Source organism: Solibacillus daqui, assembly GCF_028747805.1.
Taxonomy (GTDB): Bacteria; Bacillota; Bacilli; order Bacillales_A; family Planococcaceae; genus Solibacillus; species Solibacillus daqui.
On record NZ_CP114887.1, the window covers coordinates 3,860,344 to 3,917,280 of the forward strand.

At 38.1% G+C, this 56,937-nt stretch carries 60 protein-coding genes, 20 tRNA genes, 3 rRNA genes and 1 pseudogene (1 of these 84 only partly in view); 23 read left to right on the forward strand and 61 right to left on the reverse strand.

The window, feature by feature from the left end:
- Positions 1-311: 311 nt before the first annotated feature.
- From O7776_RS18890 to O7776_RS18915, 6 genes are all read right to left on the reverse strand, one after another.
- Positions 312-668 carry a hypothetical protein gene (locus O7776_RS18890; protein ID WP_274308454.1) on the reverse strand — a complete coding sequence of 119 codons (357 nt, stop codon included), beginning with the start codon at positions 666-668 and terminating at the stop codon, positions 312-314.
- A gap of 97 nt (positions 669-765) precedes the next feature.
- Positions 766-1,812, reverse strand: a complete 1,047-nt coding sequence (locus O7776_RS18895) for a DUF4097 family beta strand repeat-containing protein (RefSeq protein WP_274308455.1) — start codon at positions 1,810-1,812, stop codon at positions 766-768.
- Between the two features lie 2 nt (positions 1,813-1,814).
- Complete coding sequence (locus O7776_RS18900) at positions 1,815-2,129, reverse strand: PadR family transcriptional regulator (RefSeq protein WP_274308456.1); 315 nt, start codon at positions 2,127-2,129, stop codon at positions 1,815-1,817.
- Positions 2,130-2,371: 242 nt separating this feature from the next.
- Positions 2,372-2,830, reverse strand: coding sequence for a DUF1648 domain-containing protein (locus O7776_RS18905; protein WP_274308457.1), 459 nt, complete (start codon positions 2,828-2,830; stop codon positions 2,372-2,374).
- A gap of 24 nt (positions 2,831-2,854) precedes the next feature.
- On the reverse strand, positions 2,855-3,001 hold the full coding sequence (locus O7776_RS18910) for a DUF3887 domain-containing protein (RefSeq protein WP_337999447.1): 147 nt from the start codon (positions 2,999-3,001) through the stop codon (positions 2,855-2,857).
- A gap of 127 nt (positions 3,002-3,128) precedes the next feature.
- On the reverse strand, positions 3,129-3,998 hold the full coding sequence (locus tag O7776_RS18915) for a M23 family metallopeptidase (protein WP_274308459.1): 870 nt from the start codon (positions 3,996-3,998) through the stop codon (positions 3,129-3,131).
- A gap of 118 nt (positions 3,999-4,116) precedes the next feature.
- Between O7776_RS18915 and O7776_RS18920 the strand changes: the two genes are divergently transcribed.
- A complete protein-coding gene (locus tag O7776_RS18920; RefSeq protein WP_274308460.1) occupies positions 4,117-4,518 on the forward strand; it encodes a PH domain-containing protein in 402 nt (133 codons plus the stop codon).
- Between the two features lie 29 nt (positions 4,519-4,547).
- On the opposite strand, the gene O7776_RS18925 is transcribed toward O7776_RS18920, so the two are convergent.
- Entirely contained in the window at positions 4,548-4,940 is a 393-nt protein-coding gene (locus O7776_RS18925) for an NUDIX hydrolase (RefSeq protein ID WP_274308461.1), read from the reverse strand.
- 15 nt (positions 4,941-4,955) lie between these two features.
- Entirely contained in the window at positions 4,956-5,546 is a 591-nt protein-coding gene (locus tag O7776_RS18930) for a DUF2441 domain-containing protein (RefSeq protein ID WP_274308462.1), read from the reverse strand.
- A gap of 285 nt (positions 5,547-5,831) precedes the next feature.
- Here O7776_RS18930 and O7776_RS18935 point away from each other — a divergent pair, with 285 nt between their 5' ends.
- Together O7776_RS18935 and O7776_RS18940 are read left to right on the forward strand one after the other, a co-directional pair.
- Positions 5,832-6,371, forward strand: a complete 540-nt coding sequence (locus tag O7776_RS18935) for a GNAT family N-acetyltransferase (protein WP_274308463.1) — start codon at positions 5,832-5,834, stop codon at positions 6,369-6,371.
- Positions 6,372-6,380: 9 nt separating this feature from the next.
- Entirely contained in the window at positions 6,381-7,562 is a 1,182-nt protein-coding gene (locus O7776_RS18940) for a M20 metallopeptidase family protein (protein ID WP_420802132.1), read from the forward strand.
- A 40-nt stretch (positions 7,563-7,602) separates the two neighbouring features.
- Here O7776_RS18940 and O7776_RS18945 read toward each other — a convergent pair whose 3' ends face one another.
- Complete coding sequence (locus O7776_RS18945; protein WP_337999448.1) at positions 7,603-7,974, reverse strand: nuclear transport factor 2 family protein; 372 nt, start codon at positions 7,972-7,974, stop codon at positions 7,603-7,605.
- A 109-nt stretch (positions 7,975-8,083) separates the two neighbouring features.
- Between O7776_RS18945 and lepB the strand changes: the two genes are divergently transcribed.
- The 4 genes from lepB (at position 8,084) to O7776_RS18965 (ending at position 10,342) form a co-directional block, all read left to right on the forward strand.
- Positions 8,084-8,644 carry a signal peptidase I gene (gene lepB, locus O7776_RS18950; RefSeq protein ID WP_274308465.1) on the forward strand — a complete coding sequence of 187 codons (561 nt, stop codon included), beginning with the start codon at positions 8,084-8,086 and terminating at the stop codon, positions 8,642-8,644.
- A gap of 21 nt (positions 8,645-8,665) precedes the next feature.
- Positions 8,666-9,208 (forward strand): GNAT family N-acetyltransferase, encoded by a 543-nt coding sequence (locus O7776_RS18955; protein ID WP_274308466.1) that lies wholly within the window; start codon positions 8,666-8,668, stop codon positions 9,206-9,208.
- A gap of 12 nt (positions 9,209-9,220) precedes the next feature.
- On the forward strand, positions 9,221-9,667 hold the full coding sequence (locus tag O7776_RS18960) for an NUDIX domain-containing protein (protein WP_274308467.1): 447 nt from the start codon (positions 9,221-9,223) through the stop codon (positions 9,665-9,667).
- Between the two features lie 66 nt (positions 9,668-9,733).
- Positions 9,734-10,342, forward strand: coding sequence for a Type 1 glutamine amidotransferase-like domain-containing protein (locus O7776_RS18965; RefSeq protein WP_274308468.1), 609 nt, complete (start codon positions 9,734-9,736; stop codon positions 10,340-10,342).
- Positions 10,343-10,396: 54 nt separating this feature from the next.
- Here O7776_RS18965 and O7776_RS18970 read toward each other — a convergent pair whose 3' ends face one another.
- Together O7776_RS18970 and O7776_RS18975 are read right to left on the reverse strand one after the other, a co-directional pair.
- Entirely contained in the window at positions 10,397-10,888 is a 492-nt protein-coding gene (locus O7776_RS18970) for a tetratricopeptide repeat protein (protein ID WP_274308469.1), read from the reverse strand.
- 10 nt (positions 10,889-10,898) lie between these two features.
- On the reverse strand, positions 10,899-11,402 hold the full coding sequence (locus O7776_RS18975; protein ID WP_274308470.1) for a GNAT family N-acetyltransferase: 504 nt from the start codon (positions 11,400-11,402) through the stop codon (positions 10,899-10,901).
- Positions 11,403-11,532: 130 nt separating this feature from the next.
- On the opposite strand from O7776_RS18975, the gene O7776_RS18980 reads away from it, so the two are divergent.
- The 7 genes from O7776_RS18980 (at position 11,533) to O7776_RS19010 (ending at position 15,865) form a co-directional block, all read left to right on the forward strand.
- Complete coding sequence (locus O7776_RS18980; RefSeq protein WP_274308471.1) at positions 11,533-11,976, forward strand: sigma-70 family RNA polymerase sigma factor; 444 nt, start codon at positions 11,533-11,535, stop codon at positions 11,974-11,976.
- A gap of 17 nt (positions 11,977-11,993) precedes the next feature.
- Complete coding sequence (locus tag O7776_RS18985) at positions 11,994-12,098, forward strand: hypothetical protein (RefSeq protein WP_274310547.1); 105 nt, start codon at positions 11,994-11,996, stop codon at positions 12,096-12,098.
- Positions 12,095-13,123 (forward strand): DUF4179 domain-containing protein, encoded by a 1,029-nt coding sequence (locus O7776_RS18990; protein ID WP_274308472.1) that lies wholly within the window; start codon positions 12,095-12,097, stop codon positions 13,121-13,123. Before O7776_RS18985 ends, O7776_RS18990 begins: the two co-directional genes overlap by 4 nt.
- 146 nt (positions 13,124-13,269) lie before the next feature.
- Positions 13,270-13,632, forward strand: coding sequence for a VOC family protein (locus O7776_RS18995; RefSeq protein WP_274308473.1), 363 nt, complete (start codon positions 13,270-13,272; stop codon positions 13,630-13,632).
- Positions 13,633-13,769: 137 nt separating this feature from the next.
- Complete coding sequence (locus O7776_RS19000; protein ID WP_274308474.1) at positions 13,770-14,231, forward strand: RidA family protein; 462 nt, start codon at positions 13,770-13,772, stop codon at positions 14,229-14,231.
- 13 nt (positions 14,232-14,244) lie between these two features.
- On the forward strand, positions 14,245-15,222 hold the full coding sequence (locus tag O7776_RS19005; RefSeq protein WP_274308475.1) for a threonine ammonia-lyase: 978 nt from the start codon (positions 14,245-14,247) through the stop codon (positions 15,220-15,222).
- A 13-nt stretch (positions 15,223-15,235) separates the two neighbouring features.
- Complete coding sequence (locus O7776_RS19010; RefSeq protein WP_274308476.1) at positions 15,236-15,865, forward strand: zinc dependent phospholipase C family protein; 630 nt, start codon at positions 15,236-15,238, stop codon at positions 15,863-15,865.
- A gap of 99 nt (positions 15,866-15,964) precedes the next feature.
- Here the strand turns inward: O7776_RS19010 and O7776_RS19015 are convergent, their stop codons facing one another.
- Both O7776_RS19015 and O7776_RS19020 read right to left on the reverse strand, forming a co-directional pair.
- A complete protein-coding gene (locus tag O7776_RS19015) occupies positions 15,965-16,654 on the reverse strand; it encodes an HAD family hydrolase (protein ID WP_274308477.1) in 690 nt (229 codons plus the stop codon).
- Positions 16,655-17,125 (reverse strand): GNAT family N-acetyltransferase, encoded by a 471-nt coding sequence (locus O7776_RS19020; protein WP_274308478.1) that lies wholly within the window; start codon positions 17,123-17,125, stop codon positions 16,655-16,657.
- Positions 17,126-17,239: 114 nt separating this feature from the next.
- Here O7776_RS19020 and O7776_RS19025 point away from each other — a divergent pair, with 114 nt between their 5' ends.
- From O7776_RS19025 to O7776_RS19035, 3 genes are all read left to right on the forward strand, one after another.
- Positions 17,240-17,638, forward strand: coding sequence for a DUF6773 family protein (locus O7776_RS19025; protein ID WP_337999476.1), 399 nt, complete (start codon positions 17,240-17,242; stop codon positions 17,636-17,638).
- A 6-nt stretch (positions 17,639-17,644) separates the two neighbouring features.
- Positions 17,645-17,836: a helix-turn-helix transcriptional regulator gene (locus O7776_RS19030; protein WP_274308480.1), complete on the forward strand. Its 192-nt coding sequence runs from the start codon at positions 17,645-17,647 to the stop codon at positions 17,834-17,836.
- Between the two features lie 111 nt (positions 17,837-17,947).
- Positions 17,948-18,472: a GNAT family N-acetyltransferase gene (locus tag O7776_RS19035; protein WP_274308481.1), complete on the forward strand. Its 525-nt coding sequence runs from the start codon at positions 17,948-17,950 to the stop codon at positions 18,470-18,472.
- Positions 18,473-18,530: 58 nt separating this feature from the next.
- Here O7776_RS19035 and O7776_RS19040 read toward each other — a convergent pair.
- From O7776_RS19040 to O7776_RS19205, 34 genes and pseudogenes are all read right to left on the reverse strand, one after another.
- Positions 18,531-19,600: pseudogene (locus O7776_RS19040) on the reverse strand (PQQ-dependent sugar dehydrogenase).
- A gap of 357 nt (positions 19,601-19,957) precedes the next feature.
- Positions 19,958-20,029 (reverse strand) — tRNA-Glu (locus tag O7776_RS19045).
- Position 20,030: 1 nt separating this feature from the next.
- Positions 20,031-20,106: transfer RNA gene (locus tag O7776_RS19050), tRNA-Asn, on the reverse strand.
- 9 nt (positions 20,107-20,115) lie between these two features.
- A tRNA-Ile gene (locus tag O7776_RS19055) sits at positions 20,116-20,192 on the reverse strand.
- 10 nt (positions 20,193-20,202) lie between these two features.
- Positions 20,203-20,276: transfer RNA gene (locus O7776_RS19060), tRNA-Gly, on the reverse strand.
- A 3-nt stretch (positions 20,277-20,279) separates the two neighbouring features.
- A tRNA-Phe gene (locus tag O7776_RS19065) sits at positions 20,280-20,355 on the reverse strand.
- Between the two features lie 5 nt (positions 20,356-20,360).
- Positions 20,361-20,436, reverse strand: a tRNA-Asp gene (locus tag O7776_RS19070).
- 3 nt (positions 20,437-20,439) lie between these two features.
- Positions 20,440-20,514: transfer RNA gene (locus O7776_RS19075), tRNA-Met, on the reverse strand.
- Positions 20,515-20,606: 92 nt separating this feature from the next.
- Positions 20,607-20,681 (reverse strand) — tRNA-Met (locus O7776_RS19080).
- Positions 20,682-20,710: 29 nt separating this feature from the next.
- Positions 20,711-20,803 (reverse strand) — tRNA-Ser (locus tag O7776_RS19085).
- A gap of 12 nt (positions 20,804-20,815) precedes the next feature.
- A tRNA-Met gene (locus tag O7776_RS19090) sits at positions 20,816-20,889 on the reverse strand.
- Positions 20,890-20,909: 20 nt separating this feature from the next.
- Positions 20,910-20,985: transfer RNA gene (locus O7776_RS19095), tRNA-Ala, on the reverse strand.
- A gap of 7 nt (positions 20,986-20,992) precedes the next feature.
- Positions 20,993-21,069 (reverse strand) — tRNA-Pro (locus tag O7776_RS19100).
- A 23-nt stretch (positions 21,070-21,092) separates the two neighbouring features.
- Positions 21,093-21,169, reverse strand: a tRNA-Arg gene (locus O7776_RS19105).
- Between the two features lie 23 nt (positions 21,170-21,192).
- Positions 21,193-21,281 (reverse strand) — tRNA-Leu (locus O7776_RS19110).
- A gap of 4 nt (positions 21,282-21,285) precedes the next feature.
- Positions 21,286-21,360 (reverse strand) — tRNA-Gly (locus tag O7776_RS19115).
- A gap of 48 nt (positions 21,361-21,408) precedes the next feature.
- Positions 21,409-21,484: transfer RNA gene (locus O7776_RS19120), tRNA-Lys, on the reverse strand.
- A 15-nt stretch (positions 21,485-21,499) separates the two neighbouring features.
- Positions 21,500-21,574: transfer RNA gene (locus O7776_RS19125), tRNA-Gln, on the reverse strand.
- Positions 21,575-21,595: 21 nt separating this feature from the next.
- A tRNA-His gene (locus tag O7776_RS19130) sits at positions 21,596-21,671 on the reverse strand.
- Positions 21,672-21,697: 26 nt separating this feature from the next.
- A tRNA-Trp gene (locus O7776_RS19135) sits at positions 21,698-21,771 on the reverse strand.
- Between the two features lie 11 nt (positions 21,772-21,782).
- Positions 21,783-21,866, reverse strand: a tRNA-Tyr gene (locus tag O7776_RS19140).
- 35 nt (positions 21,867-21,901) lie between these two features.
- Positions 21,902-22,017 (reverse strand): 5S ribosomal RNA (rrf, locus tag O7776_RS19145).
- Between the two features lie 64 nt (positions 22,018-22,081).
- Positions 22,082-25,009 (reverse strand): 23S ribosomal RNA (locus tag O7776_RS19150).
- A 304-nt stretch (positions 25,010-25,313) separates the two neighbouring features.
- Positions 25,314-26,866 (reverse strand): 16S ribosomal RNA (locus tag O7776_RS19155).
- The 16S, 23S and 5S rRNA genes sit together here with 20 tRNA genes alongside, the layout of an rRNA operon.
- Before the next feature lie 560 nt (positions 26,867-27,426).
- A complete protein-coding gene (locus tag O7776_RS19160; protein WP_274308482.1) occupies positions 27,427-27,825 on the reverse strand; it encodes an NUDIX hydrolase in 399 nt (132 codons plus the stop codon).
- 29 nt (positions 27,826-27,854) lie between these two features.
- Complete coding sequence (locus tag O7776_RS19165; protein WP_274308483.1) at positions 27,855-28,403, reverse strand: AAA family ATPase; 549 nt, start codon at positions 28,401-28,403, stop codon at positions 27,855-27,857.
- The gene (locus O7776_RS19170) at positions 28,400-29,059 is read right to left on the reverse strand and encodes a hypothetical protein (RefSeq protein ID WP_274308484.1); all 660 of its coding nucleotides are present in this window, start codon (positions 29,057-29,059) and stop codon (positions 28,400-28,402) included. The genes O7776_RS19165 and O7776_RS19170 overlap by 4 nt, the downstream gene beginning before the upstream one ends.
- Positions 29,060-29,308: 249 nt before the next feature.
- Entirely contained in the window at positions 29,309-30,730 is a 1,422-nt protein-coding gene (locus O7776_RS19175) for an HlyD family secretion protein (RefSeq protein WP_274308485.1), read from the reverse strand.
- A complete protein-coding gene (locus O7776_RS19180) occupies positions 30,730-31,413 on the reverse strand; it encodes an amino acid transporter (protein ID WP_274308486.1) in 684 nt (227 codons plus the stop codon). Before O7776_RS19180 ends, O7776_RS19175 begins: the two co-directional genes overlap by 1 nt.
- 416 nt (positions 31,414-31,829) lie before the next feature.
- A complete protein-coding gene (locus O7776_RS19185) occupies positions 31,830-32,303 on the reverse strand; it encodes a GNAT family N-acetyltransferase (RefSeq protein ID WP_274308487.1) in 474 nt (157 codons plus the stop codon).
- Between the two features lie 117 nt (positions 32,304-32,420).
- On the reverse strand, positions 32,421-32,930 hold the full coding sequence (locus tag O7776_RS19190; RefSeq protein ID WP_274308488.1) for a YfiT family bacillithiol transferase: 510 nt from the start codon (positions 32,928-32,930) through the stop codon (positions 32,421-32,423).
- A gap of 239 nt (positions 32,931-33,169) precedes the next feature.
- Positions 33,170-34,393 carry a translocation protein TolB gene (locus O7776_RS19195; RefSeq protein ID WP_274308489.1) on the reverse strand — a complete coding sequence of 408 codons (1,224 nt, stop codon included), beginning with the start codon at positions 34,391-34,393 and terminating at the stop codon, positions 33,170-33,172.
- Between the two features lie 168 nt (positions 34,394-34,561).
- Positions 34,562-36,211 carry a DUF4179 domain-containing protein gene (locus O7776_RS19200; RefSeq protein ID WP_274308490.1) on the reverse strand — a complete coding sequence of 550 codons (1,650 nt, stop codon included), beginning with the start codon at positions 36,209-36,211 and terminating at the stop codon, positions 34,562-34,564.
- Positions 36,198-36,731: an RNA polymerase sigma factor gene (locus tag O7776_RS19205; RefSeq protein WP_274308491.1), complete on the reverse strand. Its 534-nt coding sequence runs from the start codon at positions 36,729-36,731 to the stop codon at positions 36,198-36,200. Before O7776_RS19205 ends, O7776_RS19200 begins: the two co-directional genes overlap by 14 nt.
- A gap of 697 nt (positions 36,732-37,428) precedes the next feature.
- Between O7776_RS19205 and O7776_RS19210 the strand changes: the two genes are divergently transcribed.
- Entirely contained in the window at positions 37,429-37,974 is a 546-nt protein-coding gene (locus tag O7776_RS19210) for a GNAT family N-acetyltransferase (RefSeq protein WP_274308492.1), read from the forward strand.
- A 57-nt stretch (positions 37,975-38,031) separates the two neighbouring features.
- On the opposite strand, the gene O7776_RS19215 is transcribed toward O7776_RS19210, so the two are convergent.
- From O7776_RS19215 to O7776_RS19230, 4 genes are all read right to left on the reverse strand, one after another.
- Positions 38,032-38,514, reverse strand: coding sequence for a hypothetical protein (locus O7776_RS19215; protein ID WP_274308493.1), 483 nt, complete (start codon positions 38,512-38,514; stop codon positions 38,032-38,034).
- Positions 38,515-38,516: 2 nt separating this feature from the next.
- Positions 38,517-38,720: a helix-turn-helix transcriptional regulator gene (locus O7776_RS19220; protein ID WP_274308494.1), complete on the reverse strand. Its 204-nt coding sequence runs from the start codon at positions 38,718-38,720 to the stop codon at positions 38,517-38,519.
- 284 nt (positions 38,721-39,004) lie between these two features.
- Positions 39,005-39,544: a PadR family transcriptional regulator gene (locus tag O7776_RS19225; RefSeq protein ID WP_274308495.1), complete on the reverse strand. Its 540-nt coding sequence runs from the start codon at positions 39,542-39,544 to the stop codon at positions 39,005-39,007.
- Positions 39,545-39,637: 93 nt separating this feature from the next.
- Positions 39,638-39,838, reverse strand: a complete 201-nt coding sequence (locus O7776_RS19230; protein ID WP_274308496.1) for a hypothetical protein — start codon at positions 39,836-39,838, stop codon at positions 39,638-39,640.
- 163 nt (positions 39,839-40,001) lie between these two features.
- Here O7776_RS19230 and trpB point away from each other — a divergent pair, with 163 nt between their 5' ends.
- Positions 40,002-41,180 (forward strand): tryptophan synthase subunit beta, encoded by a 1,179-nt coding sequence (gene trpB / locus O7776_RS19235; protein ID WP_274308498.1) that lies wholly within the window; start codon positions 40,002-40,004, stop codon positions 41,178-41,180.
- A gap of 187 nt (positions 41,181-41,367) precedes the next feature.
- Here the strand turns inward: trpB and O7776_RS19240 are convergent, their stop codons facing one another.
- From O7776_RS19240 to O7776_RS19275, 8 genes are all read right to left on the reverse strand, one after another.
- The gene (locus O7776_RS19240; protein ID WP_274308499.1) at positions 41,368-42,390 is read right to left on the reverse strand and encodes an LCP family protein; all 1,023 of its coding nucleotides are present in this window, start codon (positions 42,388-42,390) and stop codon (positions 41,368-41,370) included.
- Positions 42,380-42,907: a sigma-70 family RNA polymerase sigma factor gene (locus O7776_RS19245; RefSeq protein ID WP_274308500.1), complete on the reverse strand. Its 528-nt coding sequence runs from the start codon at positions 42,905-42,907 to the stop codon at positions 42,380-42,382. Before O7776_RS19245 ends, O7776_RS19240 begins: the two co-directional genes overlap by 11 nt.
- A 213-nt stretch (positions 42,908-43,120) precedes the next feature.
- Complete coding sequence (locus tag O7776_RS19250; RefSeq protein WP_274308501.1) at positions 43,121-43,630, reverse strand: 4'-phosphopantetheinyl transferase family protein; 510 nt, start codon at positions 43,628-43,630, stop codon at positions 43,121-43,123.
- Between the two features lie 183 nt (positions 43,631-43,813).
- Positions 43,814-46,765, reverse strand: coding sequence for an amino acid adenylation domain-containing protein (locus O7776_RS19255; RefSeq protein WP_274308502.1), 2,952 nt, complete (start codon positions 46,763-46,765; stop codon positions 43,814-43,816).
- Positions 46,766-46,845: 80 nt separating this feature from the next.
- Positions 46,846-48,591 carry a methyl-accepting chemotaxis protein gene (locus O7776_RS19260; RefSeq protein WP_274308503.1) on the reverse strand — a complete coding sequence of 582 codons (1,746 nt, stop codon included), beginning with the start codon at positions 48,589-48,591 and terminating at the stop codon, positions 46,846-46,848.
- A gap of 632 nt (positions 48,592-49,223) precedes the next feature.
- A complete protein-coding gene (fosM, locus tag O7776_RS19265; RefSeq protein ID WP_274308504.1) occupies positions 49,224-49,646 on the reverse strand; it encodes a FosM family fosfomycin resistance protein in 423 nt (140 codons plus the stop codon).
- 332 nt (positions 49,647-49,978) lie between these two features.
- Positions 49,979-50,953, reverse strand: a complete 975-nt coding sequence (locus tag O7776_RS19270) for an alpha/beta hydrolase (protein ID WP_274308505.1) — start codon at positions 50,951-50,953, stop codon at positions 49,979-49,981.
- Between the two features lie 214 nt (positions 50,954-51,167).
- Positions 51,168-51,944 (reverse strand): GNAT family N-acetyltransferase, encoded by a 777-nt coding sequence (locus O7776_RS19275; protein WP_274308506.1) that lies wholly within the window; start codon positions 51,942-51,944, stop codon positions 51,168-51,170.
- 859 nt (positions 51,945-52,803) lie between these two features.
- Between O7776_RS19275 and O7776_RS19280 the strand changes: the two genes are divergently transcribed.
- The 3 genes from O7776_RS19280 (at position 52,804) to rsiV (ending at position 55,269) form a co-directional block, all read left to right on the forward strand.
- Positions 52,804-53,487, forward strand: a complete 684-nt coding sequence (locus O7776_RS19280) for a M15 family metallopeptidase (RefSeq protein WP_337999449.1) — start codon at positions 52,804-52,806, stop codon at positions 53,485-53,487.
- 383 nt (positions 53,488-53,870) lie between these two features.
- A complete protein-coding gene (locus tag O7776_RS19285) occupies positions 53,871-54,389 on the forward strand; it encodes an RNA polymerase sigma factor SigV (protein ID WP_274308508.1) in 519 nt (172 codons plus the stop codon).
- Positions 54,382-55,269: an anti-sigma-V factor RsiV gene (gene rsiV, locus O7776_RS19290; RefSeq protein ID WP_274308509.1), complete on the forward strand. Its 888-nt coding sequence runs from the start codon at positions 54,382-54,384 to the stop codon at positions 55,267-55,269. The genes O7776_RS19285 and rsiV overlap by 8 nt, the downstream gene beginning before the upstream one ends.
- 260 nt (positions 55,270-55,529) lie before the next feature.
- On the opposite strand, the gene O7776_RS19295 is transcribed toward rsiV, so the two are convergent.
- Together O7776_RS19295 and O7776_RS19300 are read right to left on the reverse strand one after the other, a co-directional pair.
- Positions 55,530-55,652, reverse strand: coding sequence for an SDR family oxidoreductase (locus tag O7776_RS19295; RefSeq protein ID WP_420802133.1), 123 nt, complete (start codon positions 55,650-55,652; stop codon positions 55,530-55,532).
- 85 nt (positions 55,653-55,737) lie between these two features.
- The gene (locus O7776_RS19300) at positions 55,738-56,085 is read right to left on the reverse strand and encodes a GNAT family N-acetyltransferase (RefSeq protein WP_274308510.1); all 348 of its coding nucleotides are present in this window, start codon (positions 56,083-56,085) and stop codon (positions 55,738-55,740) included.
- Between the two features lie 212 nt (positions 56,086-56,297).
- Between O7776_RS19300 and bioD the strand changes: the two genes are divergently transcribed.
- Positions 56,298-56,937 carry the 5' portion of a dethiobiotin synthase gene (bioD, locus tag O7776_RS19305; protein WP_274308511.1) on the forward strand. Its footprint extends 65 nt past the window's final position, so 640 of the gene's 705 nt are visible here — the first part of the coding sequence; the start codon lies at positions 56,298-56,300; its stop codon lies beyond the right edge, outside the window.

Below are 56,937 nucleotides of genomic sequence, written 5' to 3' on the forward strand. Positions count from 1 at the left end.
AAGCTACTAAAAAAGGAGCTCCCTAAATTGTAGGAACTCCTTTAAGTATTTTAAAGTTAATACGCACTCTATCCACCTGATCATGTATTAAAATCTTATTAAATAGATTGGGCGTTCTGGTCCTTCACTCGTAACGACAAGAGTTCCTTCCTCTGTAAAACGCCTCCGCCCCCTCTCTATAACATAAACGATGCTATCCTATTAAAAGACGAAAACCCTTTCGTAATTTTTCCAACAAACCTTTCATGAGCGATTGATCCCAACCTATGCATTAAAAAGTTTATTACATAGAAAAAAGCCTAGCATATTCGCTAAGCTTTCATATGAAGAAATTCAATTTTTTTACAGTATTTTTTTAAGATGTCTAACACATCGTTTAATTTCGTTAATTCATCTTTTTCCACCATAAACGCATTTTCGTCATGCTGTGCGACGTATGAGCTACTTAAAAACTCTTCGTTTTCTTTTGTAATAAAACGCACATAACCGAATGTCATACCTGATTCTTTGTATTCCACACGTAATATATCACTGTAGGCTAGTGTTTTCGTGCGTGGCTTTGCTTTTTGGATGAACCAAAACTTTTCTCCGGTATAATCGACTATTACTTCTGTTTTATCTAGATGTACCTTATAGCCACCAAACAATTTAAAGCTAAATGTATTCATTGTAATTACTCCATTTCAAAACATCATTAGCTTCATTATACGAATTATACGGATGAAATTCTAATTTCTGCAACGCTTTTCAATAGTTTGACTTTCGTTACCGGGTAACTAATTCTTCTACAGTAATTTTCCCGTTTCTTGTTTGTAATTGAATCGTATTTTCTTTTGATCCATGCTCATAGTGCGTTACTTGTTCGTTATAAATGGTCACGACATCTGAATTCGTTTTCCCTTCAATTACAACATCCTGAAGCTTACCCACCGTTGTCAAAACAATACGACCATTATCTGTTTTAAATTGTAATGGATGCTTCACTACTAGGAAATCGGCTTCAATGCGACCGTTATGTGAGCGTGCTTGCACTTTGGCTTCTACCTGTTTCAATACAACGCGACCGTTATACGACTCAATTTCATATTGTAGCCCTTTACAATTTTCAACTTCTATGCGTCCATTTTGAGTAGCTGCTTTTACGTATTCAATCGTCGTATTTTCCAAAATGATACGGCCATTGCTTGATTTTGCGTCTAGCTTTGTTCCCTCAATTGCATTCGTTATGATGCGACCGTTATCAGACTGTAGCTGAAATTGTTTGGCAAATGTATCCGTAATTTTAATGGCCCCGTTATTATTGGCAATTTGAATATTGTCATATTGTTTTTTCGGTAAATGTACAATGATTTCAGCTGATCCGACTGAACTAATGATTGTAATAAATAAAAATCGGCGAACCTTTTCCTTACGCACAGCCTTCACTACAAGCATATCCTCTTCAATTGTCATTGTAGCTGTTGTTAAATTTTCCTTATCCTTCACTTCTAACATTGCTTCATTCTCATTGGTTGCAATGACTGAAATCTTAACATTATCAATATCCATTTTTACATTGCTATAGGGGATATGCGCGTCATTTTTATGAAGCGAAACGGCTTGTACAAAATCTTCTTCGTCATATGAAGCAAGTAGTTCATTTGCTAACTCATCCATATTGCCAAATGATTCAATGATTTCTTCGGTTGTTTTTCCCTCTGCTCGCCCGTTTTCGAAGTATTCCTCAAAATCACGGCGAATATCTGCACGTTCTTGTGAATTGATTTTTTGTAAATGACCTTCAAGTAAATCTAAAAATTGTTGTTCATTCATTTTTAATTACTCCCTTGAATTAATGTATTTACTCCTGCAATAAAGCTTTCCCATTCTTTTCTCAAGCTGTTTAACTGTGCAATACCTTGCTCTGTAATTTGATAATATTTGCGCGGCGGCCCTTCTGTTGACTCCATTAAATACGTTGTAAATAAGCCTTCATTTGTGAGTCTTCGCAGTAATGGATAAACTGCCCCTTCAGAAATTTCGATTTGAGAAGAGATGGCTTGAACAAGCTCATAGCCATACATATCTTTCTTTTCTAAAAGCGCTAATACACATAAATTCAGTACACCTTTTTTAAATTGAGGATTCATTTCTTCACCTCACTATTATTCTATAAACAATAGTGTATCAAATGGTACTATTCATTGCAAGGTACTAAGCAAAATATAATTGCATAAAATGTACAACTATTCGTGCAATAAGTATAGACACTCGATTACTTTGAGGAAATTGCCGCGCTACCTTACCTGATAGAGCAGACTTCAGTCGCCGTGCTAGCCTCCATCCTCTGCGCAAAGGGAGTGTCCCAGAAATTCTTCTCGGACACTCCCTTTTATGCTGCCTTTAACTTTTGATTTTTCACGATAAACCAAATAAGTGTGACAGTTAGTACACCTATAAAAATAACAAACTCCCAAATCCCTAAGCTAATCGGATAACCAATCGATGTTAGCACCTCTTTTAGCGTTAAAAGTGACATAAATAGTAATACTTCATTACGAAGAGTATGTAGCATGAAAATACTATTTTGTTGCTGCGCTGCGTTTAACGGCTCACCGTCATTCGGCATGTTTATAAATTCCAGAAATTTCTCTACCTGTCCAAGTAGCAACCACAAACCTATTCCTAAAAATGGTATAAAGAAAATAAACCATTTATTCGCCCACGCATCTGCCTCGCCCATAATGTTATAATGACTTGGTACCTCACTCGGTAAATTTGGAAATTGAATCGCTGTAAAAACGATTGTAATTATAAATACTGCGAGTGTAATTTTGCTAAAGAGCTTCATCTAATGTTCGCTCCATTCATAAAATTATTGAACGAAAAGACCTGCGATTTTATCTTTGTCGTCAAATGTTATGGTAAATACACGTTTTTCGTTACTATATTGTGCAACTAGTACAACCACTTTCATGCCGTCCTTTTCTTCAACCGTAGATTTTTCCACCTTTTCAAACAAACCTTAACTACTTACACTATTTTAAAATTTGCTGAAATGCCCTTAAAATTACTGTTATTACCTCCGCAATCGTTGCGAAAGAATCGACCTTAACTATTTTTTATAAAACGGTTTTTTTAGGCTGCTGCTAGATTTTACTCTTAATCGTATCTCCTTGCAGCGGCTCTTGTTTACTGTTAAATCGAATACGCAGTGATTTACAACTCGCTAAGCTTGGCGTATCCATCACTTGAAAATGTAAATGTGTTTCAGACGAATTACCCGAATTGCCACAGCGTCCAATTGTCTCTCCTGTTTTCACATGCTGCCCAACTCGTACTGTAATCGAACTCGGTATTAAATGGGCAAGTAAGCTATATTCTTTATTTGCATGCTCAATGATGACAAAATTACCAGCTGGATTTTGCTCATCCATTTGCCCTGGAATATTGTCTACAATGCCATCTACTACTTCAATTACTGTACCTTCTAGTGGCGCCAAAATCTCCTCATTATATGCGAAATACATGTCATTGCGCTCTGGTGTCTGGTGATATGTTAGACCATCTTGAACTTTTACAAAATCATAGGCAAAGCGCTGAGATTCGTAAGCGTAATGATAGTTAATTAGCTCATTTGTGCCGCCCCAAAACACAAACCACTCCCCCTTAAATGGATAATGATATGTATTTTTTGTATAGCGTTTATTCGCTTGTTCATCAATCGTAAAAGGTGTTAAAAATAAGCTTTCAATTTCATTTGCTGGGTTGAATGCCACAACAATTGCCTTTGTTTTCATATCATCTAGCCAAATCATTTGTTTTGAATATGGCAAATTAGCTTCATGCTCTAATCGAAATTGCTCTACCCCTTCGACAAACGGTATCGCCAAATTTAAAAATTGATCGTATGTAACGTAATGCTGAAACTCAGTCGTCGTCACACGATATACTTCTTCAAATTGCTGTGCTAAAAATAGTTGCCCCATTGTCTGTTTTAAATTGGTAACCGGTTCCATATAACCCCTCCAGATACATTTTCTAACTTATTTACGGTTGCAGATAGAGAAAGTTTCATTAAATAACTATTTCCATATACAATTATTAAGAGAAAATGTAATTTAAGGTGGGCTTTTCATGGTATTCAAATCAAAAATTGATATTTGGATGGCGGCAATGTTTATTATCGTCCCTACCCTAATGATTTATGGGGTCATTACGGAGCCAGATATTATTTCCTTAGTTGTTACAATTGCGATAATCGCTCTATTAGCTATACTATTTTTTGGCACCAAGTATGTCATTCAGGACAATAAGCTAATCATCTATGGTGGCATTACAAAAACAAATATTGATATCGCAAAAATTCATAGCTTGCGCCCATCAAAAAATCCTTTTTCTGCACCAGCAATGTCCATTGACCGTATTGAAATTACCTTTGACCCCGATATGCAGATGACACTTGTTTCACCAAAAGATAAAGAAAACTTTGTTAAAAAATTACTAGAAATTAACCCTACTATTAAGCTTATCCATTAACCAAAAAGGGTAATTGCGATTACTCATAATTACCCTTCTTTCTTCATATTTAAGACTTGAACAACTATAGCTGGAATAACATTTTTTCCGTATAAGTCACTTGCCTTTATCCAAACTGGTAAGTATGTACCGTTATCCGGTTCCATAAATTCTTCTGCCTGACCTGTACCAAATTGCCCACCAGTTATTTTTGCACAAAAATAATGTTGTATTCCGTTATAAGGCACCGTTGTTAAGAGCTCTCCTATTTCAACCTCTACACCGAGCTCTTCGAATGCTTCACGCTTTGCACATTGCTCAATCGTTTCGCCTATTTCCTGCTTACCGCCCGGAAATACATAATACACACGCCCCGCCTTTTCACGTCGAATTAACGCAACCTTATCATTTTCTACAATAACAACCGCACCACGATCCGTCATAACCTTTTCACCCTCTTACTCAAATTCTTCTAGTATTTCTACAACTTCTATCCTGCCATCGACTAGCATTTCTGGTAAAGCAGTTGTGTTATTACTTTGCCAATAGCTGCGCGCCTGTTCAATTTTCTTTGCAAAGGATGCTCCGTCTTCTTTCGGTAACAGCTCGCCATCACCTTTAAAACAGTTACCATCCACCTTTAATTTTACAATTTGCAGTACTTTCCGGTTAAACGAGTCGAATATCACCTTCCATTTCAGTAAATCGTCATAGCTTTTTGTTACATATAAACATGATAGTCTCGATGGATAGTGAGGAAATTCTTGTAGTCGAACCATTTCTACAATTGTTTCTCGAATTGCGCGTACACTTGATCCCGCATAATTTAACACAACGTCCGCATCTTCCTTCTCCATGTGTAAGCCATTTTCAGAATTTCTACTTCGCAAAATTTGGAAAGCATCTTCTCCTTGTGCGTTGCGCTGCTCCTGTTCAAAAAAGAAGCGGTACAATGTATTTTTTTCATGCTGATCAAAATAAATGATTTGACCAAGTTGCATTTTATTTCGTGTTACTAGGTGATATACGTATTGTTCAGTTTGATTCATATCTGTACCCCCTATATGCAATAATGCTTCCTACACCAGCATACATACTCTTGTTACGCCCACCCATGTTACTCCTCCTTTTGTTTACAAACCCGCAAGGATAATTACCATTTATTTCATCCATTATATACTTTACTAAATTTTCTGATAAAATAATATTAGCTGAAAAAGAAAGGAATGATTTCTATGAATACGACAACAAAGGTGATTGAAAAGTAGAAACGCTACTCTTTTCAATCTTTTAGACAAATAGACAAAATATTATTGAAAAGAGGATTATCATTCATGTATACCGATCAAGAATTAACCATTCGCCCGATTGCACAAAAGGATATGGGCCGTTTATGGGAGCTTATTTACAAAGAAGAACAACCTGAGTGGAAAAAATGGGATGCACCTTACTATCCACATCAAGCAATACCATATGAAGACTTCATTCAATCAAAACAAGATTGGATTGGCGATGACAGCTTTTGGGTTATTGAAGTGAATGGGATTGTACGTGGTATTATTTCATACTTTTGGGAGCATGAGCCTTCTAAATGGCTTGAAATGGGCATTGTTCTTCATGAGGCTGGCTCTTGGGGAAAAGGTATTGGAACACGTGCATTAAAACTTTGGATAGCACATTTATTTAATACAATGCCGCTCGTACGCGTAGGCTATTCAACATGGTCTGGCAACGAACGCATGATTCGTGTTGGTGAAAAGCTTGGTATGCAAGTGGAAGCACGTATTCGCAAAGTACGTTTCTATGAAGGTCATTATTACGATTCCATTCGTATGGGGATTTTACGAGAGGAATGGGAAGCGTACAAACTATAAATTTTAGGGGTGGATGAATTGAGTCTTACGCAGAAGCTACAAGCCAATTTTGATGAAATGGTGGAAATTCGCAGACATTTACACATGTATCCAGAGTTATCTTTTAAAGAAATAAATACACCAAAACTGATTGCAGAAAAGCTACGGTCATATGGCATTGAGGTGAAGGAAAACGTTGGTGGTAATGGCGTTGTTGGCCTTTTAAAGGGTACATTTGATGGACCAACGATTGCATTGCGTGCTGATTTTGATGCGTTACCCATTCAAGATGAGAAGGAAGTTGCCTACAAATCCAAAATTGATGGTGTGAGCCATGCTTGTGGTCACGATATTCATACTGCCGCACTACTTGGTTTAGCGAGAGCATTAAGCGAGGCGCGCGATGAGATACATGGTAATGTCGTATTTATTCACCAATTTGCCGAAGAAGTTGTCCCTGGTGGTGCGAAGGCAATGGTTGAGGCTGGCTGTTTAGACGGCGTTGACTATGTATATGGAGCACACGTTTCTTCATGGTCAGATGTTGGTACCATACTATTTTGTGAAGGTTATGCAATGGCAGCAGCTGACTTTTTCGAGCTTACAATTCAGGGAAAAGGCGGACACGGTGCCGCTCCACACGAAACAATTGACCCGATTGTTGCAGCCGCGCAATTTGTCTTTGGCGTACAGCCAATTGTGAGCCGTAATACCGACCCAATTGAATCCGCTGTTGTTACAGTCGGAAAAATCGAAAGCGGTACAGTCGGAAATGTCATTCCCGATAAAGCCTATTTAACTGGAACGGTGCGTACATTTAACCCTGATGTACGTAACATGGTTGAAAAAAAGCTAAATAACTTGTGCAAAGCAATCGAAATTCAATATGATGCAAAAATTAATTTTACTTATACACGTGGCTATGATGCAGTTTATAACCATCCAGCAGAAACGGCTACCCTACGTGAAGCAGTGTCGATTAATTTACCAGAGCTACAAGTTGTCAATGTACCACCAAGCATGGGAGCAGAGGATTTCACGTATTATTTACAAGAAAAACCGGGTACATTTTTCTTCGTTGGTGGTGGCAATCCGTCCATTAAGGCCGTCTATCCACACCACCATCCAAAATTTGACGTCGATGAACAATCAATGATCAATACCGGTGAAGTATTTATTGAAGTGTTGAAATTGCACGGCATTATTCGATAAAACGAGCTATACGTTGAAGAAGGCTTGAGTTTCAAGATACTTAAGCCTTCTTCAATGCTTCCTCCAATGACAATGGCGAAATTGTTCCTTGATGGAAATACAATTGCCAACGTCCATCAATCAGCTTCCAAATCGAGCTACGATATGAATTGCGATTTCTCGTCGTATCGACAATAAAATAAGTCGTCAACACAACACCATCTGCTAATGGATACATTTCAAAGTTATGCAGCGACATCTCTGATAACACAATACCCGTTTCCAAGCATTCTTTTTTATCATACATAAAGCCTGAACTACCAATTTCAAAAAACGCATCCGCTAAAACTTCATCGAGCTTCTCCACACTTTCACGCACATCTGGCTTTATATGACTTTCTTCTAACGTCTTTATATGCTGCTTTATATTCATACAAATCTCCCCCATAAAAGAATTAAAATGATTTTACTTGTTAATTCCTAGAAATACAAATAGAATTTATAATATTCAGATGATTAATAGAGAGTTGAGGTGTTTAACATTGAAAAAAGAAAAAAACGAGTTTTTTGAATGGGTAAAGGTAATTGTTTTAACGGCCGTTTTTGTTATCGGAATCCGCACATTTATTTTTTCGCCTATTATGGTAGACGGTGCCTCCATGATGCCAACGTATGAGGACGGTGACCGAATCATTGTCAATAAAATTGGCAAAACCATTACAGATTTAGAGCGCTTTGATATTGTTGTTTTTAAAGCACCTGATGAGCGCAACTTCATTAAACGCATTATCGGCTTGCCGGGTGATCATATTGCATACGAAAATGATGAACTCTACGTGAATGGCGAAAAATTTGAAGAGCCATATTTGTCACAATATAAATCAGAGTTAGACGGTTTCGGTGATTTAACATATGATTTCACGTTAGAACAACTGACAGACCGTTCTAAAATTCCTGAAGATTATTATTTAGTGTTAGGAGACAATCGTCGTAAAAGTAGTGATAGTCGCGATGCACGTGTTGGCTTAGTCGCTAAAGACAAAATTATCGGGAAAGCAAATATTAGGGTTTATCCTTTTGATGAAGTTGGCTGGGTACAATAATTGAACCTTGAGGTGATGATAATGAATTTTCCTGTTTTAGAAACTGAACGACTTATTTTACGTCAATTAAAAATTGAAGATGCACAGGCTATGTACATTTACGCCTCAAACGACGACGTAACCAAATACGTATTATGGGATTCACACACATCTCCAGAGCAAACAAAACAATTTTTACAATTTATGATTGATAAATACGAACAGGATAACTATGCGTGGGCGGTTACTTTAAAGGATTCGGATGAATTTATCGGTACGATTGATTATGTGATGTTCAATAAAGAGGAACGCATAGGCGAAATCGGTTATGCCGTATCACATCTATACTGGGGCAAGGGCTATATGAGTGAAGCTGCGCAAGCAATTATTCATTATGGCTTTGCCGAGCTTAATTTAGAGCGTATTCAAGCACGATGCTTCGCGGAAAACATTGGCTCCGAGCGAGTTATGCAAAAGATAGGCATGGTATATGAAGGAACGATGCGCAAAGCGAAATTTTCTAAAGGTACTTACCACGATTTAAAAATGTATTCGATTTTACGTGAAGAAGCGAATTTATCGTAAGGAGCAAAACGAATGAGGCAAGATTTAACGATTCCTTTAGAAGAAGGAAAACTCAATATACGTGTGGCCGTTTGGATTGAACAGGAAGAAAGCCTCCTCATAAGCGAATTCCCAAACGGTCTTCTTTCGCTACCTGGTGGACGCGTAAAATTTGGTGAAGCAAGTAATGATGCGGCAATTCGTGAGCTTTATGAAGAAACTGGTGAGCAGCTAAAAGACATAAGATTATTTGCAATCATTGAAAATTTCTTCACACTAGGACAAGCCCACCACGAAATTTTATATGTCTATCGTGGCACGATTCCCTTTAAAGAAACGTATGCAGGGATCGATTATGACGACCAAAAGCTGTACTGGCTATCGAAATCAGAAATTCACAAATTAAAACCCCAAGCGTTCGCTCAGCTTATACATAAAGCAGATGAATTTGGTGTTGTGCATATTGTACACCGTGATTAAAAATTTCGAGAGGCATTGCGTGCTAGTACGTGATACCTCTCTTTGTTTTAGAAAGGGATGAGCATAATGAACCGGCACATACTCGCCATTTCAGGAGACGGATTTTCTGAACAACAAAATGCAGCCATCGATCAATATTTGATTCAGCTTACACAGAAAAACGCTCCTGTTAAAATAGCGTTCATCGCCACAGCGAGCAATGATAATCCGCATTATATTGAAAAATTTCACACTTCATTTCAACTGCATGAGACAACACATATTACACAGCAAGATTTTCATAGGCAGGACATTCAGCACATCATCAATGCACAAGATATTCTTTATGTAGGCGGTGGTAACACAAAATATATGCTGGATTGCTGGAATGCAGCTGAATTTGATGGCGTGTTAAAAAATGCTTATGCAGAAGGTATCATTTTAGCAGGCGTCAGTGCTGGTGCCATGTGCTGGTTTGAGACTTGCTATAGTGAGGTCGATGGTCGTTTTATACAATTTGAAGGCTTAGGGCTATTAAAAGGTACCTTTTGTCCGCATTATCAGGAATCAGAACGTCAGCAACTATTTGATACATGGGCAAGTACACATAGTATTGTCCCTAGCTACACATTAACTGACAATGAAAATTTGCACTTTAAAAACGAACAACGCGTGATGAAGTTAACTAGTTATTAAAATTAATCGCAAAGAAAGTGTCCTCGAATCACTTCACGGACACTTCCTTTTCTATTACTTCCACGTTTCATCCAACTTGTCTGAGTAAAATTCAATCGCTCGCTTATACATTAAAATCGAATGATCAGATGTTGTGTTTGTTAAACATTTTAACAGCAACTCCATTGCCTCACTATGAGCTTGTAAATTATAGAGCGTCATCGCATAAAACACTTTTAACGATTCATTTTCTGGAAAAAAGCTTACTGCCTTTTCAAAAACATCCCTTGATTTTTCGTATTCACCAAGCGTTCGATATGTACTTCCCAATCCTAAATAAGCACCCTGTAAATCTTCTTTGTGTAACTTCCCTTGAATGGCAACTTCATAATATGGTACTGCCTGCGCTTCTTCACCCAGGCAATCAAAGCTCCATGCACATTGATAGTTTATATAAGCATCTGCTGGGCTCTCTTTTGCTAATGCTACAAGTAATTCATTGGATTCCTTCAATTTGTTTTCATTTCGATATCGTAAAGCTTGTTTTAACGTTTCCTGTTCCGACATATAAACACTCCTAATTAAAAATCATTTCATATTGAATAAGTGCACTATCCATTTCTAAATAACGTTCAGTTCCAATTCTACTTACCTCTTGAAACCCGAGCTTTTGTAGCATCCTTCTTGAACGGATATTTGCTTCATGTGTTTCAGCAGTAAATCTTGTAATCCCTAGCTCGATTGAGGCAAACTCAAAAAGGCTTAGCGCCGCTTGTGAACCAAATCCTTTTCCCCACGCATTACGATCGCCAATTGCAATACCAAACTCTGTTGTATTCCCTTCTATACAAGCTAAATCAACATATCCAATTAACCTATCACTTGTCTCAATCCCCAATCGCAAAAAATCCTTCGCCTTATTCATTACACAATGTTTCCACCATTGACGTAGCTCCTTTTCCTGTCGATTTATTTCCCATCCATTTGCCAAACAAAAAATATGGTCCTTGCTCCACGTCAAAACTACTGTATAATCGTCTAGTGAAATTGACCGAAGCTTTACTAATTGTTTATTACTCATAATTCCTCCCCCTTTTATCAAACCGTTTTTATTGCAGAATTTCTTTTCTAAAAAATAATGAGAATGAATTTACACTTGCTTCGTTGTACTAGATGAAAAAGCTTTTTCAATACAATAAGGAGCCTAACCTATGAAAAGTTCACCAACTAATTTTATCGATCGATTGAAAAAACAAAAGGAAGATGCCCTTGATTATATTATCGATAGTTACATGCCACTTGTTAAAGCAATTGCATACAAAATTTTACACACACAATCCAAATACGATGTAGATGAATGTGTGAATGATGTGTTTTTAAGTGTTTGGCAAAATGCCGCGCAATTTCAAGGAGACAGCACAGACTTTAAAAAATGGATTGGCATGATTACGAAATATAAAGCAATCGACCGCTACCGACAATACGAAAAGCGCGTAGCTCGTGAGCAATCTGAAGAGCAGCCATTCGCACAGCAGCAAACAAGCTACACTACCGAACAACAAATACTTGAACGCGAACAAAAAAATGAACTGCTCTTTGCCATTAGTAAATTAGCTGAGCTCGACCGACATATTTTTATGATGAATTCTATTTAGAGCTAACAAATAGCGAAATTGCCGATACGCTTGGACTAACAAAAGCCGCTGTCGATAACCGTTTATATCGCGGCAAAAAAGAACTCGCACAACATGTCAACTTAAAGGAGCGTTTTATATGAGCATGAAAGAATGGATGGAACTCGACATCGATAACCTCGAATTAGAACAAGTAACGGAGATTGAAAAACAACGCGTCAAACAGCACGTCTTCAAAAAACGTAAAAAAGCGCCCATTTGGAAATCGCTTAGCGTTGCAGCCGTACTACTCATTAGTGCTACTACTGTGACAACTTTCGCTTTTCCATCCTTAGCCTCTCAAATTCCATTTATGAATAATGTCATCAGCTATTTTGATGATGATTACGGGCAATATACAAACTTTGAATCATTCTCGGATGATTTAGGACTTGTTGATTCAGATAACGGTGTTTCAATTTTAATCGATCACGCTGTATATGACGGCACAAATATTATCGTTTCTTATGCCCTCAAAACAGAATCAAGTTTAGGAAAATCACTTTCCGTAAGCGGTGGAAATTGGTTCGATGTCAAAGGTGCTAATGGAATGAGTGGTAGTGACAAAATTATCCAAGTAGATAACAATCACTATATCGGTGTAGCTGAACTCACACCCTTTTTTAAAGATAGTGAACATCCTGAAACAATCGAAGTAACATGGGAGCCAAAAGCCTTTTACAATCACGAAACTACTATGGAAGTAAAGGGTGATTGGTCATTTAACTTCTCACTAAGCCGTTTAGAGGGGACCGTACTTGCAGTCAATAAAACGGTAGAAAGTAGTGGCGTAAACCTAGCTTTAAATTCCATCGAATTCACAGACGTTTCAACGGTTTTATCCTATAAACAATTCGCAAACGATGAGCTCATGAAATCTTGGCTATCTGTAACACCTGTATTTACGGTGAAAGACAATTTAGGAAACATTTACGTAGATGGGACAAGCGGCGGTGGACAAACTTCCGACGACTTTAAAACCTTTACTGGTACAACTTCATTTGGCGCCATTAAAGATGGTGCAACAAAGCTGTTCATTGAGCCAACAGCGATTGCTAGCTTAGAGAACGGGCGAGGACATGAAGAAATTCCGCTTAGTGTTATTGTTATAGAATTAACAAGCAAATAAATTTATTAAGTTAAAACAGCGTCAAGTAACTTGTGACGCTGTTTTTTAAATAATCAAAAAATTACTATATAAATTACCCTTTCAATTCTTTAAAATTAAAAGAAACGTTTGTTCTCAAATCCACAAAAAACGGGAGGCAATAATTTATGAATCAAGTTTGTGTCATTACTATTTATGTTCCAAATTTAAACGAAGCAATTAATTTTTACACTAATAGCTTAGGCTTTGAAGTAAATAAACAGTATAGCCCTAAAATTGTTTCACTTGTTCATAAAGGAATCCCATTCATTCTAGAAGAAAATGATCAATTAATCGAAAACACAGCAAGTACATCACGCGTTGTTTTAGCACTAAAAACAGAAAATATCGTGCAAAAAGCTAAACTTTTAAAAGAAAAATCAGTTGAATTTTTAGTAGCAGAACCAACTGCTTGCCCGCCCGGAAAGTTTATTAGCTTTAAAGATCCATTTGGAAATATTATAGAATATCTACAATTTGATGATCAATAATAGCTGATTTTCTACGTTATTCGCATAACATGAGCGTAGAATTTTTAATGCCTACACACAAATTTCCAATACAAGGATTTCACTCAAACTTTCTTGAAATAGTATTAATCACATCCATATCGAGAGGAGTTTTTTTCTTGAGCACCATTGAACAGCGCCTACATGAACTAGGCTTACAGCTACCTGAAGCAACACCCCCACTTTACAACTATGTACCCGTAACAATTCATCAACATATTGCTTATATTAGTGGACAAGTCCCTCGCATCGATGGACACATTCCGTTTCCCGGTAAAGTTGGTCGAGACGTTACAATCGAGCAGGCAAGTGAACTCGCTGAATACTGTGTATTAAAAGGCCTTAGCTGCTTAAAGGCACAGATTGGTTCACTCGATCAGGTCGAACATATCCTTAAAGTAACAGGCTATGTTCAGGTAGCACCTGACTTTTACGAGCCATCAAAAGTGCTTGACGCGGCTTCTGCGCTACTCGAGAAAATCTTTGGTGAAAAAGGCCGCCATGCGCGTACTGCTATTGGCGTTGCAACCCTTCCTAGCAACGCACCAGTTGAAATCGATTTTATAATCGCCATTAAATAAAGGAGTGAAATAATTGATTACACTAAAAGATATTCAAGATGCTAGACAGCGTATTCAAAGTATCGTCTATGAGACACCGATTCTTCAATCGGAACAGCTATCGAAGTTATGCGGAAATCAACTTTTTTTAAAGGCAGAACACCTACAAAAAACAGGCTCATTTAAAATACGCGGGGCTAGCAATATGGTCATTCATGCAGTCGAGAATGGTGCACAGCATGTGACAACGGCATCTTCAGGCAATCACGGACAAGCCGTAGCTTACGTGGCAAATAAATACGGCGTCCCATCAACAATTGTTGTGCCTGAAAATGCCAGCCAGTGCAAAATTAACGCCATCATCGGCTATAATGGGCAAGTTGAAAAGTGCGGGACTACATCTATTGAACGTCTACCTAGAGCAATGCAAATTGCCAACGAGCAAAACGGCATTTATATTCCCCCTTACGACGACCCGCTTATTATGGCGGGACAAGGAACAGTAGGGCTTGAAATTTTACAACAGCTTCATAACATCGACGCCATTGTTGTGCCAATTGGTGGTGGCGGCTTAATTTCAGGTATTTTAACTGCCATAAAAGAAACGAATCCTGCTATTCAAATAATTGGGGTAGAGCCCGCGCTTGCCAATGACACATACCTATCACTACAAAACAAAAAAATCACTGCGATTTCTGCAACGAACACGATTGCAGATGGATTACGTACAAACCAACCTGGTGATTTAACATTCCCAGTGCTAACGAAATACTTAGATGATCTTGTTCTCGTAAGTGAAGACGAAATTCGCATGGCCTTTAGCTTTGTACTCGAGCGCACAAAGCAACTGATTGAGCCTTCAAGCGCAACAACTGTCGCAGCCGTTCTCTATAATAAGCTCAACATGCAAGGGAAAAATATCGTCACACTTATATCTGGTGGCAATGTTGACCTTGAAAATGTGCAAGGATTGATTGTAGATACAGCAAAGTTTTCTCAGGTAAACTGCTAGGGGTGGTGACATCATGGGATCTAGAATTATGCATGCCATTATCGCTTATAAAGTGGCTGATGCTTTACACATTACAAATAAAACAGAATTTATATTAGGTGGCATTGCAGCAGATGCTTCTTCAAATAAAGAAGCGTCTCATTTTTATACTGGAAAGCATGAGGATTATACACGTAGGATTGATTATGAATCATTCATTAAAAAATATAACGGACATGCTACCAATGACTTTATTCTTGGCTATTTTGCACATCTTATTGCGGATGAGTATTGGCTTCAAGGTTTCTATCTACCTTGGTTAAAAAATCGTATTGAGACAAACGCCGAAGTACTCCCGCTATATCATCAGGATTTCCAAGTACTCAATACAAAGCTTATTCATTACTATAATTTAAAAGATGGACTCATCAACCATCTAACAAACGACGCTCAGTTACTAAAGCTAGATGAAGTGCAACCAAACGAAGTGATGCATTTTGCTCGGTATGTCATCGAAGACATGAACGATAAAGTCGGTAATCTTCATACCACTCTAAATGTATTCACATTGGAGCAAATTATCGGCTATATTGAAACGTCCGTTGAAAAGTGCATTTATATGATTCAGCAAAAACAGAGCAACACGCCTAGAGTAAATTGCTAAAACCTTATAGAGCCACTAACATAAACTTTGCTTAGTGGCTCATTTTTTTAGTTGATAGCTAAGTATGAATTATTCAAGGAAATCCACAAAGATGCAACATCATTTTGTGTTATTTGGCGCGAAATGTGTTTTTCTAATTTTTTCGAGTACGGGTAATAATTCAAGCAAATCCTCTATAACTGCATCTGCCAAAACGTCATCCCACTGGTCATCCTTTTTCCATACGCCCTTCATCCCTATGCGCCTTGCAGCCTTCACATCATTTTCAGGATGATCTCCAACAAATACACTTTCTGAAGGTGTAACCTGTAACTGTCCTACAGCCTTTAAGAAAATGCGCTCATCTGGCTTTTTCATTCCTTCCCATTCAGATACTAAAATTACATCAAAATAATGTTCGATTTGTAATGCCTTTATATTGTCCATTTGGAATTGACCATAACCATTTGTAATAATGCCTAATTTGTAGTGCGCTTTCTTTAACGCTTCTAACAGTTCTATTAAATTTGGAAATGCTACGCAGCTATATTTAAATTCATGTAAATAGTCTTCTAATAACTGCTCTGACGTTATATTCGTAATCGCAAATTCCTGTACTAATTGAGCATACACCTTGTCCTTCCAAACATAACCGCGCTGATCCAGTTCGATAAAACGCTCAGTATATTGTTCCTTTGGTATATGCCCAACATAATTATGTAAACGTTCATATTGCTTTTCCACAAAAACTTTTACTGATGCATCCCGATTTAATAATGTACCATCTAAATCAAACAGTATCGCCTTCATCTATTTAGCCTCCTTCTCCATCGTCACCGTCTCCATCACAAAACCTAGAGAGCTCGTCGTTACCTCCTCTTTTGAAATGCGAAACCCGAGTTTTTTATACAGCCTAATATTATTCACTTCCGATTTACGGACCTTACAGCGTACATATGGAATCTGCTCTTGTACTGCCAGCTTTTCAATAAAATTCACGAGCGCACTCGCTATGCCCTTCCCTTGAAATTCAGGCAATACTGCCAATCTTGAAAAATAAAAATGATCTTTATAGCGTGTAACTTTTACAACTCCAACAAGCCGCTCATGAATCTCTGCGCCCCATATCAACACATTACTTTCAAGCTCTTGTTCAATTGTAGCTGCCGTTTCAGCTAAAGCACTGGACGGCATCAAATCATGTTCATAACGTTTAAATGCTGCATGAATTACCTTGATAATTTGCTGTTCATCTGTAACATTCTTTATTATCTCAAGCATTTTCATAACCTCCTATATGAATTCTATATGTATAAAAATAACATAATGCTAATTTAAATACAAAATAACCCATTTCAATGAATATCTGAAGCAAAAAATACATTACTTAATGACATATATAAAGGCGGTGGTTTCGAGCATATAGCAACTGAACTGATTATTTTAATGACATGTGGTATTTATTATAGTATTCGTGGAATGTATAGTGGCGTTATATCAGAAGAGGTTGAAATATATGATGCCAACAGCAAATATCGCTATAGCACAAAAACAGTCGTAATTGGCATCCTTTGTGGTGTCGTAATCGCGCTAGCTATGGCATTAAATAGTGCCATCAACTACACAGACAATAATGCACAGGCTATTGAGTATTTCTTTATGGTGTTTTTAATTTCATTAGTAATCTATGCACCATTTTTAGCCCTATTTTTATTTATTAGCTATCAATCCGCCGTTAATAAAAGTAAGCAAATTAATGCTAAAATGCTAGAAGATAATGAAGATGAGTGGTGAGATGAAATGAAAAATGTACGTTTAAAAATGGCTCGCATTGAGATGGACTTGTCACAAGAGGAACTGGCTAAAAAAGTTGGGGTTACGCGCCAAACAATCGGCTTAATCGAGCTTGGCAAATACAATCCGACACTCAGTGTATGTATCGCGATTTGTAAAACGTTAAATAAAACACTCGATGAATTATTTTGGGCATAGTAAAAAAAACAGTCTATCATTACTTTTAGATAGGCTGATTTTTGTTTACATTTTATTACATAAATATTAAAATTGAATAACTTTATAAAAAAATCAAAAGGAGAAATATATATGGCATCTATTCAGCTTATCCACCCTAGCTTAGCTTACGAGTCTCAACTTATTGCTTATAAAAATGAATTTCCTTATAACCCAAGCGGTATTGAGGGCAGTTCACAAATTGCTTTTGCCGAAAGTATAGAACAATGGCTTGATCAAATTGAAAAAAATCGCCATTGGGAAACTGTTCAAAATGGTTATATGCCTGCAGAGCAATATATTGCGATAGACAACAATGACAACGTAGTCGGCATGCTTAACTTCCGTAAAGAGCTCAATGATTATTTGCTTAATTATATCGGGCATATCGGATACTCCGTTGCCCCAAGCAAACGTCGTCAAGGACTCGCAACAGAAATGTTAAAGCTGGCATTAGAAGAAGCCAAAAATTTCGGCTTACAAAAAGTCCTCGTTACATGTACAGATGATAATATTGCTTCCTACAAAGTAATTGAGAACAATGGCGGTTTATTAGAAGACAAACGCGTTGATCCAGGTGATCAAAAATTAACACGAAGATATTGGATTACATTGTAAAACGGAAAAATCCGCGCATATAACCATCTTCAATTGCGCGGATTTAATGTAATATCATTTATTCACCTATAAGCTTCATACGATACAATCGGTCATCTCCCGTAGCTGGTTGCCCACGTCCATCGGTATTATTCGTAATAAAGTACAGCATATCCTCTTCAATCCATACGTCACGAATCCGGCCAACATCATTGACAACTTCATGCACTTCATCTGTTTTTAAATCAAAAGCTAGTAGTGCTGTTCCTCTTAGAGCTGCCACATAAAGTACATCACGATCATAAGCCATACCCGACGGCGCCCAAGTACTGTCCTTCCCTGATGTGAATAATGGCTGCATCATTTCATCTTGCTTTTCTATTCCTTCAATAATGGGCCAGCCATAATTTTTGCCCACCTTAATTTCATTTACTTATTATTCGCGCTTTGTCCATGCCCCGTTGCATACATTACTCCCTCAGTCGACCAAACGAGTCCTTGCGGGTTGCGATGCCCATAACTGTATACATATGAGTTTTTAAATGGATTATCGTCTGGAATCGGGCCATCTAAATTCATACGCAAAATCTTCCCAGCAAGATTCTCTTTATTTTGCGTAAGCTCAGGATTGGATGCATCCCCTGCTGTTACATATAGCTTATTATCTGGCCCAATTTTCAAGCGCCCCCCGTGATGATATATTCCACTGGGAATCCCATCTATTAGTGTCTTTCGCTCATACCAAACTTCATCATCAAGCTGCAACAATACTACACGGTTCAACTGTTTATCGGCCATTTCATATGTGTAATACGCAAATGCTACATTGGAATTTGAAAAATTCGGTGCTAACACAAAGCCAAGTAACCCAGCCTCTGCAGCAGTAGAAAGCGTTTGTTCAAGCTTCACATTCTAACGCGACATAGAATCAGCCTCAATTTTTACAATCGCTCCTGTACGCTCGGTTATATAAAAGGTTTCTTTATGCTTTTCAATTGCCCACGGAGCCTTTAGGTTTTCTGCGATTACTTCGACAGCAGTTAGGTTATTTGGCTGTTCTGCTTCCTCTACTATTTGTTCCTTACCATTTGTTTTACATCCCGTGACTAATAAAATAAGCAGTGTAATTCTTAACAAATGATTTTTCAAAAGCAGTCCTCCAACTAACATCATTTTATTACTTAGCTTAGTATTGGTTTTTACCTGTTCAAATGCTTCTTTCTACCGCTAATCATTACTGCATTATGCAAGAAGGGGTCAAACGAGATTCCCTATTGATCCATGGTCGATTTGTAAATGAAATTTATATGAGCCTGCTTCTTTAACAGAAAAAAAGAACGAAAGTAGCCCCTTTATGACTGCTTTCGTTCTTTAATTTAATTCACTTATTTACCGAGCTACACTCTATAGTCAAACTTAATTAGTTACATTGTTAATGCAATTATCTATCTATAAATTCCCTTATTATAAAAAAAAAGCGTGTAGCAATCGCTACACGCTTATGAATGACCCGTACGGGATTCGAACCCGTGTTACCGCCGTGAAAGGGCGGTGTCTTAACCACTTGACCAACGGGCCATGGCTCCGAAGGCAGGACTCGAACCTGCGACCTGCCGGTTAACAGCCGGATGCTCTACCAACTGAGCTACTTCGGAATAATACTTTGGTGGGCCTAAATGGACTCGAACCATCGACCTCACGCTTATCAGGCGTGCGCTCTAACCAGCTGAGCTATAGGCCCTCTAAAAAACTGGAGCGGGTGATCGGAATCGAACCGACAACATCAGCTTGGAAGGCTGAGGTTTTACCACTAAACTACACCCGCATATGGTGGGTTTGGACGGAATCGAACCGCCGACACTTAGAGCTTCAATCTAATGCTCTACCAACTGAGCTACAAACCCACAAATGGCGGTCCCGACCGGGATCGAACCGGCGATCTCCTGCGTGACAGGCAGGCATGTTAACCGCTACACCACGGGACCATTTGGTTGCGGGGACAGGACTTGAACCTGCGACCTTCGGGTTATGAGCCCGACGAGCTACCACTGCTCCACCCCGCGATAATAAGAAACATATTTTGTTATAGTTCTCTCGAGTTCTATTTTGTTGGTATCTACTTCGTACCTCAGTAGCTACTAATCACTACACTATTTGGTTGCGGGGACAGGACTTGAACCTGTGACCTTCGGGTTATGAGCCCGACGAGCTACCACTGCTCCACCCCGCGATAATAGGAATTTAACTATTCAATTAAAATGGAGGAGGTAGAGGGATTCGAACCCCCGCGCGGTGTTACCCGCCTGTCGGTTTTCAAGACCGATCCCTTCAGCCAGACTTGGGTATACCTCCGACATATTAAAATGGCTACCGAGGGAGTCGAACCCACGACCTTTCGGGTATGAACCGAATGCTCTAGCCAGCTGAGCTAGGTAGCCATGATTGTTATTAAAATAAATGGTGGAGCCTAGCGGGATCGAACCGCTGACCTCCTGCGTGCAAGGCAGGCGCTCTCCCAGCTGAGCTAAGGCCCCATTGTAATGGTCGGAATGACAGGATTCGAACCTACGACCCCTTGGTCCCAAACCAAGTGCTCTACCAAGCTGAGCTACATTCCGATCTGTCATTTGAAAAATATATATGGCGCGCCCGACAGGAGTCGAACCCATAACCTTTTGATCCGTAGTCAAACGCTCTATCCAATTGAGCTACGGGCGCTAAAATTTTTTTATTTAAAAAAATGGTGCCGAGGGCCGGAATCGAACCGGCACGGTGATCACTCACCGCAGGATTTTAAGTCCTGTGCGTCTGCCAGTTCCGCCACCCCGGCATTTTGGAGCGGAAGACGAGGTTCGAACTCGCGACCCCCACCTTGGCAAGGTGGTGTTCTACCACTGAACTACTTCCGCAAAATGCTTAGAATTTTTTATTCTGACAGTATTTGAAATTTATAAAACTGGTGAGCCATGAAGGACTCGAACCTTCGACCCTCTGATTAAAAGTCAGATGCTCTACCGACTGAGCTAATGGCTCCTTATTAAAAGAGAATGGCTGGGGTACCTGGATTCGAACCAGGGCATGACGGAATCAAAATCCGTTGCCTTACCGCTTGGCTATACCCCAAAGATTTCAATTTTGTTTAAATGGGGCGACTGATGGGAATCGAACCCACGAATGCCTGAACCACAATCAGGTGCGTTAACCACTTCGCCACAACCGCCATTATAAATATTTTGTTTAATTAATTGGCAGGGGCAGTAGGAATCGAACCCACACTGACGGTTTTGGAGACCGTAGTTCTACCTTTAAACTATGCCCCTAAAAATAAAAATGGTGGAGGGGGACGGATTCGAACCGCCGAACCCTAAGGAGCGGATTTACAGTCCGCCGCGTTTAGCCACTTCGCTACCCCTCCGACATAAAATACTTATTGAAGCATTAAAAAAATAAGCGAAGCGACGTCCTACTCTCACAGGGGGAAACCCCCAACTACCATCGGCGCTAAAGAGCTTAACTTCTGTGTTCGGTATGGGAACAGGTGTGACCTCTTTGCCATCATCACTTCACTTATTAAATTGAAAGATTGTTCTTTCAAAACTGGATAAACGGTTCATTGATTTTCGTAAACATGTGGTTAAGTCCTCGACCGATTAGTATTCGTCAGCTACATGTGTCGCCACACTTCCACCTCGAACCTATCTACCTGATCGTCTTTCAGGGGTCTTACTTACTTGCGTAATGGGAAATCTCATCTTGAGGGGGCTTCATGCTTAGATGCTTTCAGCACTTATCCCGTCCACACATAGCTACCCAGCGATGCCTTTGGCAAGACAACTGGTACACCAGCGGTGTGTCCATCCCGGTCCTCTCGTACTAAGGACAGCTCCTCTCAAATTTCCTACGCCCACGACGGATAGGGACCGAACTGTCTCACGACGTTCTGAACCCAGCTCGCGTACCGCTTTAATGGGCGAACAGCCCAACCCTTGGGACCGACTACAGCCCCAGGATGCGATGAGCCGACATCGAGGTGCCAAACCTCCCCGTCGATGTGGACTCTTGGGGGAGATAAGCCTGTTATCCCCGGGGTAGCTTTTATCCGTTGAGCGATGGCCCTTCCATGCGGAACCACCGGATCACTAAGCCCGTCTTTCGACCCTGCTCGACTTGTAGGTCTCGCAGTCAAGCTCCCTTATGCCTTTACACTCTACGAATGATTTCCAACCATTCTGAGGGAACCTTTGGGCGCCTCCGTTACCTTTTAGGAGGCGACCGCCCCAGTCAAACTGTCCGCCTGACACTGTCTCCTACCCCGCTAAGGGGCATGGGTTAGAAGTTCAATACAACCAGGGTAGTATCCCACCGACGCCTCCTTCGAAGCTGGCGCTCCGAGATCTCTGGCTCCTACCTATCCTGTACAAGTTGTACCAAAATTCAATATCAAGCTACAGTAAAGCTCCACGGGGTCTTTCCGTCCTGTCGCGGGTAACCTGCATCTTCACAGGTACTATAATTTCACCGAGTCTCTCGTTGAGACAGTGCCCAGATCGTTACGCCTTTCGTGCGGGTCGGAACTTACCCGACAAGGAATTTCGCTACCTTAGGACCGTTATAGTTACGGCCGCCGTTTACTGGGGCTTCAATTCGCAGCTTCGCTTGCGCTAACCACTCCTCTTAACCTTCCAGCACCGGGCAGGCGTCAGCCCCTATACGTCACCTTACGGTTTTGCAGAGACCTGTGTTTTTGCTAAACAGTCGCCTGGGCCTATTCACTGCGGCTCTCTCGGGCTATACACCCTACCAGAGCACCCCTTCTCCCGAAGTTACGGGGTCATTTTGCCGAGTTCCTTAACGAGAGTTCTCTCGCACACCTTAGGATTCTCTCCTCGACTACCTGTGTCGGTTTGCGGTACGGGTACCTCCCACCTCGATAGAGGCTTTTCTTGGCAGTGTGAGATCAGGAACTTCCTCCATACGGAGTCGTCATCACAGCTCAATGTTAAAGTACGCGGATTTGCCTACGCACACACCTTACTGCTTGAACAGAGACAACCAACGCTCTGCTTACCCTACCCTACTGCGTCCCCCCATTTCTCAAACGGTGGGGAGGTAGTACAGGAATATCAACCTGTTATCCATCGCCTACGCCTATCGGCCTCGGCTTAGGTCCCGACTAACCCTGAGCGGACGAGCCTTCCTCAGGAAACCTTAGTCATACGGTGCATGGGATTCTCACCCATGTTTCGCTACTCATACCGGCATTCTCACTTCTAAGCGCTCCACCAGTCCTTCCGGTCTGACTTCAACGCCCTTAGAACGCTCTCCTACCACGCATACCAATGGTATGCATCCACAGCTTCGGTGAATCGTTTAGCCCCGATACATTTTCGGCGCAGCGTCACTCGACCAGTGAGCTATTACGCACTCTTTAAATGATGGCTGCTTCTAAGCCAACATCCTGGTTGTCTAAGCAACGCCACATCCTTTTCCACTTAACGATTACTTTGGGACCTTAGCTGGTGGTCTGGGCTGTTTCCCTTTTGACTACGGATCTTATCACTCGCAGTCTGACTCCCGTGTATAAATATCCGGCATTCGGAGTTTGTCTGAATTCGGTAAAGCGAGATGCCCCCTAGTCCAAACAGTGCTCTACCTCCGGTATTCTCAATCACGAGGCTAGCCCTAAAGCTATTTCGGAGAGAACCAGCTATCTCCAAGTTCGATTGGAATTTCTCCGCTACCCACACCTCATCCCCGCACTTTTCAACGTGCGTGGGTTCGGACCTCCAGTAAGTGTTACCTCACCTTCATCCTGGACATGGGTAGATCACCTGGTTTCGGGTCTACGACCACGTACTAATTCGCCCTATTCAGACTCGCTTTCGCTGCGGCTCCGTCTTATCAACTTAACCTCGCACGTAATCGTAACTCGCCGGTTCATTCTACAAAAGGCACGCTATCACCCATTAACGGGCTCTAACTACTTGTAGGCACACGGTTTCAGGATCTATTTCACTCCCCTTCCGGGGTGCTTTTCACCTTTCCCTCACGGTACTGGTTCACTATCGGTCACTAGGTAGTATTTAGCCTTGGGAGATGGTCCTCCCAGATTCCGACGGAATTTCACGTGTTCCGCCGTACTCAGGATCCACTCTGGAGGGACTGAACTTTTGACTACAGGGCTTTTACCTTGTTTCGCGGACCTTTCCAAGTCGCTTCGTCTAATCCAATCTTTTGTAACTCCGTATAGAGTGTCCTACAACCCCAAAGAGCAAGCTCTTTGGTTTGGGCTCTTCCCGTTTCGCTCGCCGCTACTCAGGGAATCGAATTTTCTTTCTGTTCCTGCAGGTACTTAGATGTTTCAGTTCCCTGCGTCTGTCCTCATCACGCTATGTATTCACGTGTAGATACTATCCGATTAAAGATAGTGGGTTCCCCCATTCGGAAATCCCCGGATCAAAGCTTACTTACAGCTCCCCGAGGCATATCGGTGTTAGTGCCGTCCTTCATCGACTCCTAGTGCCAAGGCATCCACCGTGCGCCCTTATTAACTTAACCAAAAGTTAAACTTACTTAAAAAGTAAGATTTTAAGGATATTGCACGATCAATTTCTTGATCTATGTTTGTTTATTACTTATCAATGTCGTTTTATCCAGTTTTCAAAGAACAATACAGCGAACTTCAATCACATCGTGACTAAGCTTCACTGAATTTGCTTCATGCAGTCTTGCGACAAAAGCGCTAGCGACAGGAGCAAATATTTTTTTGAAGTGTTCCATTCAATTAAGAATGAACCTTCAAAACTGAACAGCAACCGTTAATGTTTCATTCCCTAGGAATGAATTCCGAAAATATCCTTAGAAAGGAGGTGATCCAGCCGCACCTTCCGATACGGCTACCTTGTTACGACTTCACCCCAATCATCTATCCCACCTTCGGCGGCTGGCTCCATAAAGGTTACCTCACCGACTTCGGGTGTTACAAACTCTCGTGGTGTGACGGGCGGTGTGTACAAGGCCCGGGAACGTATTCACCGCGGCATGCTGATCCGCGATTACTAGCGATTCCGGCTTCATGTAGGCGAGTTGCAGCCTACAATCCGAACTGAGAACGGTTTTATCGGATTAGCTCCCCCTCGCGGGTTGGCAACCGTTTGTACCGTCCATTGTAGCACGTGTGTAGCCCAGGTCATAAGGGGCATGATGATTTGACGTCATCCCCACCTTCCTCCGGTTTATCACCGGCAGTCTCCTTAGAGTGCCCAACTAAATGATGGCAACTAAGAACAAGGGTTGCGCTCGTTGCGGGACTTAACCCAACATCTCACGACACGAGCTGACGACAACCATGCACCACCTGTCACCGTTGTCCCCGAAGGGAAAACTGTATCTCTACAGTGGTCAATGGGATGTCAAGACCTGGTAAGGTTCTTCGCGTTGCTTCGAATTAAACCACATGCTCCACCGCTTGTGCGGGCCCCCGTCAATTCCTTTGAGTTTCAGTCTTGCGACCGTACTCCCCAGGCGGAGTGCTTAATGCGTTAGCTGCAGCACTGAGGGGCGGAAACCCCCCAACACTTAGCACTCATCGTTTACGGCGTGGACTACCAGGGTATCTAATCCTGTTTGCTCCCCACGCTTTCGCGCCTCAGTGTCAGTTACAGACCAGAAAGTCGCCTTCGCCACTGGTGTTCCTCCAAATCTCTACGCATTTCACCGCTACACTTGGAATTCCACTTTCCTCTTCTGCACTCAAGTTCCCCAGTTTCCAATGACCCTCCCCGGTTGAGCCGGGGGCTTTCACATCAGACTTAAGGAACCACCTGCGCGCGCTTTACGCCCAATAATTCCGGACAACGCTTGCCACCTACGTATTACCGCGGCTGCTGGCACGTAGTTAGCCGTGGCTTTCTAACAAGGTACCGTCAAGGTAGCGCCAGTTACTACGCTACTTGTTCTTCCCTTGCAACAGAGTTTTACGAACCGAAATCCTTCTTCACTCACGCGGCGTTGCTCCATCAGACTTTCGTCCATTGTGGAAGATTCCCTACTGCTGCCTCCCGTAGGAGTCTGGGCCGTGTCTCAGTCCCAGTGTGGCCGATCACCCTCTCAGGTCGGCTACGCATCGTCGCCTTGGTGAGCCGTTACCTCACCAACTAGCTAATGCGCCGCGGGTCCATCCTATAGTGATAGCCGAAACCATCTTTCAACTTCCAACCATGTGGTTCAAAGTATTATCCGGTATTAGCTCCGGTTTCCCGAAGTTATCCCAGTCTATAGGGTAGGTTACCCACGTGTTACTCACCCGTCCGCCGCTAACGTCATTGGAGCAAGCTCCAAATCCATTCGCTCGACTTGCATGTATTAGGCACGCCGCCAGCGTTCGTCCTGAGCCAGGATCAAACTCTCCATAAAAGTAGTTTGAAAGCTCATTTGCTTTGCTAGCGATTCTAACAATTAAGTTAGAAATCATTTTTGCTTCATTTAAGAAGCTATATTCATTAACGTTGCTTGTTCAGTTTTCAAGGTTCATGTTGTTTCGATGTCGTTTTAGCGACTTCTCTAATTTAACATTTTCAAACTTCATTGTCAATAACTTTTTCACAAAAGTTTTTCAAGCAATTTCAGTAGTTGATTATGTTGTTTCGAGTACGTTTTAGCGACTCTTAATATACTACAATACTATTTACCGAACCGTCAACAACTTTTTTAAAAAAGTTTTTAACTAGTTTAATATCATAACTGAAATATTTAAATATCCTGAGTTTCTACTATAAGAATATACGATTAATAAAAAAACTTAAAGATGCCTTCATGAAATGTAAATTACATCTGCTTTATCTAGTTGATTATTAAATTGTAGTTCGATTTCAGCTTATACAGATGTTCATTTTCGCAAAAATTTAAAATTAGTAGCTCACAATAATCAGCTAAAATAATAGATTTATAATAACCGCGCTAGGTTTTTAAAATTATTATCCATTCACTAGTAATTGCATAATTACCTTTTGATCTTCATTGTAATCATGCTGAATTTGAGCGATTTCATCATAACCCTTCCATGCAATTTCTACAATTGTTTGATCAGGATCGTGATAGGTGATTTCACCGTCAATAATTTCACACAGAAAATATTGCGTCGTAACTTTATAGTTCTCGATAATCGTCTTTTTTATATGTAACGGTTGAATGATTCGAGCCTTGTAGCCGGTTTCCTCCCAAATTTCACGAATACACGCTTGCCTGGCGCTCTCACCATGTTCAATGCCACCAGAAGGAACACCCCAGCTGTTTGTATCCTTTCCACGCACCATAAGTACTTTGTTATCTTTAATAATAATGGCTGACGCACCGTTCCAAATTTTATAATCCATTTGTTTGTCCTTTCTCATTTTGATAAAAACTATTTTATTTGAGGTGTGTTCAACTGCTGGATTTCATTCAATATGAAATTAATAATTGTCTCCACACTTACATTCTCTGTATCAATCTCTGGGCCAAAGTTATATTTCTCATAGGCCTCTAAACATTTATCTGTTTGATGGAAGCACCAATTGCCCTCCTGCTCCCCACGCTCCTTAAGTCTTTTATGAATTGTTTCCTTACTGGCTGTTAAACAAAAATGATAGGTTTGTTCGTCTATGCTTTTGAGGCCGTTATAAATATACTCAAAATACTCTGGCTTTCGGATGGTCATGGGTACAATTAAATGCAGCTGATAGTGCTCAACTAAGCGCTTTGCCACCTCTACTGTTAGCTCTTTCCATAGTACAAAATCCTGAAAGTCTCCTGTCGTTGCTTCTGCACGCTTAATATCATTTGGGAGAACATGTCTCAGCATTCCCCCAACCATCTCAGGGTCATAAATCATACTGTTCGCCAATTTTTCGTGCAGTGCCTGTGCAGTAGTTGTTTTCCCAACACCAAAAGCGCCGTTTATCATAATAATCATGTATTTAGCTCCTTTTTCATTAAATATAGTTCACTTACAATAGCATCTATTATCGGATCTAATGGGTTTATGATCCCCACGCCTACTTTTTTCGAAGCATCTACCATCGATAACTGGGCTACTGAAATGTTCATTTTTTCTTTATTCATCGTATTTATATATTCATAAATAGCATCATCATATTGTGACTTGTGGCCCTTCATGATTAAGCCAAACGTATTTTCAATGACTATTGCTTCTACATCAATATTTTTTTGATGATCGTGCGCATATTGATGAAGACGTGCCAACGTACCCTTTACTGTAGCAGGGTTTGTAAATAGCATAACTTGTGGACTTTGGATATTACAGATGCATTCAAAGTACGGTTCATCGATTTTCATAATTGGGATAGATACCGTATGTTCTTGTAAAATAGCAATATAATTCGTACACGTAATTAAAATGGCATCGACATGACAGCTAGCAATCCATTCTAATTGCTCATTCACCTTATGTTTCGCATCTTCAACTGTGAATGCTCTATTTGTAGTAACTTGATGCATTAATGCTGGGTCAACAAAATGCACGAGCTCCACGTCATATGAGGAAAGCGCATTTTCGATATAAGCAATGTTGGAATGATGTGCATGTAAACAGGCTAATGTTTTTTTCATATAATTTCCGACCTCATAAAATATATCGTAATGATTTTTTATTGCCCAAACTTGATGTTCATGAACTAGTTTTGTCATCGCTAACGTGGGATCTAGCCAGATTAGGGAATGATCTTCCTCCAAAGGTCCGCTAATAATAGAGCTAGCCTTTTCTTCATTATCGGAAATTATTGGTATTTATTTAATTTCACTACTTGCTAATACATGAAAAAGGCAAAGAGCCCCCTCAGCTCTTTGCCTTTTTCATGTTTATTTCAACCAATATTTTAAAATTAATCGCCAATCACTTTCAATATGACTTAATTCAAATGATTGAAGTGGATATGGTAAAAATGTTGGTGCGGATAGGTTGCGGGTTGTTCCATCTAAAAAAATCGGATACAATTCATCCGGTCCTGAAATAACCGCTACATCTATCAGTTCTTCTTTTACCACTTTTGACTTTGATTCAGCCTTTAAATTTACGGTCTGGATGCGTGGTGTTGTAGGTTGTTCCGTTTCTTCAAGTTCCTCGCTACCCTTCGAATCCATCGTTAGTGCCTCATGTTGATTTAACCTTGATTTATAGACAAAGTATTTTTCAACAGGCTGTAGCAATGTATTACCATTTCCATCAAGCATATAAATATACTGCGCTTTGTCGTCATCCTCATTTTCGATTTGAACAAGCCATTCGTTATCTACACCCAAGCTATGTGTTTCTTCGTTAACTGTTATATCCGCAGTAGCTAATGTCCCTATAGGCGTATCGGAAATATCCTCACTTAATTGGATACTTACCTCATATACTGTTTCGTTAACATTTATTTTTTCGTGCTTTTTCATTTCTTGAAAGCCAATGGACTCAAGAGCTGGAATTTGTTGCTTTTCAATTACGTTTCCATCTATCGTTAATTCATTATCTTGCCCTTTGAATAATGTTATTTTAGCCATTTGATCGATTTCGACTTCTTGCCATTGCTTTGGTGTTACATAAGTAACTAGCTTCTTATCAGTAGATTGTATATTGAAGATAATCGAATCTCCTTCTAACACAATTTCCTTCACGATGCCGTCAACAGGAGACGTTAACATATTATTTTCACTCAATTGGGTAATACGACTAGACAATAATTCCATTTGTCGCTCCGTTTCAGCTATAGCACGTTGAATAATTGCAATACCCTCGACTGTTGGTGTACCTTGTTCAATCCCTAACTCAATCGATAAAGTCAGATTCAAGATGTCTTCAACACGCGTCGTATTCGAATCGGTTGCAGAAGTTGAATTCGTCTCTGTACTAACTATTTCTAGCTGTGAAACAACACTATTTAACTCTTCTAACTCGGTCTCATAGGCAGCAAGGTCCGATTCTAGTCGAGCAATTTCTTTTTCCGTTTCTTCTAACTTGAAGAGCACCAATTCGCCAAGCACATCTACCGTTTGCCCTTCCGTTACGAGCACCTCATCAATCGCTTGAACAGGTGCTGCGATAAATTGCTCATTGCTTGAAGTTACAATAGCGTCTGTTGAGAGAATTTTCTCATGATCTTTTGTTACTGCAAAGTGTGCGTCATTAATATAGTATTTCTTTAGAATAATGTCGTTCTCTCTCAATAGTAGATAAGCATTCACTAATACTACTATCGCAATAATTGCGCCTGTGATTTTCACTTTTTTCGACACATACATTACTTACCTAGCCACCCTTCGATCCATGTAGCCATTGGTAAAATGCTAATAAGGGCCACAATTGCTGCTATTATAACTTGAAGAAGAATTAGTTTAATAAGCAGTACTTTTTTGCGATTTTCCCATTGTGCTAAGAATGTATATTGAATCCATACAGTTACAACGGACGCAACAGTGATCTGATTAAGAAAATAAAGCAAATAATCCTGATAATATACATACGATACCATTGGAGCAACTGAGAAAAATGTAAACGGCGTCGCAAAACCAACCGCTGCAAAAATAATCACCGTAATAAGCTTTTCAACAATAATAATAGGAATCACATAAAGCTGTACCTTTTGAATCCAACGATATGGAATATTACTCGTAAAAGCATATAAAATGCCCGGAATAAAATAATAATAGAATAGGAAATATAGTAACCCTGTCAAAATAGCGCCTATTAATGATATAAGCCGCGCAAAACGGTACTGATCATAGTCGCCATTTACGAGCAAATACGTCAGTTGCGTTGTGTTCATACCCCAAATATCACGTACAATAAAATATGCAAGGGTAAACCCTAAAATAATCGTTACCCACTTTGTATAACCTTTTAACTTCCCATTCTCGCTATTTTCTAAACTATGTGTAAGGCGAGAAGGTTGGGAAAGCTGTTGCCAGTAATGAAACTCACTCATATTCTCACCTCGATTTTAGATTTAACCCCAATACTAGATTTCTATAACTTTAGGAGTTTTTATTTATCGCTATTCTATTAAATATGTTTTCTATTATACACTCTTTTTTGATCTTAATTGTTTCAAGTGAATATTTAAATATTTTTACTAATTCTATAGTAAATAACGCGAGCTCTAGTGGTAAATTCCCTTTATTCCTTCTACGATTAACCCTGCAAACTCATAGAATAAAGAGGCTGGAACACAACTCTTTTTTTTGAATAATGGCGAAAAAGAATATTAATATTTTGTCTAATCAGATTGAATTTCCCATCTTAAAGCAAAAAAAATGTTAGACCAATAATATCTTGGTCTAACATCTTCAATTTTTGTCCCAGTCTCTTTGTTTTTAGGTTATATGCTTCAAACTAAAATAATCAATCTTTTTTAACCATCGTTATAAACTCCGTACCACCCGTGCTGAAGTTTTTTTCTGCAACAAAACCTAGCTTTTTATATAAATGAATGGCTCTTTCATTAAACGTTGCCACCGTTAATCGAATTGTAGGGTTATTAGGTTGCTGTCGAATAAATTGAATAACATGCGTACAAAATTCAAAACCATTTCCTTTACCTACTAGGGTCGGATTCATACCAACCCCCATATCAACTAAATCTTCAGTGTACACACCAAACTGATTACCTGCAGGGACTTTAGCATTGACTCCAATACAAAAGAAGCCAATTAACACATTGCTGCCATCAACAATCGTATAATATGAACCGTCGAGCATTTCTTTCATCGCATCCTCTGTTTGCTCATTATTGTAAAAATCATACGGCTTATCGTATTGCCAACCCAAAATATCAGTAGCCATCGCTTCATTCATCTGTCGCACAAACAATTGCATTTTGTTCACCCCATGAATTCTCAAATTTTGATAAAAGTAATCCCCTCCAATCATACAGTAATTTCCTTAAAAGTAAAAAAACGAAACAGGCTGTTTGCGCTGCTTCGTTATCAAATGTTATTTAGCTAATGCGTTTTTAATATGCGCCAAGTGGTGTTCCTCATGCCACGCGAGTTTGGCTACCTTTGTTGCAACTTTAATTTCACCGTTCACTTGATGCGTGAACACGCGATTTAATTGCTCTTCTGTTAAATGCTCTCCCAATTCAACAATGCGTTCGTTAATGCCCTCTAGCATTTTAAGCGAGCTTTCTACTGGAAGTTTTGTATCTGGTTGAATCGCCCACTGTTCTTCACCAAAAGCAGGTACAGTTGGATTATTATCTGTTAAGGCCAGCTTTAAGCGTTGGTACATATTGAGCTGTGAATCAGCAATATGATGCACCAATTGACGCACATTCCAGCTACCATCCCGATACGTTTTGTTTAAATCATCTTCACTTAAACCATCTACCGTTTCACGTAAGCGCTGTGTATAAGTCTTGGTTTGTTTTAACCATTCTTGAACATTTTCAAGCGTTACATGTTCAGGCACTAGCAATTGACCAATTGGGTATTTTACGTCCATTTACATCTTCCTTCCTTTTTGTATTCAAGTTAACTATATCGAATTGGATTCATTAATGCATGTTTTTAATCCAACTATTCAACGTCGCGAAAAGAGGCTCGGACAATCTTTAATTATAAATATCACCATATTAAGGTATTGCATGTTAATCTATACCGCCACCTTTAACTGCATAAAAAAAGGAACTGTAATTACAGCTCCTCTTTAATGGAATACTTAGATACCTTTGGATGTTTTAATTAATTTGTATTTAAAAAAGTCGGTGCATCATCTACATTTTTTAACCATCGATGTTCTAGACCATCCATTCTATCTTTAATCCATACATCTCCCTTGTTTTCTTTCTCAGATTTTCGATACCATGTAATCGTTGAACCAACCACTTGAGGAGAATTGTCAAGTTGATTGTTCTTCGGAAAGGTCAGCTGCTTTTGTTCTCCTGTTTGAATATTTATTACGTATAGCGCTGTAAACATCGTTGGAACTGGGCCCTCGTTCCATTTTTTGTTTTCTTTTGCCCGTGCAACAATTATTTCATTCGCAGAAAGCCATTCCAAATCAAGGTCAACATATCCTTTTGGTGTGTATTCTTTAGGTTTTTTTAATTCAGGAATATCGGCAATAGCAGTATTTTTGTTTTCGACATAAAATCTCCCTTCACCCGATATGAATGCTAATTGATTTTTCGTAGGAGCCCACTTGATCCAATTTCCCCTCCCAAGCATTTTCCCTATTACTTGAAAGTTGTCTCCTGTTGATGAAAGCACAGATAGCGTATTACTATCAGCAGACCAAGACGCAGTAGGAGTTAATAAGAAGCTAACCCAACTACCATCAGAACTCCATTTAAAATATTCTGCATCAATTGCAAATAAGTCAGTTGTATTTGTTTGAACGGTATAAAAAGGCTTTATTTTATTCGAATCAAGATTTGCATCTACGGGCACTTTAAATAGACGCACCGGTTCCCATCCAGTAGGTAGCAAATTCGATTGAGATGAAACAATAAACTCTTTTCCGTTTGGGAACCATTCAAAATCACTAACACCTAGAGATACATTTCCGAAACCTTGTGGTCGACCATTTTTTGTTTGTGTAACGTTTAGGACACCACCTGAAGTGTAAGCTAGTTGATTGGATGTTGGAGACCATTTATAATTACTTGTTTCAATTGAAATATAGGGCAAATAGCTTTCCTTTTTCTTTACATCATAAATAAACAAATTGGTGTTCTCGCCATTTTTGTCACCTGCTGTATACGCGATAAATTGACCATCTTTTGACCACTGCGGATTGAAAACATACGTACCTTTTGTAAGTTGCGTTTCTTTATTGCCCTCTTTCATCCAAAGCTGATGATCCCGTATAAAGGCCGCTTTAAGTGGAATTTCAGCTGAAGTACTTGTTGTAAAGATAAAATTAAAACTAACAAATAGTAGAACTAATAAAATCCTAATTGCCAAAAAGACACCTCCTAATAATAAGGTGTCCTCATGGAATATATATATTCATCCATCAAACATAGCAGTAGTTGGTACTATTGATTATTTTACATAACGGGGAACAATCGCTATTCCAAATTAATCATTAGCGTGAATACTTTTTAGTTCCACACCGCGACACGCGCCATGTTATTTTCCCGTCTTAAGCGGAACACGTAGTACATCATTGCGCTTATGAACTGTATAATTCGAAATGAAAATGTCGAGCTCGGTCTTGTCAAAATTCTCATACACGTCCATATTTTTATTATTATCATCTCCAAATATTCCTAACATAGCAGGCGTTCCATACTGCCGATCTTTACTGTCTAGATAATAGGTTTGAACGACTCCTCCGAATGTTGAGTCTGAGCTAAAGGATTCCACATAGAGATTATTGTCCTTCATATAATAAGTCCATGAAATCGGATACTCCCCAATGTGAGTAGTTAAGCTTTGAGGTTCGGCTGATATGCCAGTTAAGCGTATCGGATTTTGGTCGCCGCTAGCCTCATCTATACGGTGCTTGGCAATAAACGTCATGGGTTGGCTTTCCAAGTTCATCACATCAATTCCTGTAATTTCAAAACGCAGCTCCATCTTGTTAGGACTTCCTTGTACACTCCACACATGCCCAGTTAATAGAGTCCCTCCTATATCCAGTTGGTAGTCCCTATAAGGGAAAGTGTAATATCTGCCCCTACCTTCGATAATGAGGCGAACTTGAGTTGGTGTGACTATCATCTCATGAATTTTCCTCTCGCCAGGCACATCGATCAGAGGGATATTTAGCACCTCCTTAAATGATCCATTTTCCAAATGCTTTTTAGACAGAGCCAAATTTAAGTTCCAGATACCTTCAGTAGTTTCTAATGTTTGATCATAAGCTAACTGAAATTTGGTTCCTTCCTTACGTATAGCGTCAGATTTGTATATTTGGCGGTTTACTTCTTCTCCCGTCACCGTTCGAGTTCCGAAGACAGACGGTTCAGCTTCCTCAATAGATTTATTCATGTCATTAATAGCTTCAATGCGCACCCAACTTTTACCTACCATTTCAGGGTCTGTAAACGATACGGTTGATCGAAGCAATACTTTATCTTCCGGTTGTTCAAAAGTCTCCATCGTTATGCTGCCAATCCCGTCTTTCTGAATTTGAAACACTTGCTTATTGGGGTCTTTAGGATTGTAATTAATTGACTGATTCGCATCGCCAATGAACTTAATATTCTCTATAATAAACTCAACATCAGCCGTCTTCCCTTTCGCAACCCAATCAGTTTCAAAATAACCTTGGAACATACCGAGCTCATCATTCCACTTATGTGTATATCTTCCTTCTATTAAATTACCCTTATGATCTTTTAGTCCGATTTGTTCAAAGCTTACTTCCTTTTCAGCCCATGATGCGCTAGGTTTCAAACTATACAGTAGGACGGTTCTGTTATCGTCTAAAAACGCCTTATGCACAGTTAGCGTAACACCCTCCTTTGTAACGGATTGCTCGATTGTCTGACCTAGGCCTTGGTCTAATGCGGACTGAATACCTTCTCTATAAGAAAGGATGTTGGACCAATCATAAGTCAGCGCTCCATAAACCGGTGTAGCCAATAGCGCTACCGATAATCCTGCTATTAAAGCAAATCGTTTTCGTCTTCGAGGAAGCATTTCAACTGGTTTGCCTCCATTAGTCTTCAGTTCGTCCTGCTGGATATCACTCCACATTTGATCAAAATCAGGATAAGTTATATTTTTCGATTCTTTTATTTCATTTTTAATCTTGTTTTCAAAGCGTTCCAAAGTGATTCTCCCCCTTCAACCATGAGTTGTGATTGGATTCAAGCTTTTTACGCAAAATTTTCAATGCCTTGTGAAGCCTCGACTTCACTGTGCCTACAGGAATCTTTAAGATTCCAGAAATTTCCATCATCGACAGCTCGCCGATATAGCGAAGAGTAACAACTGCCATCAACTTCTCTGGAAGCTGCTTCAAAAGTTCCTCCCATTCCACAGTAGCTGTTTTTTCCAATAGAATAGTTTCTACCGATTTAACAGATGCTATGGTCTGTTCATGGGACCATTGAATCTGGTCCTTTTTTTCAAACTGGGTCTGATTCCTTTTAAGAAGATTTAAGCAATGATTCATCGTGATACGCATGATCCACGCACGCGTATGCTCTACGCTTCTCCAATTTTGGCGAAAAACAGTGACAAATACGTCATGGCAAACATCTTCTGAATCTTGTTTGTTCTTCAGCATGTAATAGCAAGTGCGGTACACATCTTTATTGTAAGCATCGAATAATTCTCGTTCTGTCAATTCGAGGCACTCCTTTCTTGGCGTTATACTTTATAAACAAATGACTCTTGGGAAAGGTTCACTTTTTTAAGTTACTGCAACACATTGCAAAAGGGATTCAGACGGAAGTACTTTTTGTGAACGATGTTACTTATGTAAAACCAATCAGATTGAAATACCATTTTCCGCTAGTTCTCTTCGTTACATTTATAATAACTCTACACTGCCACCATTTGGATAACTTGTTACACGCACAATTGCAACTACATACAAAATAAGAACCTATTGAACATTTATGTTAATATCACTATAAAGTTTGTGAAGAAATGTACCAAAATTAAAGGGGACTAAAAAATGTTAGATTCTTGAAGATGTGTGATAACGTATGATTTAAAAGTTGAAGGTAATATTGCAGCAAGTGCTCTTTGGTGTAATTAATGTTTTGGCAACTATGATATAGAAGCAGTACCCATTTTAAACAAGTTGAAAAGTGAATTAAGACAGTGGATACTAAAATATGGGAAATGGATTGATTGAGATAGTGATGAAATATTACCCGGTGGAGTATAACTGGAAGAAAAACACAATAAAGAATACCTAAATTTAACAGTATAAGTGCAAAAAATTGCTGGGAATTACAAAGTTTCGGTTTTACCTTCAGCAATAGCGAAAATTATGGCTTTAGCCAATTAACAGAATTTAAAATAGGGGACTACAAATGGAAATTATTATTAGACAAGAACGCATTGAAGAATATAACAAAACTGAAGACGTAATTATGAACGCCTTCTTAAATGAAGAATACAGCGACCAAAAAGAGCACCTACTCGTAAGTCGTATTAGAAAATCCGATGCATTTATTCCGGAACTTTCATTAGTTGCAGTAGACCAAAACAATGAAATCATTGGTCATATTCTTTTATCCAAAATTACAATCGTAAATGATGATAACATTGCGAATTCCTTAGCGCTTGCTCCAGTGTGTGTTTCACCCGCGCATCAGAAAAAAGGTATTGGAAGCAAATTAATTAATGATGCATTAAAACTGGCAAAAGTGCTCGGTCATCATTCAGTCATTGTTTTAGGACATCAAGATTATTATCCAAAGTTTGGCTTTAAACAAGCGAACTTATGGAATATCCGTGCGCCATTTGAAGTGCCCGCTGAAATATTTATGGCCCTAGAATTATCCGAGAATTCTCTTGAAAATGTACAAGGCGTAGTTCAATATTCAAAACCTTTTTGGAGTAAATTTGATTCGTAATAAAGGCTGTTCCTAACTTGTTTTTCAACAAGTTAGGAACAGCCTCTTATTAGTAGTTCACTCTGAAAGTTTTTTATTTGGTGTCAATGCTGTAATAAGTCCAACTACATTCGGTACAATACTCGCTATTAAAAACAGCCAATTATTTGTCATGATCGAAATTGTCGTAAAAATAATAATCGAACAAGCAATGACGGTTATACCAATTTTCACACGGGAAGGCTGCAATGGAACGGTACTGGACATGTTGATGGACAAAACAATTCCAATTATCCCCCAACTCCCTATATGTGTTAATAGAATAATACCTAGAACCATAGCAGTGCTTAACTCAACCCCAAACATGATGAGCGAAAAGAAAATATAAATTGCCCCTAATGTTGCATACCATGCATAGGATCTCGCCTTTTGCCAAATATGGTAGTAAAGCTCGTCTAAACCTCTATTTTTCTTAGCTTTTTGCCTCCCGAACCACCAACCAAGGATCCCACAAACCATTCCCCCGTATAACCCAATCATACCCCCGATATTAATCCCCATAATTAAATTCCCCCCTCTTCGAATATAAACACTTCTTCAATCGTGCAATTGAAAACTTTTGATATGTTGTAGGCAAGCTCAATAGATGGATTGAATTTCCCTGATTCAATTGCAATAATCGATTGCCGTGATACCCCAACTTGCTTAGACAATTCTTCCTGCGTAATCTTCTTCAATTTCCTCAATTCACGAATTCTATTTTTCATAATACCTCCTTATTCAATGTAAAGTAAACTGTACATTTAGTGATAAGTAAAGCTTACTTTACATCATTTCCAATGTCAAGTAGTCTTTACATATTTTGTTATAAAAAATCCACTTATTAGGGTAGATCTAGAAAATGAAGTAAAAGCAATCAAAAAAGGACTAACCCGTAAGTAAAAACTTACAGATTGGTCCTTTAATTTTGTAATATACCTTGTTCTGACGCTGGACATATTATATATCATCAATCTAGCCTTAAAACAGCTTCTCAGAAACCCACTTTTTGCTATATTTCCTCATTTCGTATGTGCATTATTAATCGCTCTAAATACTGTATTGAGCTGTCTATTTTATAATTCGCATAACCATGTACAAAGTCTGCCAATACTTCTTGCCCCGGTTCAATAAAATGTTTGTCTTTAAATTTAGACATCTTATCCCAAGTTGTTTTTATCATGTTTACCTTCTTTTCTAATATAACGATGACTTTATCGCGCTCTACATATTTCATATTAGCTAAACCTATAATCATGTCGCCAATTGAATCTGCATTTTCAAAAAGCTTATAAATCTTTTTCGGTAACACTTCTCGACCCTTATCAGTAATCGCAAATACTTGTTTATCTGGTCGATGCTCTTCTTTAATAACTTCTTTTGCCTCTATAAAGCCTTGCTTCGCTAATGATTCAAAATGATAATATAACTTGCTTTCAGTCAGACCATTTATCGTTTCTAGAGGCTGTAATTCTGAAATTTGCTTTTTTAATTTATATGGGTAATTATTTTCCTCCATAAGTTTGGTCAAAATGAAAATTTGAATTGCCATTGTTTCAGCTCCTTAGGCAAATATTAGTTTTATTGTATCAAAACTAAACATTTCCTTCAGCAGAAAATAAACCTTTACAAATTCTTTTATATGCTACGCTTCATCTACTTGTAGTGGCTTATGGAAAAACCAAATAATCACAATGTTAATTAACATCGCTCCAATACCAACTAAAGCTAACCCTAACAAATATGGGCTAACACTTGTGCTACCAAAAACATTTGCAAAATATGCTTGTACCGAGTAGTACATCGGTGAAATATAACTTGCCCATTCATACGGTGCATACATCATATCACGTGAAATCGTTAGCCTTCACTCCCCATCCTTTCCACAATAAAAACATAATGCTACGCAAAATTAAATTCTAACTATTTCTAATTTTCATAACATATTAGACCCATTCATGTAATACAATTACAATATATCGTTCAGTTGAAAAGGAGACTAGATTAGTATGAGTTTAGAACAAAAAGTAGAGTTGCAAGAAGGGTTTTTCGGGGAGTTTGGTGGTAGTTTCGTACCTCCAGCATTACAAAATGTATTAAATGTCTTAGCGGAGCAGTTTAATCGTTATAAAGACGACGAGGAATTTATTGCGGAATACAAGCATTACCTGAAAGAATTTGTAGGTCGAGAAAATCCACTGACGTATGCCAGCAATTTATCGGACAAATTAGGTGGCGCAAAAATTTATTTAAAACGGGAGGATCTGAATCATACAGGTGCTCATAAAATCAATAATGTAATCGGACAAATTTTACTTGCAAAACGTATGGGGGCTACGCGTATTATTGCAGAGACAGGAGCGGGCCAACACGGCGTTGCAACTGCGACTGCATGTGCATTATTCGGCATCCCTTGTACGATTTACATGGGGAAATTAGATACAGAAAGACAAGCCTTAAACGTATTCCGTATGGAGTTATTAGGGGCAAAAGTAGTAGCGGTCAACAAAGGGCAAGGTCGTTTAAAAGATGCCGTTGATGAAGCATTAAACGATTTAGTAGAAAACTATGAAAATACGTTTTATTTAATGGGTTCAGTAGTGGGACCACATCCATTCCCAACGATGGTGAAGCATTTCCAAGCCGTCATCAGTGAAGAATCCAAACGCCAAATTCTCGAAAAGGAAGGCAAGTTGCCAACAGCTGTGATTGCATGTGTAGGTGGCGGAAGTAATGCCATGGGTGCGTTTGCCCATTATATTGATGAACAATCGGTCCGTTTAATAGGCGTAGAGCCAGCGGAAGCCCCTTCATTAACACAAGGTGTTCCGGCAGTCATTCATGGCTTTAAATGTTTAACGCTTTTAGATGAAGAAGGGAACCCTCAGCCAACGTATTCCATTGCAGCAGGTTTAGATTATCCTGGGGTTGGTCCTGAACATTCCCATTTAAAAGTAAGCGACCGCGCTGAATACGTAACGGTAACAGGTGCCGAAACACTCGCCGCTTTCCAAGAACTTTCTCAAAGCGAAGGGATCATTCCAGCACTTGAGAGCGCACATGCCATTGCACATGCGTTGAAATTAGCACCGACATTATCGAAAGAAGACATCCTAATCGTCAACTTATCGGGACGCGGTGATAAAGACGTTGAACAAGTTTTTGAAATGCTTTCAGAACAAAAATAAAGAGAATTGAACTGTAATTAGATGGTTCCGATATTCTGTCGGAGCCATTTTTTGGGGTTTCATTGCTTTCATAATGGAATGTAATATACTATGTATCGTTCACAAATCCATAACCAAAAAAATCACCTCAAATACTATTAAAGAAGTGATTTTTATTATATATAATCCGGAAATAATCATTTCCTATTTATTTAAATGTAGTTAACTCCTTTGACACAGAATTTAAAAAATCTCCCTCAAACCGATAGATAAATTTACCTGTTGTACTGCTTAATGGTATGTGATCTGCTATCATTCCATCACTTAATGAAACCGATTTTATAGAATTAAATTTTATTTCATTATCAATCAACGAATCAAGCGACACATTGGCTTCTATTTGAGTAAACAGTTCTTTTAATTGTGTTGGTGGAATTTCGCTCTTTGTTTTATTCATAACAGCAATCATTAGATTTAATAAGTCTTCTTCATCTAAGCCGATTCCCTCTTTCACTGTAGCAGCCATCATTAAGGCCACAACTTCCTCGCCATTCAAACGATGCTGTCCTTTTTCGAAGTCAAAGGCCAATTGTGATACCGCTCTTACTCGCATATCTTCCGGCAAATCATAATCGATCCCATTCACCGAATCAATTAGCGTTGAAAAAGTTTCTAAATCGATAACTGCATAATAATCAATTGGTAAATCTAAGAATTTTGAAACGGTTGTTCTTACATTTTCTGCACCACCAAAATTATAAGCAAATAATAATTTATCGTATACAGTAGTCCCATCATCGTTATCCGCTACCGACACATACGAGGCATTAGGGAGCGATGCAACTTTCATTATCTTTTTATCTTTACTATAAGTAAGTAAAAGATTTAAATAAATTCGATCATCCATCTCCTTTGACTTCACCGTAATTAAAGTGGTGTAGTATCCAGCTTCCTCAACTACTGGGTCATTTACAACAGTTGTGTTAGATTCTTCATTAAGGTTTCCAGGAAGTATCGATGGAAGATACAAAAACATACACAATCCTACTACCAATAAAGAAACTATAAGGGGAGCAAACTTTTTAATAGAAACAATAGATTTCTTTTTTAATTGAGGATTCGCATCTAGTTCACGAAGTTGTTCAAATACTTTATGACGATCTTCTTTCGTAAATTGTAGTTCTTGGTCCGACGTATTATAAAATTTATCTCTTAATCTTTTATCTTCCATTAAATTCTGCCTCCTTTATCACCGACTCTAACCTTTGTTTTGCTCTTCTTAATCTAGTTTTCACTGTATTAAATGGAATATCTAAAACGTGGGCAATTTCTTCTGTCGATAATGAATCATAGTAGTATAGATAAACCACTTCCCTATACACTTTTGGAAGAGAAAATAGAGCATCTTTTAGTTCTTCTTTTTTGTATTTATCGATAACGGTTTTTTCTGTTGATGGTAATATTGACTTTGCTGTTTCATTTATAAAACCTCTTACCTGTACCATTTTATAATTCCAACTTTTTAAATAATCTTTACATTCGTTAATTGTTATACGATAGAGCCATGTTTTTATTTGTGCGTCATATCGAAACGATTCAAGATTTTTATAGCATTTGATAAATGTATTTTGCACCATATCCTTAGCAGTCTCTGTATCTTTCACATATGAAAATGCCAATCGTACCAACTCGTTACCATATTCAATCATCATTTTTTCTAATATAAAATCTTTTTCTTCTCTGTCCAATCTACTCCCCCCTTTCAACCTAGTTCAAATTCGGCTATTAGACGATTGTCGAATCATAATAGGTTCAATTTTCAAAATATATTTCGCAAAAAATTGTTCATACAATTATAACTAAAATACAAAACCTGTATCCTAGATTACCAAGTAGTCATAGATACAGGTTTATTTTTTATAATTATTCCACTAACAATAGCGTTTAACCGGTCAATTTTTTTATAAAACTACACTCGTATACAATTTCAAACTCACCGACCTATACTCACTGCACACACTAATAGAAAGGTCGTTAAATGAGAAGGAAATGACATTGTATTCATTGGCATAACTATTTAAGTCGTGCATGTTATCGTTAATACCCTCACCTGTAAATTTTAAAATAGCTTCTTTCCTCGTCCATATTTCAGAAAATAAAGTACCCCTGTCCAATTTATTTTTTTCTTGTTCATGTAATATCCAACTGTATAATGACTCGTCATAAGGTATATAATTAGCTTCTACATCTATTCCAATATGCCCTAGTTCGCTAAAAGCAATTACCAAAAAACGATCTGTATGCCCCCAATTTATAAATTTATCTTCATTTACAATGTAGGGTTTACCCCGTGCATCTTTTTTGATTTGAATCCTGTCAAACATACGTTCAATAATATTTGTAGCCCAATTTTCTTTAGGTTCATTAATATTAATTTTACTTTTCCAATCTTCAATAATGTATATCTCCATTTACACTATTCCCCTTAATAAAAAAGGGCTTGTCCGGAAAGTAATTTCTGGACAAGCCTTTTGCGCCGAGGATGGTGAGAATTTATTCTTACCACCGCAGAAGCACCGTCAACAGCGGATAATTAACACATAAGTGGAACACTGTCCAAAAAGTATACTTTTTGGACAGCCCCTTACTTCTTGTTATGCCATGACTGCTTCTTTAATAAATCCAACTGAAATCGCATGGTTAATTAATTTACCAATGTACACTGTATCAAGTACAGGAATGTTAGCAAGTTCTAGCACTTGCATTGTATTTGTACTATCATAAACTGCATTAGAATCGTTAGCGCCATCACCATCTAACTGTGCAACCGCTAAGTTCTTCACTTCTTCGCTTACCCCTTCACTTAGGATATATGCGTTGTAAGCATCTTGTTCTACCAGTGTAATATCAAAATCTAGTTCGTTTAAAACTGTAATTAGATTTTCAAAAGTTATAGGGTTAGGATGACTCACATGATACACACGTTGAGGGTTATCCGTTTTCAGTACAGACTTTACTACTACCTCACTAGCAAAATCAATTGGTGTGAAATCAACTTTCCATAATACATTTGGTGCTTTATTGCCAAGGATCATGAGCTTTAACATACGGTAAAATGCGTTAGCATCAATATTATTTTGGAATTTGCCGTCACTATAACGACCCACTAAATTACCCATGCGGTAAACAAAGACTTGTTTGCCTTCTTTTACTTTATCTAATACCCACTTTTCAGCAATCATTTTTGTATCAGTGTATACACTTTCTACAGATAAACCGTCTGGCATTTCTGTAGTACCTTCAAGTAAACTCCATTTACCTTCTGCCAATAAATCTTCTACTACCCCTACAGTTGAGATATGATGGAATACGATTTTAGGATTCACTTCTACTAATTCAAAGATGTTTTGCGTACCTTGTACATTGATTTTTTCAAAGTGTTCTCTATCACCAAAATGGCGCACATCAGCAGCACTATGAATAATAGCATCAATGCCTAGAGCTAATTCGTTAAATTCTTCTTCTTTTAACCCTAAGTATCTTTCAGTTAAGTTTCCTTTTACGACTTCAATCTGTGACGACACTTCTTTATTGAAGAAATATTGAATTGTATCGTTTACACGTTGGTTTGCATTGTCACCACGTACTACCAATACTACTCTTTTTCCTTCTTCCACAAGTTTATTCGCAATGTGACTACCTAGGAAACCAGTAGCGCCCGTTACAAGTACAGTTTCAACGATAGGTAATACCTCATTGACATGCATTTTAGGGAATTCTGTAAGCTGCGTAAATTCCTTTTTAAACTCTTGTACCGCTAACTTAGAATCCGCCTTTACTTTTTCGGCTAGATTTTCTATTGTCTTTAATTCAAAGAAATCTTTAATCGATAATGTACTGTACTTTACTTTCAACTTAGATAAAATAGCGATGATTTTTAAAGAGTGACCCCCAATGTCGAATAAATCGTCAGTTACCCCGATGTCCTCTAATCCTAAAACAGCTTTCCATGCTTCAAGTATATCTGCTTCTACTTCATTACGAGGTGCTACAATAATATCAGATTTATGCATTACTACTTGATCCGCTTCTAATTGTTCTAATTTTTTGCGGTCTGCCTTACCTGTAGGTGCAAATGGAATATCTTCAATCTGTTTCAGCTTTGTTGGAATCATGTAGCTAGGTAATGTTTCTTTTAAATTCTCGACAATTTGATAGAATGGTAACTCAACATCCGAAGTAAAGAATCCTTTTAACGTTTTCTCACCGTCAATGACCTCAACAACTACTACTGCATCATTAACTTCAGCTATCTCGTTCATACGAGTTTCAATCTCGGCAATTTCAATACGATGCCCACGGATTTTTACTTGCGTGTCTTTACGTGATACAAATTCAATATTTCCATCGGCTAAACGTTTTACTAAATCTCCTGATTTATAAATCATACCGCCATAGATACTTTCATCAAAAGGATTCTTGATGAATGCTTCATCCGTTTTTTCTTTATTGTTAAGGTAGCCTAAAGAAATACCTTCCGAAGCAATCCATAACTCCCCTACTTCATCAGTAGCACAAATGTTACCTTCTTCATTTACTACATAAAGCTTTGTCCCAGGCAAATCGTTACCAATCGGAACACTGAATACAGACTCGGCTAAATTGTTTGGTACTTCATAACATGTAACAATAGCTGTTGTTTCTGTTGGTCCATATAGATTGAAGAAACGAATTTCCTCACCGATGCTAGATTTGAATTTACGTGCTAAATCACCTGTTAATAACTCTCCTGCAACCCCTACAATTTTTACGTTATTAAATGTGTTTAATTTTCGCTCGTTTACATAGTTTACGATGCGGTTGAAGAATACGGTTGGAATCGCAGGGATAATTGAAATGTCCTCACGTTGGATTACTGATAGGAAACCTTCCTCCGACATACGTTCAGAATCGTCAATTAAGTATAATGTTGCCCCGCTGTATAGAGATGCAAAAGTATCTAAAATTGAAGCGTCGAAGCTGTATGTAGCAAATTGCATAATAATATCTTCATTTGTAATGCACCAATCTTTTAACATATATTCCATAAGGTTGATTACCCCTCGTTGGCGAATTAACGTACCTTTAGGGTTTCCAGTAGTGCCTGAAGTGTAAATTACATATGCTAAATCATCAATAACATCGTCAGTAAATTCGATGTCTACCTTTTCTAAAGCTTTTAGGTTCTCCATTAATAACACATTGGTATTTCCAGCTACTAAATCTGTGATATTGTCTAAAAGACTCTCACTTGTTATTACATTAGTGGATTTCGTATCGTTAATAATATATTTATTTCGTTCTATTGGATGCGTAGGGTCAAGTGGCACATATACACCACCAGCTTTAATAATACCTAAAATTGAAATGACTGTTTCCATACTACGCTTTAAATAGATACTAACAAACTCACCCTTTTGCAAACCTTTTTCCTTTAGATAGTTAGCAATTTTATTTGATTCTTCATTTAGCTCGTTATATGTAATTGTTTTCTTACCTTCTTTAATCGCTACGCACTCACCGAAGCGAGCTACTACTCCATTAAACTCTTTTAAAATTGTATTCATTATAAAACTCCTATGACAGTTGTGTATGTAATTATGTATTAATACAAGGGGATGCTTTTGACAATCCCCCTGTACGTTCACTATTTATTAAATTTGCTAACTTCTTCCTCTAACTGCTCAGAAGTGTCTGTTAATTGTTTTGACATATTACCGATTGTCCCAAGAGTTGCTTGTTGATTTTCTACGTTTTCAACAATAGCCTCATAGCCACCTAAAATTTCTTTAGCACTAGATGACAAGGTTACAATCATAGCTGTTGTTTCCTCTACACCTGCTGATATTTCTTCTGACGAACTTGATACATTTTGTAATTTGGCTGAGATATCCGTATTAAAGTTAAGAATTTTATTAAACATTTCACTTGTTTCTTGTGTTAATAATCTGCCCGTTGAAACTTCATTCTGAATTCCAGACATAACTGTTTCGGCTTCTTTTACAGAAGCGCGTACTCTATTGACTAATTCACGAATATCTTCTGTCGACTGTGCGGATTGTTCAGAAAGCTTTTTAACCTCTTGAGCGACTACTGCAAATCCTTTTCCATGCTCTCCCGCTCTTGCTGCTTCTATACTTGCGTTTAATGCAAGTAAGTTCGTATTGCTTGAAATCGAATTAATAACTGTTAGAATTGTTCCAATTTCATCTGATAGTTGTACTAAAGTTTCGATCGTTCTATTTGATTCTTCAACATCATTTTTAATAGATAACATTTGGTCCGATACTTTTTCTGTTAGTACTTTACCATTTTCAGTATAAGAAATAACTTCTTCTGAATATTTGTATACATCCGCTACATTTGAAGCGATTTCCTGTACTTGTTTTGACATGTCTTCCATTGAATATGCCGCTTCCTCAATAGAAGTTTCCTGTCCACTTAAAGTAATCTTCATATTATTTACTGAATCCGTGATCTTTTCAGATGATTCGTAAGTTGCATTAAATGTATTGTCTAATTCTTCAGCTCCTGTTTTTAAAGTAGATGCTGAATTACTAACCCCTTTTACCATATGAATCAACGAGTTGATCATGTTGTTGAAGCTTGCATTTACAGTTCCTAATTCGTCTTTACTTTCTGGTAAGTCAGATTTCAACTCGCCATTACTAGCTTTATTAATGCCAACCAATAGGTACTGCAATGGTTTTAATTGCTGTTTAACAATAAAGTATTGAGCTACAATGACTAGAATAAGTAGGACCGATAACACAATAAGGGACATTTTTAATAAATCTATTTGACCTTTACCGATACTAGATGCATCTACATCAATTGCATAATAAGCAAATAATTCATTATTACTATCAAGGATAGGATACATAAATGTTAACCACGTACCAAAATCATCTTTGTAAATTTCAGTGAATTGAGGTTCTTTTGTTTCTTTTAACTTCGTTAGACCGTCTACTACTAAGCCTGGTTGTTCATACATGTCACCGACAACCATACCTTCAGAACTAAACGCTTCCCATAAATCTGTGTCAAAAGCAATTAAAGAGGTTTCATTTCCCTTGTCCCCACCTAGTTCAGTTCCGAAAATGTAACCGTGTGATACTGATGGATTATATTCACTCATTTTATCGAACATATCTGTATATTCCATATGAGTTTTACCTTTAATATCAGTATCTTCAGCTAATTCCTCAATTACTGCACCGTCCATTTGCTCATACCAAGATTCTGATATAGCTTTTGTTTGGCTACGCAATTGCTCTTTCAAAAGACTACCTTGAATGAAATAGCTAACTCCTATTAGAAATAAACTTATCAGTACAATTCCCGAAACAGTTGACATCATACTTTTCTTAAAAAACGTCATATTTTTAAACATAAATTTCTCCTAAAAATTATATTGTAATATTACGTTATAGTATCAAGTTGTTATATAATTTGTTGCTTTACTTCCTATAAAACTATTTATTTTCCCTCCCTAAAAACAACTCCAAATAACGCTAACAACTTTAAACTATACCATTAAACCTATAATTTCCCAAGTGAATATAGTCATTTGGGTTGTTCTTAAAAAATCATTACTTTTTTTAAAATAGGTAAAATTAATCAATTTATTGTTGGTTTATTATTAATTAAATTCCGCATATCCATCCAGAATTATTAAACAAACTTTGTTTGACATAATGGAACCCACTAATATCGCACAAAAAAACCAATCTCTGTGAGAAGATTGGTTTTTTATATAAGTCATTTGAATTTCTACAAATAAGAACAGCTCATACAGTTTGGCTTGGGGGTGATCTTATAAAAATTCAATAATTGCATGTACAATTGATGGACAAAGGCAATAACTCAACTCCTACTGATAGGATTGAGTTTTAAATATGATATATGATATTAATTTGTTCGGCAATATTAACAATGAGTAACGACTCATTCACCTGTTCGATTGAAATATTGTTTGCTCCAAAGTGGGCTACAAACGTTGCTTTTAGAATTGAAGAAATCCACCTAATCGAAAAACTCCATATATGTTTTGTCATCTTTATAGTAATCTAATCTATCTTGTAATGTACCTGTATGAAATTCAAATTTATGTCCATCTAAGTCCGTAAAATAAATGGACTTTTTATCCCTTTCATCTCTCTGACGACTTGACAAGATATTTACATTTAAGTTCTTTAATTTATCGTACATTTTATTAAAATCTTCTTCTTTAATTGAAAAAGCGATATGAGTGTAGGATTGGTGTATTTCATTACGGGGTATGCCTCGCTCTACATTCAGAGCAAACCACATTCCATTTACATCGAAGTAAGCCGTTTTCCTACCCTTTACTAATAATTTAGCGTCAAATACATTTTGATAAAACTCAATAGATTTTTCTAAATCAGAAACAGAAAATAAAAAATGATTAAGCCCTTTAATTGACATCTTTCCACCTCAATAAAATTTCATCCTTAATTACAATATAAATCTTTGCACTCCTGCATGGAAATAGCAATTTTTCGATTCCTGCACTGGCTGAAGAAGTAATCATCATGAAGAATTGGGTTCAAACAACTAATTTCTATTCTCTATGCAGATACAATTCTTTTCCCCGTTCCATACCTACTGAAATATCGTTACTTATTTTAGATTCCCGTAAAGTTAATACACATTTTCCAATTACTACTGTAAAAGCAAAAAGGCAACTATCAGCTTTGCACTGAAGTTGCCTTTTGTATTCGCAATTTTAACATGACTATGTGAACAGGTGAATGATTTTATTTTACTTCTTCCACTTGTTCAGACCCTACCTTCACTCGGTCAAGGCCAACTTTAATGGCATTTATATATTCCTGTACCACTTGTTGCGCTAATTCTGATTGTGGATTTAGCACTTCAAAACCATGATAGGCACCTGGATATAGATGGAATTCCACATCAACGCCTGCCTGTGCTAATTTTGTCACGTATGCAATTGTTTCATCTCGGAAAGGATCTAACTGACCTACGCATGTATACGTATATGGTAAATTGCTATAATCTTCCGCGCGCGATGGTGCAGCATAAATCGGTATATTGTCGTTACCATATAACTCGCCTAAATAGCATGTCCAACCAAAATCATTTGTTTTTTGATTCCAAATCATGCCCTCTTTAATTTCATTGGCAGAAGGTGTATCATTGCCATCATTAATCATTGGATACAATGGCATTTGGAAACAGATCGAAGGGTAAGCTCGATCACGTGCTAGTAACGTTAAACCAGCAGTCAAACCACCGCCCGCACTTGCACCAGCTACACCAATTCGATTGGCATCCACTTGTAATTCTTTCACGTGATCTGCAATCCAGGTTAAAGCACTATAGCAGTCCTCTAATGGAGCAGGATATGGGTGTTCTGGCGCTAATCGATAATCCACTGAAACGACCACACAATTCGACGTTTCAACAACTTGTACACAAAGATGATCATTATCTTCAATACTACCTAAAATATATCCGCCACCATGGATCCAAAGCAAAGCCGGTAAGTCTGTATCTTGGTTTGCAGGCTTATAAATGCGAATACGTATCTCATTGTCATCAATACCTGTAATGATTTTATCCAAAATAGTTACTGTTTCCGTGCTCGTTAAAGACGGTTTTAATTGCACCATTCCTTCACGAATAACCGATAAGTCTTCCACTTTAAATTCAAAATTTTGAAAGGATTCTAACCCGGGTAAAAATTCAGGATTTACTCTGCTTTTCATACTATTCCCCCATAGTCTCTGTCAATTTTGACTCTCTGTACTAATCTATTCATTCAATTAAGTAATTAGTACAGCTTCAAAAACAACAATACTTTACTCATGTTATAGAAGTATTTTTCTTATAAATGAAAGGAACGTTTGGTCTATAAAAGGAGTGGTGCATGGGAGACTATTTGTTTCGTTAAGTCACCTAAAAAATATCATATATTCTTTCTTATTTTATAGTTGGTGACTGGTATCCGTATGAGTATGCGAGACAGTCAAAACCACATTTTTCTAGGATTGGTTTACTCATTGGGCTGGCGTCAACAGTAAGGAAAGGATGTCCCTTCTCATAGGCCTTTTGTGCACGAGCAGCCAGTAACTTGGTGTAATAACCTTTTCCTCGAAATAACGGTAGCGTTGACCCTCCCCAAAGACTAGCAAAGGATGAATTAGTCTCCAAGTACATCCAAGCCGCGCTAACAAGCTGCTCTTCTTCATAGATTCCGTAAAGATATAATGTGTCAGGACTACTCTGTTTATCTCGCCAAAGCCTTTTTCCAAGCTCCTCGTGAGACTCGTTCCAGATGGCATCTTCTAGATTCACAATATGTTGAATACCTTGTTCGTCTGTTATTTCCTTTACATCAAGGAGTTGGCTATCCATTAGCAAAGGATGCGCATCCGTTAATTTCATGACCATAAGCGCTTCAGGCTCACCACCTGTAAACCCTTCCTGTTCAAGTAAGTCCTTCAAATAATCTGGCTTATCATAGCTATACACCTTCCACTCAAAATCCTGCTTAAGATTATTAAAATAGTTTAATTCATTTTTAATAACCGCTTTCACATTGACGTTATTTACATTCGAATCAATAATAAAACCCGATTCACCAAATTCTGAAATGTGGCGCACTACATGCTCAGTTTCTTCTCTTATGTATCCAGGTGTTTGAGCCTCGTATCTAAGTTCTTTATGAAACAGTGAAACTAATTCGTTCTTATTCATTGTCGAGCTCCTTTCAGGTTAAAATAACATAAATATAACTAGAGGTGTGGCTTGCTCTACGTTAAGGGCAAGCCACACTATATATAATTAAACCCCTTGTATCAACATAATATCACCTTAAAAAACCTCTTCTTTACTACATAACAATTCATTCTTCCACTAACATTCCTTTTTTGTTTAAGTAACATTATTCAAAAGTTCAGCATTGTGCTTCGCCTGTCCCTTAACAAACGCGCCTGATTCTGGAATAATCTCTTAAGGAGCAAATAGGAAAGGCAGTAAAGTTGACAGCGAGAAAAGAAGGATAATTATGTTTCCAAATAGAGCAATTACTCTAAGTTTGGTTCGAACCTGTAAATAATAAAAAGTAAAAAACAAAGCTATTAATGCGTATGGTAATAAATTGCTACCCGTTGCTATGGCTGAACCTAAAACCAACAATACAATTAGCCCTGAAATAATATTGAATATGTGTATTTTTTTCATTTTATCATTCTCCCTTCGAAAGCAATGATCTTCAATTATCTGGCCCGTTTGTTTATGAGTGGTCAGCTTTGGTATGTTCCCTTTTCTTCTGTTGAGAAAATTCGCCATCAAATAAACAATTCCTCCTCTGTTATAAATTCCCTCCCTAATTTCATTAAATCTTAAGAAATGCCCTAAGTTTTTATTAATATTTTCTTTTTATAATTAGTACTATCTTGATGGAAGGAAGATGACATATTAAAAAACCATTACTAAAACACAGATTTTTTGATGATAATGTAATTTAGTCCAACAGGTCCCCCAGTTGTCCAGATCAACAGGAAATTCTATCGTAAAAAGCTTTTACTACTAATATATGAGGAGTCAAATAAATATGATAAAAAAAATAGCCACAATTGCATTTGCATTACTAATGATGATTCTAATAGTTTCTGGCTGTTTCGGAAATGAACAAAACAAAAAACAAAAACAACAGGAAGTACTTACTGTCGATGATCCTGAAAGTATCACGGTTCTTGTCAACAAACAATATGCTTTTCCGGAAGGCTATGAACCGAAAGATCTCGTTTATCCAAATGCTCCATTTATATTTAATGAAAAAATAGAAAAAAGAATGATGAGAGAAGAAGCAGCGAAGTATCTCGAAAAAATGTTCCATGCGGCGAATCAGCAGAATATTCATCTTGCAGGTGTTTCAGCCTATCGTTCTTCTCAAACTCAAACAGTCCTATTTAATAATTATGTTGAAAGAGATGGAATCGAAAAAGCAAGAACATATAGTGCTGTTCCTGGAACAAGCGAACATCAATCAGGATTAGCAATTGACGTTAGTGGATCTGATGGTTCTTGTGCAGCAGAGGACTGTTTCGCGAATACAGAAGAGGCAGCATGGCTTGAAGATAACGCCCATAAATATGGATATATCATTCGCTTTCCAAAGGACAAAGAAAATATTACCGGTTACCAATATGAACCATGGCATATTCGTTATGTTGGTGTAAATTTATCCACTGAGTTATACAATAAAGGGTTAACATTAGAAGAATATTATGAGTAGCACCTGTAAGCAGAGAGTGAAAATAACAATGAGTATCTTAAAGAAGTAAAATTTCTCCAATGATAGGTGTGGGAGAAATTAATTTAGTGGGCCCCCATTGAAAAATGGGGGCTCTTTTTAATCTGTTAAGTAAAGAAGTATAAGGGAGAAATTAAGAATGAAAAAGTGGGGCTTTTTATTAATTTTTGCAATCAAGGGGGGCTGACTATTTAAATACGTTGTTTTAATACGGACTTACTTTGTTTTGGTATGTCACTACTTTGGAATGATCAAACTTATCTCATCTTAGGGTAAGTTTTTTATTGCTATCAACTTTTTCTCCCCTTTCACACGTCTAGTAGTTGTATACAATTTGAAAAAGTTTAAAAGGAGCTTCTTAGGACATGAAAACAAGAAATGCATTTCAACATGAAGAAATATTTGTCCAGTTTATTCGCGAACAGAAAGAACGTTTTTATTTGCTCGCGTATAACTATACGAAAAATGAACAGGACGCACTTGATGTTGTACAAGACAGTATTCAAAAAGCAATGCTTTCTCTCGATCGACTAGAAAATGTCGAGAATATGAAAAGCTGGTTTTATAAAATCGTTGTACGTACAGCCATTGATTTTTTACGTAAGCATAAACGCTTACAGGTGACAGACGATGATACATTGCAAAATTTAACACCTGCACAAGAGGACGTCTACGAAAACGTTGATTTAGAGCATGCGTTAGACGAGTTACCTCAAATGTATCGTGAAGTTGTCATTTTACACTATTTTGAAGATTTAAAGCTCGCTGATGTAGCTAATATCCTTAACATTAAGTTGAGTACAGCCAAATCTCGCCTTTATAAAGCGTTAAAACTCTTAAAAATTCAATTGCAAGATGTGAAAGGAGAAACAGCACATGGATGAAAAATTAAAAGAATTAGAAAAACAATATAATGAGGTACCTATTCCAAAAGAGCTTGATTTTGTAGTTGAAAAAGCACTAAAGCAAGGCAAAAAGAAGAGAAAAAACCGAGCACCCCAATGGTTACTTGGATCTGCAGCGGCCGCAATCCTTTTTACAGCTAGTTTAAATGCCAGTCCTGCAATGGCGCAAAAACTTTCAGAAATCCCTGTTGTTGGTAGCATCGTCAAAGTTTTAACATGGACTGAATATGAAGTAAAAGAAGAAACATATGATGCTAACATTAAAGTACCTTCTATCGAAAACTTAGAAAATAAAGAACTTGCCAATACTTTAAATGAAAAATACCGTTCAGAAGGTAAGGCTCTATATGATGCATTTGTTTCTGACGTTGAATATGTAAAGGGACAGGGAGGTGGTCATGTAGGGATAGATAGCGGTTATGAAATCAAAACAGATAATGATCAAATCTTATCGATTGGCCGTTATACCGTCAATACCGTTGGATCGTCTTCAACAACTATGCACTACGATACAATTGATAGACAAAATGAAATTTTAATTACACTACCGATGTTATTTAAAGACGATAGTTATATTAAAACGATCAGTGAAAACATTATTGAACAAATGCGTGAACAAGCTGCATCCGACCCAGATAAAAAGTACTGGGTAATAGGAGGAGGTCTCCCTGATGAAGAAGTAATAGATGGATTTACAGCTATTAAAGCTGATCAACAATTCTATATTTCTGATAAAGGTAAACTTGTTATTTCCTTCGATAAATACGAAGTAGCACAAGGCTATATGGGTATAGTAGAATTCGAAATCCCAACCGATGTCCTAAAAAATGATCTTGTAAGTTCTGAATATATTCATTAATTATATTGCTATAAAGCATAGTTCCAAAAACGAGGTATTTGACAACTAAATTGTCAAATACCTCGTTCTTTTACTTATGAAATACTCTTCTTTGATTCTTCTTTTAATGGGAGTCTGTCAATGGACTACACCTCACAAAATAATATTCACCCTTAACTTGATAGCTGAATTAATTCCGCTAGAAGTTGTACACTTAAATAGTTGTGACTTCCGTGTAATTCTTTAGTGTTCTACCTGTTAAATTGAAATGTTATTATTGACTATAAAGTTAACCCACCATCTACAAGAACAATCGAACCGGTCATATAACCTGCTTTTTCTGATGCTAAGAAAGCTACCATTTCAGCGAGTTCACTCGGCTCAGCATATCGTCCGATTCTCATATTTGGAAGCTCTTCAGGAGCTATAATCGCCACTCATAGAGTTTTTCATAGAACCATATTATTTTATAGGTGGTGACTGGTATCCCTATGAGTATGCGAGACAGTCAAAACCGCATTTTTCTAGGATTGGTTTACTCATTGGACTGGCATCAACGGTAAGGAAAGGGTGGCCCTTTTCATAAGCCTTTTGTGCACGAGCAGCTAGTAGCTTGGTGTAATAACCTTTCCCTCGAAATAACGGCAGCGTTGACCCTCCCCAAAGACTAGCAAAGGATGAATTAGCCTCCAAGTACATCCAAGCCGCGCTAACCAGTTTCTCTTCTTCATAGATTCCGTAAAGAAATAATGTGTCAGGACTACTCTGTTTATCTCGCCAAAGTCTTTTTCCAAGCTCCTCATGAGACTCGTTCCAGATGACATCTTCTAAATCCACAATATGTTGAATCCCTTGTTCGTCTGTTATTTCCTTAACATCAAGGAATTGGCTATCCTTATCGTTGTTCTTATTTGGAATAACGTCTCAAAATCGATTGGAATCGTATAGTTACCTCTTATTTATGTATAATTTTCAAATAATATTTACAAAGATAGATTTTTAGTGTTAACCTAATTTTTGTATTAGGTTAACGTAAAAGGAGATTAACAATGCAACATTTTTGGATCGTTGGTACAGATACCGATGTAGGAAAGACATGTATCACCACTTTATTGATGCGGCAGTTACAGGAGCAAGGACTTCGAGTAACGCCGTACAAGCCTGTGCAAACGGGAGAAATAATAGAGCAAAAAGAAGCCTATTATTTTGACACAACAATGTACGAAAAGTATTCTCTACAGAAACTTACGCGAGTCGATTTAAATGATTACTCATTTAAAGAGCCCGCATCACCACATTTTGCTGCAAGGCTGGAGGGGCAGCAAATTGATACGATGCGGTTATTGCAACACATAAAAAAACTACAACAAAAATATGATGCTGTTATTTGTGAAGGAGCAGGAGGGATTTTCGTTCCCTTGGATTGCAATGGGCAGGAAACCTTACTTGACGTTATTTCGAAAAGCCAATTGCCTGTTGTTGTCGTCACACGTACAAAGCTTGGGACGATAAATCACACATTTTTGACTTTGGAGGCATTAGCTTCGCGAGGAATAGAAGTACTTGGTATCGTTTTTAATGGCGATACTGGAAGCAAAATCGAGCAGAATAACGTGGAGATGATTATTCAGCATTGCTTATTACCTTATGCCGTTGTTCCACAACTTAACGACATAGATCAAGTTGTCG

What these genes read in the sequence shown, in the direction of transcription:
- O7776_RS18890 (WP_274308454.1), bottom strand. Translation starts at nt 668, where the DNA reads ATGAATACATTTAGCTTTAAATTGTTTGGTGGCTATAAGGTACATCTA.
- O7776_RS18895 (WP_274308455.1), bottom strand. Translation starts at nt 1,812, where the DNA reads ATGAATGAACAACAATTTTTAGATTTACTTGAAGGTCATTTACAAAAA.
- O7776_RS18900 (WP_274308456.1), bottom strand. Translation starts at nt 2,129, where the DNA reads ATGAATCCTCAATTTAAAAAAGGTGTACTGAATTTATGTGTATTAGCG.
- O7776_RS18905 (WP_274308457.1), bottom strand. Translation starts at nt 2,830, where the DNA reads ATGAAGCTCTTTAGCAAAATTACACTCGCAGTATTTATAATTACAATC.
- O7776_RS18915 (WP_274308459.1), bottom strand. Translation starts at nt 3,998, where the DNA reads ATGGAACCGGTTACCAATTTAAAACAGACAATGGGGCAACTATTTTTA.
- O7776_RS18920 (WP_274308460.1), top strand. Translation starts at nt 4,117, where the DNA reads ATGGTATTCAAATCAAAAATTGATATTTGGATGGCGGCAATGTTTATT.
- O7776_RS18925 (WP_274308461.1), bottom strand. Translation starts at nt 4,940, where the DNA reads ATGACGGATCGTGGTGCGGTTGTTATTGTAGAAAATGATAAGGTTGCG.
- O7776_RS18930 (WP_274308462.1), bottom strand. Translation starts at nt 5,546, where the DNA reads ATGAATCAAACTGAACAATACGTATATCACCTAGTAACACGAAATAAA.
- O7776_RS18935 (WP_274308463.1), top strand. Translation starts at nt 5,832, where the DNA reads ATGTATACCGATCAAGAATTAACCATTCGCCCGATTGCACAAAAGGAT.
- O7776_RS18945 (WP_337999448.1), bottom strand. Translation starts at nt 7,974, where the DNA reads ATGAATATAAAGCAGCATATAAAGACGTTAGAAGAAAGTCATATAAAG.
- O7776_RS18955 (WP_274308466.1), top strand. Translation starts at nt 8,666, where the DNA reads ATGAATTTTCCTGTTTTAGAAACTGAACGACTTATTTTACGTCAATTA.
- O7776_RS18960 (WP_274308467.1), top strand. Translation starts at nt 9,221, where the DNA reads ATGAGGCAAGATTTAACGATTCCTTTAGAAGAAGGAAAACTCAATATA.
- O7776_RS18965 (WP_274308468.1), top strand. Translation starts at nt 9,734, where the DNA reads ATGAACCGGCACATACTCGCCATTTCAGGAGACGGATTTTCTGAACAA.
- O7776_RS18970 (WP_274308469.1), bottom strand. Translation starts at nt 10,888, where the DNA reads ATGTCGGAACAGGAAACGTTAAAACAAGCTTTACGATATCGAAATGAA.
- O7776_RS18975 (WP_274308470.1), bottom strand. Translation starts at nt 11,402, where the DNA reads ATGAGTAATAAACAATTAGTAAAGCTTCGGTCAATTTCACTAGACGAT.
- O7776_RS18980 (WP_274308471.1), top strand. Translation starts at nt 11,533, where the DNA reads ATGAAAAGTTCACCAACTAATTTTATCGATCGATTGAAAAAACAAAAG.
- O7776_RS18990 (WP_274308472.1), top strand. Translation starts at nt 12,095, where the DNA reads ATGAGCATGAAAGAATGGATGGAACTCGACATCGATAACCTCGAATTA.
- O7776_RS18995 (WP_274308473.1), top strand. Translation starts at nt 13,270, where the DNA reads ATGAATCAAGTTTGTGTCATTACTATTTATGTTCCAAATTTAAACGAA.
- O7776_RS19010 (WP_274308476.1), top strand. Translation starts at nt 15,236, where the DNA reads ATGGGATCTAGAATTATGCATGCCATTATCGCTTATAAAGTGGCTGAT.
- O7776_RS19015 (WP_274308477.1), bottom strand. Translation starts at nt 16,654, where the DNA reads ATGAAGGCGATACTGTTTGATTTAGATGGTACATTATTAAATCGGGAT.
- O7776_RS19020 (WP_274308478.1), bottom strand. Translation starts at nt 17,125, where the DNA reads ATGCTTGAGATAATAAAGAATGTTACAGATGAACAGCAAATTATCAAG.
- O7776_RS19030 (WP_274308480.1), top strand. Translation starts at nt 17,645, where the DNA reads ATGAAAAATGTACGTTTAAAAATGGCTCGCATTGAGATGGACTTGTCA.
- O7776_RS19035 (WP_274308481.1), top strand. Translation starts at nt 17,948, where the DNA reads ATGGCATCTATTCAGCTTATCCACCCTAGCTTAGCTTACGAGTCTCAA.
- O7776_RS19160 (WP_274308482.1), bottom strand. Translation starts at nt 27,825, where the DNA reads ATGGATTATAAAATTTGGAACGGTGCGTCAGCCATTATTATTAAAGAT.
- O7776_RS19165 (WP_274308483.1), bottom strand. Translation starts at nt 28,403, where the DNA reads ATGATTATTATGATAAACGGCGCTTTTGGTGTTGGGAAAACAACTACT.
- O7776_RS19170 (WP_274308484.1), bottom strand. Translation starts at nt 29,059, where the DNA reads ATGAAAAAAACATTAGCCTGTTTACATGCACATCATTCCAACATTGCT.
- O7776_RS19175 (WP_274308485.1), bottom strand. Translation starts at nt 30,730, where the DNA reads ATGTATGTGTCGAAAAAAGTGAAAATCACAGGCGCAATTATTGCGATA.
- O7776_RS19180 (WP_274308486.1), bottom strand. Translation starts at nt 31,413, where the DNA reads ATGAGTGAGTTTCATTACTGGCAACAGCTTTCCCAACCTTCTCGCCTT.
- O7776_RS19185 (WP_274308487.1), bottom strand. Translation starts at nt 32,303, where the DNA reads ATGCAATTGTTTGTGCGACAGATGAATGAAGCGATGGCTACTGATATT.
- O7776_RS19190 (WP_274308488.1), bottom strand. Translation starts at nt 32,930, where the DNA reads ATGGACGTAAAATACCCAATTGGTCAATTGCTAGTGCCTGAACATGTA.
- O7776_RS19210 (WP_274308492.1), top strand. Translation starts at nt 37,429, where the DNA reads ATGGAAATTATTATTAGACAAGAACGCATTGAAGAATATAACAAAACT.
- O7776_RS19215 (WP_274308493.1), bottom strand. Translation starts at nt 38,514, where the DNA reads ATGGGGATTAATATCGGGGGTATGATTGGGTTATACGGGGGAATGGTT.
- O7776_RS19220 (WP_274308494.1), bottom strand. Translation starts at nt 38,720, where the DNA reads ATGAAAAATAGAATTCGTGAATTGAGGAAATTGAAGAAGATTACGCAG.
- O7776_RS19225 (WP_274308495.1), bottom strand. Translation starts at nt 39,544, where the DNA reads ATGGCAATTCAAATTTTCATTTTGACCAAACTTATGGAGGAAAATAAT.
- O7776_RS19230 (WP_274308496.1), bottom strand. Translation starts at nt 39,838, where the DNA reads ATGATGTATGCACCGTATGAATGGGCAAGTTATATTTCACCGATGTAC.
- trpB (WP_274308498.1), top strand. Translation starts at nt 40,002, where the DNA reads ATGAGTTTAGAACAAAAAGTAGAGTTGCAAGAAGGGTTTTTCGGGGAG.
- O7776_RS19240 (WP_274308499.1), bottom strand. Translation starts at nt 42,390, where the DNA reads ATGGAAGATAAAAGATTAAGAGATAAATTTTATAATACGTCGGACCAA.
- O7776_RS19250 (WP_274308501.1), bottom strand. Translation starts at nt 43,630, where the DNA reads ATGGAGATATACATTATTGAAGATTGGAAAAGTAAAATTAATATTAAT.
- O7776_RS19255 (WP_274308502.1), bottom strand. Translation starts at nt 46,765, where the DNA reads ATGAATACAATTTTAAAAGAGTTTAATGGAGTAGTAGCTCGCTTCGGT.
- O7776_RS19260 (WP_274308503.1), bottom strand. Translation starts at nt 48,591, where the DNA reads ATGTTTAAAAATATGACGTTTTTTAAGAAAAGTATGATGTCAACTGTT.
- fosM (WP_274308504.1), bottom strand. Translation starts at nt 49,646, where the DNA reads ATGTCAATTAAAGGGCTTAATCATTTTTTATTTTCTGTTTCTGATTTA.
- O7776_RS19270 (WP_274308505.1), bottom strand. Translation starts at nt 50,953, where the DNA reads ATGAAAAGCAGAGTAAATCCTGAATTTTTACCCGGGTTAGAATCCTTT.
- O7776_RS19275 (WP_274308506.1), bottom strand. Translation starts at nt 51,944, where the DNA reads ATGAATAAGAACGAATTAGTTTCACTGTTTCATAAAGAACTTAGATAC.
- O7776_RS19280 (WP_337999449.1), top strand. Translation starts at nt 52,804, where the DNA reads ATGATAAAAAAAATAGCCACAATTGCATTTGCATTACTAATGATGATT.
- O7776_RS19285 (WP_274308508.1), top strand. Translation starts at nt 53,871, where the DNA reads ATGAAAACAAGAAATGCATTTCAACATGAAGAAATATTTGTCCAGTTT.
- rsiV (WP_274308509.1), top strand. Translation starts at nt 54,382, where the DNA reads ATGGATGAAAAATTAAAAGAATTAGAAAAACAATATAATGAGGTACCT.
- O7776_RS19295 (WP_420802133.1), bottom strand. Translation starts at nt 55,652, where the DNA reads ATGAGAATCGGACGATATGCTGAGCCGAGTGAACTCGCTGAAATGGTA.